At 57.5% G+C, this 51,931-nt stretch carries 58 protein-coding genes and 1 other RNA gene (1 of these 59 only partly in view); 30 read left to right on the forward strand and 29 right to left on the reverse strand.

Annotated features, from left to right (window positions below; translation table 11 throughout):
• Nucleotides 1–160, reverse strand: the 5' portion of a protein-coding gene (gvpA, locus tag NW816_RS02650; protein WP_011429717.1) for a gas vesicle structural protein GvpA. The gene continues 59 nt to the left of window position 1, outside the view; the window shows 160 of its 219 coding nt (coding positions 1–160); it begins with the start codon at nucleotides 158–160; the stop codon falls past the left edge of the window.
• A 384-nt stretch (nucleotides 161–544) separates the two neighbouring features.
• Here gvpA and NW816_RS02655 point away from each other — a divergent pair, with 384 nt between their 5' ends.
• From NW816_RS02655 to aroH, 6 genes are all read left to right on the forward strand, one after another.
• Nucleotides 545–766: an Hfq-related RNA-binding protein gene (locus NW816_RS02655; RefSeq protein WP_414408154.1), complete on the forward strand. Its 222-nt coding sequence runs from the start codon at nucleotides 545–547 to the stop codon at nucleotides 764–766.
• Between the two features lie 189 nt (nucleotides 767–955).
• A complete protein-coding gene (locus NW816_RS02660; protein WP_414408190.1) occupies nucleotides 956–1,639 on the forward strand; it encodes a V4R domain-containing protein in 684 nt (227 codons plus the stop codon).
• The gene (locus tag NW816_RS02665; RefSeq protein WP_414408155.1) at nucleotides 1,636–1,887 is read left to right on the forward strand and encodes a hypothetical protein; all 252 of its coding nucleotides are present in this window, start codon (nucleotides 1,636–1,638) and stop codon (nucleotides 1,885–1,887) included. Before NW816_RS02660 ends, NW816_RS02665 begins: the two co-directional genes overlap by 4 nt.
• Nucleotides 1,888–1,923: 36 nt before the next feature.
• On the forward strand, nucleotides 1,924–2,382 hold the full coding sequence (locus tag NW816_RS02670) for a hypothetical protein (protein ID WP_414408156.1): 459 nt from the start codon (nucleotides 1,924–1,926) through the stop codon (nucleotides 2,380–2,382).
• A gap of 269 nt (nucleotides 2,383–2,651) precedes the next feature.
• Nucleotides 2,652–3,338: a V4R domain-containing protein gene (locus NW816_RS02675; protein WP_414408157.1), complete on the forward strand. Its 687-nt coding sequence runs from the start codon at nucleotides 2,652–2,654 to the stop codon at nucleotides 3,336–3,338.
• 103 nt (nucleotides 3,339–3,441) lie between these two features.
• Entirely contained in the window at nucleotides 3,442–3,816 is a 375-nt protein-coding gene (aroH, locus tag NW816_RS02680) for a chorismate mutase (RefSeq protein WP_414408158.1), read from the forward strand.
• Between the two features lie 340 nt (nucleotides 3,817–4,156).
• Here aroH and NW816_RS02685 read toward each other — a convergent pair whose 3' ends face one another.
• A complete protein-coding gene (locus NW816_RS02685; protein ID WP_414380831.1) occupies nucleotides 4,157–4,558 on the reverse strand; it encodes a hypothetical protein in 402 nt (133 codons plus the stop codon).
• A gap of 181 nt (nucleotides 4,559–4,739) precedes the next feature.
• On the opposite strand from NW816_RS02685, the gene NW816_RS02690 reads away from it, so the two are divergent.
• Nucleotides 4,740–5,543: a Ycf66 family protein gene (locus NW816_RS02690; RefSeq protein ID WP_414408159.1), complete on the forward strand. Its 804-nt coding sequence runs from the start codon at nucleotides 4,740–4,742 to the stop codon at nucleotides 5,541–5,543.
• A gap of 81 nt (nucleotides 5,544–5,624) precedes the next feature.
• On the opposite strand, the gene ppc is transcribed toward NW816_RS02690, so the two are convergent.
• Complete coding sequence (gene ppc, locus NW816_RS02695) at nucleotides 5,625–8,561, reverse strand: phosphoenolpyruvate carboxylase (protein WP_414408160.1); 2,937 nt, start codon at nucleotides 8,559–8,561, stop codon at nucleotides 5,625–5,627.
• 273 nt (nucleotides 8,562–8,834) lie between these two features.
• On the opposite strand from ppc, the gene NW816_RS02700 reads away from it, so the two are divergent.
• The 4 genes from NW816_RS02700 to NW816_RS02715 all read left to right on the forward strand — a co-directional run bounded on the left by NW816_RS02700 (nucleotide 8,835) and on the right by NW816_RS02715 (nucleotide 11,907).
• A complete protein-coding gene (locus NW816_RS02700; RefSeq protein ID WP_414408161.1) occupies nucleotides 8,835–9,167 on the forward strand; it encodes a hypothetical protein in 333 nt (110 codons plus the stop codon).
• 28 nt (nucleotides 9,168–9,195) lie between these two features.
• On the forward strand, nucleotides 9,196–9,390 hold the full coding sequence (locus NW816_RS02705) for a hypothetical protein (protein WP_011433441.1): 195 nt from the start codon (nucleotides 9,196–9,198) through the stop codon (nucleotides 9,388–9,390).
• Between the two features lie 26 nt (nucleotides 9,391–9,416).
• Nucleotides 9,417–10,529, forward strand: a complete 1,113-nt coding sequence (gene ribD / locus NW816_RS02710; protein ID WP_414408162.1) for a bifunctional diaminohydroxyphosphoribosylaminopyrimidine deaminase/5-amino-6-(5-phosphoribosylamino)uracil reductase RibD — start codon at nucleotides 9,417–9,419, stop codon at nucleotides 10,527–10,529.
• A gap of 346 nt (nucleotides 10,530–10,875) precedes the next feature.
• Nucleotides 10,876–11,907 carry a hypothetical protein gene (locus NW816_RS02715; RefSeq protein WP_414408163.1) on the forward strand — a complete coding sequence of 344 codons (1,032 nt, stop codon included), beginning with the start codon at nucleotides 10,876–10,878 and terminating at the stop codon, nucleotides 11,905–11,907.
• A gap of 203 nt (nucleotides 11,908–12,110) precedes the next feature.
• Here the strand turns inward: NW816_RS02715 and NW816_RS02720 are convergent, their stop codons facing one another.
• Nucleotides 12,111–12,350, reverse strand: coding sequence for a hypothetical protein (locus NW816_RS02720; RefSeq protein WP_148202739.1), 240 nt, complete (start codon nucleotides 12,348–12,350; stop codon nucleotides 12,111–12,113).
• A 49-nt stretch (nucleotides 12,351–12,399) separates the two neighbouring features.
• On the reverse strand, nucleotides 12,400–12,780 hold the full coding sequence (locus NW816_RS02725; protein WP_414408164.1) for an Npun_F0494 family protein: 381 nt from the start codon (nucleotides 12,778–12,780) through the stop codon (nucleotides 12,400–12,402).
• An 82-nt stretch (nucleotides 12,781–12,862) separates the two neighbouring features.
• Here NW816_RS02725 and NW816_RS02730 point away from each other — a divergent pair, with 82 nt between their 5' ends.
• A complete protein-coding gene (locus NW816_RS02730; protein ID WP_011433446.1) occupies nucleotides 12,863–13,111 on the forward strand; it encodes a hypothetical protein in 249 nt (82 codons plus the stop codon).
• Nucleotides 13,112–13,426: 315 nt separating this feature from the next.
• Here the strand turns inward: NW816_RS02730 and NW816_RS02735 are convergent, their stop codons facing one another.
• The gene (locus tag NW816_RS02735) at nucleotides 13,427–14,257 is read right to left on the reverse strand and encodes a DUF1350 family protein (RefSeq protein ID WP_414408165.1); all 831 of its coding nucleotides are present in this window, start codon (nucleotides 14,255–14,257) and stop codon (nucleotides 13,427–13,429) included.
• A 320-nt stretch (nucleotides 14,258–14,577) separates the two neighbouring features.
• Here NW816_RS02735 and NW816_RS02740 point away from each other — a divergent pair, with 320 nt between their 5' ends.
• Both NW816_RS02740 and NW816_RS02745 read left to right on the forward strand, forming a co-directional pair.
• The gene (locus NW816_RS02740; RefSeq protein ID WP_414408166.1) at nucleotides 14,578–15,633 is read left to right on the forward strand and encodes a TauD/TfdA family dioxygenase; all 1,056 of its coding nucleotides are present in this window, start codon (nucleotides 14,578–14,580) and stop codon (nucleotides 15,631–15,633) included.
• A 200-nt stretch (nucleotides 15,634–15,833) separates the two neighbouring features.
• Complete coding sequence (locus NW816_RS02745; protein WP_414342619.1) at nucleotides 15,834–16,016, forward strand: hypothetical protein; 183 nt, start codon at nucleotides 15,834–15,836, stop codon at nucleotides 16,014–16,016.
• 89 nt (nucleotides 16,017–16,105) lie between these two features.
• Here NW816_RS02745 and NW816_RS02750 read toward each other — a convergent pair whose 3' ends face one another.
• From NW816_RS02750 to crtE, 4 genes are all read right to left on the reverse strand, one after another.
• Nucleotides 16,106–16,948, reverse strand: coding sequence for a SirB1 family protein (locus NW816_RS02750; protein ID WP_414408167.1), 843 nt, complete (start codon nucleotides 16,946–16,948; stop codon nucleotides 16,106–16,108).
• Between the two features lie 45 nt (nucleotides 16,949–16,993).
• Nucleotides 16,994–17,602 carry a hypothetical protein gene (locus NW816_RS02755; RefSeq protein ID WP_414408168.1) on the reverse strand — a complete coding sequence of 203 codons (609 nt, stop codon included), beginning with the start codon at nucleotides 17,600–17,602 and terminating at the stop codon, nucleotides 16,994–16,996.
• 42 nt (nucleotides 17,603–17,644) lie between these two features.
• Nucleotides 17,645–18,106: a divergent PAP2 family protein gene (locus NW816_RS02760; RefSeq protein ID WP_414408169.1), complete on the reverse strand. Its 462-nt coding sequence runs from the start codon at nucleotides 18,104–18,106 to the stop codon at nucleotides 17,645–17,647.
• A gap of 71 nt (nucleotides 18,107–18,177) precedes the next feature.
• Nucleotides 18,178–19,071: a geranylgeranyl diphosphate synthase CrtE gene (crtE, locus tag NW816_RS02765; RefSeq protein WP_414408170.1), complete on the reverse strand. Its 894-nt coding sequence runs from the start codon at nucleotides 19,069–19,071 to the stop codon at nucleotides 18,178–18,180.
• A 242-nt stretch (nucleotides 19,072–19,313) separates the two neighbouring features.
• On the opposite strand from crtE, the gene hemE reads away from it, so the two are divergent.
• Both hemE and NW816_RS02775 read left to right on the forward strand, forming a co-directional pair.
• Nucleotides 19,314–20,414 carry a uroporphyrinogen decarboxylase gene (gene hemE / locus NW816_RS02770; RefSeq protein ID WP_414408171.1) on the forward strand — a complete coding sequence of 367 codons (1,101 nt, stop codon included), beginning with the start codon at nucleotides 19,314–19,316 and terminating at the stop codon, nucleotides 20,412–20,414.
• Between the two features lie 77 nt (nucleotides 20,415–20,491).
• Nucleotides 20,492–21,475 (forward strand): glycosyltransferase family 2 protein, encoded by a 984-nt coding sequence (locus tag NW816_RS02775; RefSeq protein WP_414408172.1) that lies wholly within the window; start codon nucleotides 20,492–20,494, stop codon nucleotides 21,473–21,475.
• On the opposite strand, the gene NW816_RS02780 is transcribed toward NW816_RS02775, so the two are convergent.
• Nucleotides 21,430–22,311, reverse strand: coding sequence for an inositol monophosphatase family protein (locus NW816_RS02780; RefSeq protein WP_414408173.1), 882 nt, complete (start codon nucleotides 22,309–22,311; stop codon nucleotides 21,430–21,432). The two genes, NW816_RS02775 and NW816_RS02780, sit on opposite strands and share 46 nt — an antisense overlap.
• 141 nt (nucleotides 22,312–22,452) lie before the next feature.
• On the opposite strand from NW816_RS02780, the gene NW816_RS02785 reads away from it, so the two are divergent.
• A complete protein-coding gene (locus NW816_RS02785) occupies nucleotides 22,453–24,423 on the forward strand; it encodes a serine/threonine protein kinase (RefSeq protein WP_414408174.1) in 1,971 nt (656 codons plus the stop codon).
• A 207-nt stretch (nucleotides 24,424–24,630) separates the two neighbouring features.
• On the opposite strand, the gene ssrS is transcribed toward NW816_RS02785, so the two are convergent.
• Nucleotides 24,631–24,818: non-coding RNA, 6S RNA (gene ssrS / locus NW816_RS02790), on the reverse strand.
• Between the two features lie 85 nt (nucleotides 24,819–24,903).
• Between ssrS and NW816_RS02795 the strand changes: the two genes are divergently transcribed.
• On the forward strand, nucleotides 24,904–25,428 hold the full coding sequence (locus NW816_RS02795) for a YIP1 family protein (protein WP_414356283.1): 525 nt from the start codon (nucleotides 24,904–24,906) through the stop codon (nucleotides 25,426–25,428).
• A gap of 262 nt (nucleotides 25,429–25,690) precedes the next feature.
• Here NW816_RS02795 and NW816_RS02800 read toward each other — a convergent pair whose 3' ends face one another.
• From NW816_RS02800 to NW816_RS02815, 4 genes are all read right to left on the reverse strand, one after another.
• On the reverse strand, nucleotides 25,691–25,918 hold the full coding sequence (locus tag NW816_RS02800) for an indolepyruvate ferredoxin oxidoreductase subunit alpha (protein WP_011434056.1): 228 nt from the start codon (nucleotides 25,916–25,918) through the stop codon (nucleotides 25,691–25,693).
• Nucleotides 25,919–26,313: 395 nt separating this feature from the next.
• Nucleotides 26,314–26,958 carry a rod shape-determining protein MreD gene (gene mreD, locus NW816_RS02805; RefSeq protein ID WP_414356284.1) on the reverse strand — a complete coding sequence of 215 codons (645 nt, stop codon included), beginning with the start codon at nucleotides 26,956–26,958 and terminating at the stop codon, nucleotides 26,314–26,316.
• Nucleotides 26,936–27,688, reverse strand: coding sequence for a rod shape-determining protein MreC (gene mreC, locus NW816_RS02810; RefSeq protein WP_011434053.1), 753 nt, complete (start codon nucleotides 27,686–27,688; stop codon nucleotides 26,936–26,938). The genes mreD and mreC overlap by 23 nt, the downstream gene beginning before the upstream one ends.
• 67 nt (nucleotides 27,689–27,755) lie before the next feature.
• On the reverse strand, nucleotides 27,756–28,784 hold the full coding sequence (locus tag NW816_RS02815; protein ID WP_414356309.1) for a rod shape-determining protein: 1,029 nt from the start codon (nucleotides 28,782–28,784) through the stop codon (nucleotides 27,756–27,758).
• Between the two features lie 193 nt (nucleotides 28,785–28,977).
• Here NW816_RS02815 and NW816_RS02820 point away from each other — a divergent pair, with 193 nt between their 5' ends.
• The 3 genes from NW816_RS02820 (at nucleotide 28,978) to NW816_RS02830 (ending at nucleotide 30,578) form a co-directional block, all read left to right on the forward strand.
• On the forward strand, nucleotides 28,978–29,358 hold the full coding sequence (locus NW816_RS02820; RefSeq protein ID WP_414356286.1) for a Rid family hydrolase: 381 nt from the start codon (nucleotides 28,978–28,980) through the stop codon (nucleotides 29,356–29,358).
• 78 nt (nucleotides 29,359–29,436) lie between these two features.
• Nucleotides 29,437–30,099 carry an isochorismatase family protein gene (locus NW816_RS02825; protein ID WP_414356287.1) on the forward strand — a complete coding sequence of 221 codons (663 nt, stop codon included), beginning with the start codon at nucleotides 29,437–29,439 and terminating at the stop codon, nucleotides 30,097–30,099.
• A 53-nt stretch (nucleotides 30,100–30,152) separates the two neighbouring features.
• Nucleotides 30,153–30,578, forward strand: coding sequence for a VOC family protein (locus NW816_RS02830; protein ID WP_414408175.1), 426 nt, complete (start codon nucleotides 30,153–30,155; stop codon nucleotides 30,576–30,578).
• Here NW816_RS02830 and NW816_RS02835 read toward each other — a convergent pair.
• The 10 genes from NW816_RS02835 to NW816_RS02880 all read right to left on the reverse strand — a co-directional run bounded on the left by NW816_RS02835 (nucleotide 30,575) and on the right by NW816_RS02880 (nucleotide 39,820).
• Nucleotides 30,575–31,168: an SAM-dependent methyltransferase gene (locus tag NW816_RS02835; RefSeq protein WP_414373469.1), complete on the reverse strand. Its 594-nt coding sequence runs from the start codon at nucleotides 31,166–31,168 to the stop codon at nucleotides 30,575–30,577. The two genes, NW816_RS02830 and NW816_RS02835, sit on opposite strands and share 4 nt — an antisense overlap.
• A gap of 133 nt (nucleotides 31,169–31,301) precedes the next feature.
• A complete protein-coding gene (locus tag NW816_RS02840) occupies nucleotides 31,302–32,183 on the reverse strand; it encodes an RNA polymerase sigma factor SigF (protein WP_414408176.1) in 882 nt (293 codons plus the stop codon).
• A gap of 619 nt (nucleotides 32,184–32,802) precedes the next feature.
• Complete coding sequence (locus NW816_RS02845; protein ID WP_414356293.1) at nucleotides 32,803–33,978, reverse strand: tetratricopeptide repeat protein; 1,176 nt, start codon at nucleotides 33,976–33,978, stop codon at nucleotides 32,803–32,805.
• A gap of 24 nt (nucleotides 33,979–34,002) precedes the next feature.
• Nucleotides 34,003–34,308: a hypothetical protein gene (locus tag NW816_RS02850; protein ID WP_414408177.1), complete on the reverse strand. Its 306-nt coding sequence runs from the start codon at nucleotides 34,306–34,308 to the stop codon at nucleotides 34,003–34,005.
• 31 nt (nucleotides 34,309–34,339) lie between these two features.
• Entirely contained in the window at nucleotides 34,340–35,140 is an 801-nt protein-coding gene (locus NW816_RS02855) for a hypothetical protein (RefSeq protein ID WP_414408178.1), read from the reverse strand.
• A 110-nt stretch (nucleotides 35,141–35,250) separates the two neighbouring features.
• On the reverse strand, nucleotides 35,251–36,564 hold the full coding sequence (hisD, locus tag NW816_RS02860) for a histidinol dehydrogenase (RefSeq protein WP_414408179.1): 1,314 nt from the start codon (nucleotides 36,562–36,564) through the stop codon (nucleotides 35,251–35,253).
• Between the two features lie 247 nt (nucleotides 36,565–36,811).
• Entirely contained in the window at nucleotides 36,812–37,555 is a 744-nt protein-coding gene (locus tag NW816_RS02865; RefSeq protein WP_414408180.1) for a roadblock/LC7 domain-containing protein, read from the reverse strand.
• A gap of 112 nt (nucleotides 37,556–37,667) precedes the next feature.
• On the reverse strand, nucleotides 37,668–38,843 hold the full coding sequence (locus NW816_RS02870) for an LL-diaminopimelate aminotransferase (RefSeq protein ID WP_414408181.1): 1,176 nt from the start codon (nucleotides 38,841–38,843) through the stop codon (nucleotides 37,668–37,670).
• Between the two features lie 49 nt (nucleotides 38,844–38,892).
• Nucleotides 38,893–39,477 carry a TolB family protein gene (locus tag NW816_RS02875; RefSeq protein WP_414328852.1) on the reverse strand — a complete coding sequence of 195 codons (585 nt, stop codon included), beginning with the start codon at nucleotides 39,475–39,477 and terminating at the stop codon, nucleotides 38,893–38,895.
• Between the two features lie 58 nt (nucleotides 39,478–39,535).
• On the reverse strand, nucleotides 39,536–39,820 hold the full coding sequence (locus NW816_RS02880; protein WP_414328853.1) for a DUF427 domain-containing protein: 285 nt from the start codon (nucleotides 39,818–39,820) through the stop codon (nucleotides 39,536–39,538).
• A 231-nt stretch (nucleotides 39,821–40,051) separates the two neighbouring features.
• Between NW816_RS02880 and NW816_RS02885 the strand changes: the two genes are divergently transcribed.
• The 9 genes from NW816_RS02885 to NW816_RS02925 all read left to right on the forward strand — a co-directional run bounded on the left by NW816_RS02885 (nucleotide 40,052) and on the right by NW816_RS02925 (nucleotide 49,018).
• The gene (locus NW816_RS02885; protein WP_414408191.1) at nucleotides 40,052–41,461 is read left to right on the forward strand and encodes a DUF697 domain-containing protein; all 1,410 of its coding nucleotides are present in this window, start codon (nucleotides 40,052–40,054) and stop codon (nucleotides 41,459–41,461) included.
• 36 nt (nucleotides 41,462–41,497) lie between these two features.
• Complete coding sequence (locus tag NW816_RS02890) at nucleotides 41,498–42,262, forward strand: peptidase (protein ID WP_414356300.1); 765 nt, start codon at nucleotides 41,498–41,500, stop codon at nucleotides 42,260–42,262.
• 52 nt (nucleotides 42,263–42,314) lie between these two features.
• Nucleotides 42,315–43,301 (forward strand): glycine--tRNA ligase subunit alpha, encoded by a 987-nt coding sequence (gene glyQ / locus NW816_RS02895; RefSeq protein WP_414408182.1) that lies wholly within the window; start codon nucleotides 42,315–42,317, stop codon nucleotides 43,299–43,301.
• 150 nt (nucleotides 43,302–43,451) lie between these two features.
• Entirely contained in the window at nucleotides 43,452–43,979 is a 528-nt protein-coding gene (locus NW816_RS02900) for an NYN domain-containing protein (protein ID WP_011431737.1), read from the forward strand.
• Nucleotides 43,980–44,308: 329 nt separating this feature from the next.
• Nucleotides 44,309–46,120: a translation elongation factor 4 gene (gene lepA / locus NW816_RS02905; protein ID WP_414328663.1), complete on the forward strand. Its 1,812-nt coding sequence runs from the start codon at nucleotides 44,309–44,311 to the stop codon at nucleotides 46,118–46,120.
• Between the two features lie 4 nt (nucleotides 46,121–46,124).
• A complete protein-coding gene (gene yqeK, locus NW816_RS02910) occupies nucleotides 46,125–46,718 on the forward strand; it encodes a bis(5'-nucleosyl)-tetraphosphatase (symmetrical) YqeK (protein WP_414408183.1) in 594 nt (197 codons plus the stop codon).
• A 42-nt stretch (nucleotides 46,719–46,760) separates the two neighbouring features.
• A complete protein-coding gene (gene rsfS / locus NW816_RS02915) occupies nucleotides 46,761–47,132 on the forward strand; it encodes a ribosome silencing factor (RefSeq protein ID WP_011431734.1) in 372 nt (123 codons plus the stop codon).
• A 596-nt stretch (nucleotides 47,133–47,728) separates the two neighbouring features.
• On the forward strand, nucleotides 47,729–48,049 hold the full coding sequence (locus tag NW816_RS02920; protein ID WP_011431733.1) for a hypothetical protein: 321 nt from the start codon (nucleotides 47,729–47,731) through the stop codon (nucleotides 48,047–48,049).
• Between the two features lie 57 nt (nucleotides 48,050–48,106).
• Nucleotides 48,107–49,018, forward strand: a complete 912-nt coding sequence (locus tag NW816_RS02925) for a histone deacetylase (protein ID WP_011431732.1) — start codon at nucleotides 48,107–48,109, stop codon at nucleotides 49,016–49,018.
• Here NW816_RS02925 and NW816_RS02930 read toward each other — a convergent pair.
• From NW816_RS02930 to speD, 3 genes are all read right to left on the reverse strand, one after another.
• Entirely contained in the window at nucleotides 49,015–50,166 is a 1,152-nt protein-coding gene (locus NW816_RS02930; protein WP_414408184.1) for an NAD-dependent epimerase/dehydratase family protein, read from the reverse strand. The genes NW816_RS02925 and NW816_RS02930 overlap by 4 nt on opposite strands.
• A 92-nt stretch (nucleotides 50,167–50,258) precedes the next feature.
• Nucleotides 50,259–51,197 (reverse strand): fused MFS/spermidine synthase, encoded by a 939-nt coding sequence (locus NW816_RS02935; RefSeq protein ID WP_414356308.1) that lies wholly within the window; start codon nucleotides 51,195–51,197, stop codon nucleotides 50,259–50,261.
• Nucleotides 51,198–51,316: 119 nt separating this feature from the next.
• Complete coding sequence (gene speD / locus NW816_RS02940) at nucleotides 51,317–51,775, reverse strand: adenosylmethionine decarboxylase (RefSeq protein WP_414342990.1); 459 nt, start codon at nucleotides 51,773–51,775, stop codon at nucleotides 51,317–51,319.
• Nucleotides 51,776–51,931: the final 156 nt, after the last annotated feature.

The following is a 51,931-nucleotide window of genomic DNA, read 5'->3' on the forward strand; positions in this document are numbered from 1 at the left end:
AGGTTTCCACAGAAGCCACAACGACGCGGGCTTCAATGGCCAACAGCTCGATCCCAACCAAAGAAACCCGCACCCAGGCATCGACAACGATACCTTTGTCCAAGATGCGATCGATCACTTCGGCCAAGCTGGAAGAAGAGTTCACTTTCTCAACTGCCATGACAAGTTCTCCTGCGCTAGTGGTGCTGGTTAGAGAGACGAAGCAATGAGCGGCAAAACTTCAGGGCAGAAGGGATCCAAAGCCCCGGCTGCAGCTCTCACAGGGCGACAAGCCGCACTTTCCATTGCCCTATGCCCTATTTTGATGCCTTCCCGCAGGGACAACACCCGTAAATTCGCTTAAAAAAGAAAACGAATTTCAGCGATTTGTCGCTTGTTGTGAAGTGCCACCCCTTGGCCAGGGTACCCCTCAACAGAGCAAAGTGGGTGAAATGATGTCCTGGAAAAGCGGCAAGGATCCCCTGCAACAGCTACGGTATAATGGGGCCAGCTCACCTCCCAGGTGGTGGGTAGGCATGTCCTCTTGCTGGGTCAGGATGTTGCTGTGACCGACTTCAACACCGGGATCCCGAGCGTGCGTCGCCTGCAGAAGGGGATCAAGGATCGAGAAACCTTCGAAATTAAGCTCAGTACGGGGGATGTCTTTGTCGGCCAGTTGCGCTGGCAAGATCCTGATTGCCTCTGTTTGGCCGATGCCGAGGGACAGGAGTCGCTGCTGTGGCGCTCGGCCATTGCTTTTGTCAAGGTCAGGCCCCGATCTCAGTAGTGCTCCAGATCCCTCTACGGCTCTTCTTCCCCATTCTTGAACAAATCTTTACAACTCTTTTCTTTATAACAACTCAAGACTTTTCTGCCTCGCTTTGAGGGTGGTCGTCTCTAGGTCTCTAGGTAAACATGCCAGTTAAGAAGGGTATGATAAGGAGTGTTAAAAAACGTGCTCTCTCCTCACCCAACCATGACGACCTCCCCCATTGAGATACCGCTTCAGCCCGCCGCCCAACGGCATAACCACTACAGCCGCGAAGACTTTTTCCGCTTTAATCTCTCCCAGGGATCCCTTGTGGACTGGACGGGTGCCCGCAATGTCTTGGTGAGCGAAGACTTTATTCTGGGCTTGCAGCAGGGCCTGGAAGAAGAAGTGGGAGATGCCTCAGCTTCTCTGATGTACACCATCGGTCAAGAGTGGGGACGCAACGATGCTGTCCATTTTTCCCGCTGGTTTGAGGAGGAATATCGGCGCCACCCCAAGCAGAGTAATCTAATGTTTCTCTTGGAAACCTGGTGGTGGCCTCTGACCTCCCAAGGATGGGGGCGCTGGGAGGTGGAGACCGAGAGTCGGCGGCAAGGGTTTATTTTCATCAACCTCTTTGACTCCGCCGTGGCCCGCACCCTGGGGGATGTCGGTAAACCTGTCTGTCATCTTTACGCCGGATTATTTGCCGGCTTTTTTAGCACCATGGTGGAACGGCAGCTCAACTGCATCGAGATCCAGTGCTATTCTATGGGGGAAAGCTACTGCAAGTTTTTGCTCGGCAGCAAAGATCGCATTGATGCGGCTGCCTTCTGGCTGAACGAAGGGGCCAGTGCTGGTGAAATTGCCCAAAAATTGCGTTCAGGTCAGGGAGTAGCTAAGGCATGACCTGGAAGATTACTTTAGAGGATTCGGTGCAGAGCTTTTTTGCCCGTCTAAATTGGGATAACCGCCCCCTACAGATGCGCTCTCTGCCAATGCCTTTTCTGCAAGTGCGGGAGCATTTTGGTTCCATCCCCTGGGCGGGGGATCCCCTGAGTTTGGCTGCGCATTCTCTGGGATCCCTGTCGGCAGCACCGGAACCCGAGCCGGAAGAAGAGCAGATCACCTTGGCGGATCTGTTCAGCCTGTTTTGAATCTCCTAGCACCCACCGACCTCCGGGAGAAGCGAGATGGTAAGCCCCTTGGAGCAGATGCTGATCGAGTCGGAAGCCCGCTACCTCAAGCCAGAGGAGCTGGAGCATCTGAAAGCTTACGTTCTCGGCTGGCCGAAACGGCAGCATGTGTACCGAGTTTTGCGGGAACGGGAGAGCCAGGTGGTGAGCCAAACCCTGAATGCCCTGCAAAAAGAGATGCCCGACCTTTCCCCCCAAGTGTTGGATCTGTGTCGGTGGCACCTGTTGTTGTTGCTGCGTCACAGCGCTATGGCCATGCTGCTGCAGGACGAAAACCTCCTGAAAGAGCGGCTGCTCGAGTGGATGGAGGAAGAGGTGCGCCTGTACGGACTGCAGAGGGTTTATGAGGTTGCCTATCGGATTTTCCAGCAAGAGCTGAGAGACCATTTGGCTCCTGGAGAGTTGGAGTTTATCCGCCCTTTGATCACCCAGGTACAGGTGGCCTTGCTGTTTTAGAGCTAGATACTTTTTTGCTTTTTGCATTTTTCGGTGCTAGAGCGCTCTATCTCAACTAGCCGGAGACTTCAGTGTCGTTGGAGTTAATGTTAGCGTTGTAGTAAATCTGCCCAAGGGGTATTCAATTGCTGGAGGGATCGCCATAAGATTTGGAGCGTAAACAACCGTTCTCCCAGCTCAACAACCAACGAACTGTCAACTGCACCCTGCTCCTATTTGGATGCTTAAAGCTCAATAACGACTTGGATTGGATAACCAGGGGATCCCTTATGAACGGCACCAGCTCTATCTCCAATGGCTCAGTCACCTTTGATCCCTACACGCCCGTTTTGGCCAACTACTACACACCCAGCGCTTATCTGCGAAGCGATTTGGAATCGGGCTTACTGGAAAGTCGCCACGGTGAACGTCTCTTGGCCCTTCCAGAGGCATTGCTGCGGGGCATCTACACGGGCCTGGAATACGAGACCGGCCAGGCTGCTCGTTTGGTGTTGCGCAACTGTGGTCGGATGTGGGGCAAGGAGTTTTTCCGCCGTTTTGCCCAAGAACTCTCCGACTACTACCAGAAGCCTTTGGCCGAGCTAGAGATGGGCACCTTTCTGCAAAGTCTGAGACAAGCCTGGAAAGCTCATGGCTGGGGATTGATCGAGATCGACTGGACTTACAAAGATCAGGGAGTCCTGGTGGTGTCGATTCGCAATTCTCCCTTCGCTGCTGTCACCCCTCCCCATTTCAAGCGTCCGATGGGCTTTTTGGAGGCAGGGCTGTTGGCCACCTGGTTTAGCCAGCTAACCGGCCAGGATTTGCTCTGCGTGCAAACTGCCAGCGAGGCTTTGGGAGCAGAGAGCAATTTGTTTGTCGTGACCGCTGCCGCCCGCCTCAAAGAAGGAGAAGCCTGGGTGGACTCTGGCCTCAACCATGAGCAGATCCTGGAAAAGCTCCTGCAACCCAGATAGGTGACAGGAGCCGGTTTCCTCCAGAGGGATGGGATCCCAGTAGAGATGAGTCTGTATAATTTTCTGGAAGCGAGGCGAGCTCAAGCGCACGAGGGTGTGGCCATTGGGGTGGCGAGTCAGAGCAATTCGGGGAGCCATCACCGTACCTACAAACAGTGCCGAGGCCATTGGCGCGGCGGTGACTGAGCTGTTGGATACGCTAGAGCACCGCAACGCCTTCGATCCGGCTGAGTTGGTCAGCGTTATTTTTTCTGTTACTCCTGATTTAAATGCAGCTTTTCCTGCCCAATTTGCCCGTCGTCGCCCTGGCTGGGAGTCGGTGCCTCTGTTGGATGTACAACAGATGGAGGTGAGCAGCGACTTACCCCGTTGTATTCGTGTTTTGATCCAGTTGAATACTCCCCTTGCCCAAGCTGATATGCAGCATGTTTATCTGCGAGGTGCCCGCGAGCTAAGGCCGGATCTCAGCGCAGTTTGATTGAGGTCGTACAGCACCAATACGGCAGCGTAGCCACAGCAATCGAACAGCAACGGGACAACCTATCGCCTTGGGCAATAGGGAGCGCAATCGATTCTGGTTTTTCCCTGCTTATTTTGGGGGAAGAGAATGTCTCAACCCAAGTTGATTCAGGTCTTATAACTACGGATTTGGCGATCCCAGCCGCCTTGATCTGGATTCACTCACAGATGCACTTAGCCCAAGAGTATGGTCATTTCGATTCAAACCAGGACACTAAACCCATGACCCAATGTTGACTGTAAGGGGCGAGATAGCCCAGGCGTCTCACCCTAACCCGAAACGACTATAGTTTGAGAACTCAGGAGGATAGTTTTTCTCGCAGACGGTTTTCCCACTGTTGCAGTTGCTCTTGGCGAGCGGCCACCTCTGCTTCGCGACGGCTCAGCTCTTGGCTTTGCCGAGTCAAGGATTGCCGCCAGCTTTCAATCTCCGACAGATCCACCAGACTGTGGGTTCGGGATAGGTTGTGCAACATCTCCACCAGCTTCATGGCTGCCTCTTCCACCCGCCGTACCTGCCGCTCTTCCGAAAGCTCAACCAGCAGCAACACCCCAATGTTGTAAGGGCCAACCTCTTTGCAGGTGACCCCTTCTGGCTTGCGCAGCGGCATCCAAACCCCGTCCTCGGCCTGCCGGGCCAAGAGCTGCAGCTCCCCCTGGCCGAAGAGACTTTTTTTGTGTACCCGTGCCAGATACAGCATGGAACATGCAGGAAGATGCTGCCGATTTTAGCACCGATCCCTTTTATTGAAGAGGGATCCCGTCCCTACACCCAAACCTGGGTTTTGTTGTCCGTGCCACCAGGAGGATCAATGCTAGGATCGGCTGTGGAATGGATAAGGCTCAACGCTCTCCCGTCTTCATCGTTTAGGGATCCCTGGCATGTTTCTCACCCAAAGCCCCTACTTCTTGATGGCAGCGCTGGTGGCTATTGCCAGTGGAGCCATCTTCGCGGTTCGGTTCATCAAGCGAGAGGCCTCCGCTGAGTATGACGTGATTTTTGCCACGATGGGCCTGATCTATTCCGTCTGCTTGCTCTTGGAAGGTCAGCGGCTCATCCCGTTGCTGTTCTTTGCGCAGGTGTTGCTGGCGGTGATGGCCGGCTGGTTTGCCATCGAAACCTTCCGTTTGCGGATTCTCTTAAGCGAAAAAGCACGGCAGGTGGGCGGGGCTCGTCCGACCGTTCGGCGGCAAGGCTTCAGCCGCACCTATCCCCCGGATGGCTATGCCCAAGGACGCACGGTTTCCACTCGAGCCGAGGGATCCCGTATCCGCGATACATCCTCTTACAGTCGCTCCATTCCTGGGCGCAGTGGTGAAGATCCTAGCCGTCGCCCCAGGCCCCAACTGACCGGCGATACCCGTGTGCGTCCACGCCGCCGACCCGAAGGGGATGAGTATTACGAGGAACCAGGATCCCGCCCGCGTCAGGACACCGACTACGATGAGCCGGCTCCGCCGCCAGAGGCCCGTCGCCCCCGTCGCCCTGCCGGAGAGTATCCAGAGGATGTGGATGTGCAGGAAGAGCGCAGCACAGGTACAGCTACCCGCCGCCGTCCCCCACGGCTGCCCCAAGACCAAGGGGAAAGCTACGCGGATGAACCTCCCCGCCGTCCTTCCCGCCGCGTTGTCGAAGTAGAGCCAGTAGAAGTGGAGCCAGAAGAGTACGATGACGATCTGTTCTGATAAGCTCTCGACACTGCTCTGAAACTCAATAGGGACAGCGCCAGCCTTGCTTGGGAGGTGTGGTGAATCCGGTTGGATCCCTCAGCCCGTGTTGCGCATCCCGGCGGCAATGCCGTTGATGGTGAGCAGAGCCCCACGCAGAAGTTCAGCTCGGTTGTAGCGCGTTCTCCCGGTACGGGATCCCTGATGCTCTCGCAGGCGCTTGAGGAGGGAGACTTGGATAAAGCCGAGGGGCACAATAGAGCGGTTGCGCAACTGCACCGAGCGCTTCAAATAAGGGTCGTTCTCCAACAGTTCGCTGTGACCCGTAATCTGCAGCACTATTGTGCGGGTGCGGTGCATTTCTTGGGCAATACACTCAAACAGCTCCATCGCCCGCTCTAGACGTTCTGGAGAGCTCATCTCCCGCACGTAGTGACGCGCTATTTGCAAATCCACCTTGGCCAAGGTCATCTCCACTTTGGAGATCACCATGCGGAAGAAAGGCCATTCGCGATACAGGTGCTGCAGGTGGTTGAGGTTGTGCTCGCCCTTGGCCACGTATTCCTGTAGGGCGGTGCCAACCCCATACCAGGCCGGCAAGAGAAAGCGGCTTTGCGTCCAACTGAATACCCAGGGAATGGCCCGCAGGGATCCGATGTCTTTTTGGCTACCGCTGCGGCGGGCGGGACGGGAGCTGATCTGCAGTTGGCTGATCTCTTCAATGGGGGTGACCTCGTGGAAAAACTCCACAAAGCCCTCCTGCTCGTAGACCAGGTTACGGTACACCTGCCGGGAGCGCTCCGCCAAGGATTCCATCAGGCGCGACCACTCGTGCAGATCGTTGGGGTAGGTGCGCAGTAGGCTGGCCTGGATCACGGCGCTGGTGACGGTTTCCAGGTTAAAAATGGCCAGATCCTGGAGGGAATACTTGGAGGCCAACACCTCTCCCTGTTCGGTAATTTTGATGCGGCCCCCCACACTGCGCCCTGGTTGAGCCAAGATGGCCTCGTAAGCCGGGCCCCCCCCACGGCCCACCGAACCACCCCGGCCATGGAAGATTTGCAGCTTCACGCCATAGGATTCGGCCACCGTCTGCAGGCGTTGTTGAGCTTTGTAAATCTCCCAGTTGCTGCTCAAAAAGCCGGAATCTTTGTTGCTGTCGGAGTAGCCCAGCATCACCTCCTGCAGATTTCCCTGCTGAGCCAAGTACTGGCGATAGAAAGGGATCTCCAGCAACTGCCGCAAAACTTCCGGGGCCCGCTTCAGGTCTTCGACGGTCTCAAACAGCGGCACCACCGCCAGGGATCCGCGACCGCTAATGGGATCGTAGAGCCCCACCTCCTTGGCCATCAGCAGCACCTCCAACAGGTCGCTCAACTGGCGGCTCATGCTGATCACATAGGTTTGGCAAATGGCCAAGCCGAATTCCTGCTGCATGCGGCGCAGGGTGCGAAAGGTGGCGATCAGCTCTGCCGTTTTCTCGGAAAAGGCGATCTCCAGCGGTATCAGAGGCCGACGTGTTTGTAGCTCCTGCAGGAGAAAGGCGGTTTTTTCCTCTTCCGTCATCTCGTTGTAGGGACGCGGCAAAATGCGCAAGTACTCGAAAATCTCCGTGAGAGCGGCTTCGTGGTAGCTGCTGTCTTGGCGGATATCCAGATGGGCCAGGTGAAAGCCAAACACCTGTACCTGTTGAATGAGATGATCCAACTGACGGCAGGAAAGGCCGCTGTTTTTCAAGCTTTTCTGGATAAGCTGCAAGTCGGCCAGGAATTCTTCCGCGTTGGCATAGGCGTTGTCCACAGGGGGAGGGGTGGGCAAACAAGCGGAGTCGGCCAAGTTGCGGTTGCGCTCCCGCGTCAACTCCAGCCGCCGCTGAATGTAGCTGAGCTTGAGGCGGTAAGGCTCCTGGCGATATTGCAGCGAAAACGATTCGTAAACCTCGGGCATGAGGCGGTGATCCTGCTCAAGGGCATCCAGCAGTTGGCTGTCCACATCCCCCCAATGCAGGGAAATGCTCAAGGTTTTGGTGAGAGCCTTCACCGATTCGATGTACTTGCCCAGGATGAGGTTGCGCTGATAGCGGGCCGTTTGCCAAGTCACATCGGCGGTAACGGAAGGGTTGCCATCCCGATCCCCGCCTACCCATGAGCCGAAGTTGCAAAATCCTGCCGGCGGCGGCTCGACGCTGGGAAAAGCCTTTTTCAAGCTGCGGCTGAGGTACTCGTGCAGCAGGGGGATGGCCTGAAACAACACCTCTTCAAAATAGTGCAAGGTGTAATCGACTTCGTTCAAAACAGTCGGCTTGGACTGATGCAACTCGTCGGTACGCCACCAAAGCAAGACTTCTTCCGCCATCTGTTCTTTTATCATCTGGGCCTGCAAAGGCTGGGTTTGTTCTGCCCAATCCAGTTGGCTGAGCAAGCGAGAGAAGGCCCGTTGCTTCTCGCGAATGGTGTGGCGGACGATCTCGGTGGGGTGGGCGGTAAAAACCATGCGAATGTGCAACTGCTCCAGCAATCTGCGCAGTAGGCCCGGCGGCACCCCTTGAGCCCGCAGGTAAGGGAACAGCCGTTCAAATTTTTCGTTTTCTCGCACGGTACGTTGTTGGCTATCCACCATGCGCATGTCCGAGTCTTCTGCCCGTTCGTAGTGCTGTTCAACAATGTTGATCAACTGGAAGAAGAGGGCAAAGGCCCGTGCCGTTTGGATGGTGGCGTCGAGGCTGAGGTACTCGATAATTTGTAGTACCTCTGGGATCGGGTACTCCAGGGCTTGTCCTTCTGGGGAACACATGGAACGCAGTCGCTGCAACAGATCCACCAGAGACTGACCGCACTCCTGCAGGATCACCGATTCCCAGAGTTCTTCCACCAGTTGCAGGCGATGGTTCAACAGGTTGTTCCTGCGGTTGAAGGTTTCGTGGACTTGGAGGGAATGGGCCAAGGGATCCCGTTCCCCAAACAGGGATGCCTCCTTCAGCCCGTTGGCAGAACCCGCTGCCCCCTCTGCAGCGGTCAGGTGGGGGGAAGAGGTCATGAAGGCAGCTCCTAGAATAACCATCCCAATATTAGAGCCTGTTTGTCGAAACGGCAGATGTAGCAGGTATCACGCTCAGATTGCGGTCTTCTCCGCGTCGGATTTTGTAGTTGAGCCTACAAATTGCAAGAAAAAAGTGTTTTACTTTCCGAGAGTGCCGGTCTAACGCTTTGCGGGAAGGAGTTCTGGTGGCTGCCACCCTGTTTATCAACGCACATCTGCTGGATCCCGACCAGGGATTGGACAAAATCGGGCAACTGGGTTTTCACGTCGGTGGGGGATTTTTGTCTGCCGGCGGATGAGGTGGGGATCCGCTCAGGGGTGACCACGGTGGTGGAGGCGGGGATCACCTTCCCGGCGTTTTGTGAAACAGTGGTGTCAACTGCCCAGATGCGGGCTTATGCTTTCATCGATCCCTCTCTCCTCTACATCGCCACTGCGGATTTCATCGCCCACCGCCTCAGGCTGGCTGTGGATTGGAAAAATCAAGATCTGGATCGGGCCAGAGCAGTGATCGAGACCCATCGCCAGGTGGTGGTTGCCGCAAGGCTCGTCCCACCCTCAAGCTGGGAGAGAGGGAATCACCCACGCTCACTTCCGCTCTGATTCTTGGCGAAGAATATGCCTGCCGATCATGATTCATCTGGGCCGCTTCCCGATGGATGAGGTGTTGGATCCCTTCGATTTGTTGGATCGCCTGCGTTCGGGAGAGATTGTCAGCAACGAACAAAAGGCCCGCGCCCGCGACTACGCATTGCAGGTGGCAGAGCTAGAATCCAAGGCAATTGCAGCTTTCAACCGCAAGTTGGCAGCCTTGTCACCGGCTTGAGCCGCTCTGGAGCGGATGCCCATTTTATGATTTCGGATCAGCAGTGGATGGAACGGTGTCTATCCCTGGCCCGTTCCACACCTCAGCGTCCCTCTCCCAATCCACGGGTGAGTTGCGTGATCGTGCAGGGGGATCGGGTGGTGGGGGAAGGCGTTCATCCGGGGGCAGGGCAGCCCCATGCGGAGGTGTTGGCTCTGCAACAGGCGGGATCCCTGGCCAGAGGCGCAACGCTCTACGTCAACCTGGAGCCCTGCAACCACTATGGGCGCACTCCCCCTTGTACCGAGGCCATCCTGGCCGCCGGGATCCGGCGGGTTGTGGTGGGGATGCAGGATCCCAATCCCTTGGTGGCCGGCAAAGGGATCCGACGCCTGCAGGAGGCGGGGATCGACGTGACGGTGGGAGTGCTGGAGCAGAAGTGCCAGGAGCTGAACGAGGGGTTTGCCTTTGCCATTGTGCAGAAGCAGTGCCTTGGTCTGCTGAAATACGCCATGACCCTGGATGGCAAGAGCGCCGCCGCAACCGGCCACAGCCGCTGGATCAGCAACCCTCTGGCGCGGCAATGGGTTCACCAACAGCGGGCCTGGCACGATGCGGTGATTGTGGGATCCCGAACCGTTTGGCAGGATAATCCGCGCCTCACCTGTCGTCTGGCGGAGTTGCAGGGATCCCAGCCGTTGCGGGTTGTTCTCAGCCGTTCTCTGAACCTGCCCCCTTCTGCCCATCTGTGGCAGGTGGAAGAAGCGCCGACATTGGTGATCACGGAAGCCCCAAAGATCCATCCCCTCTGGGGATCCCTGGCCGAGCAGGGGGTAGAACTGCTGCATCTGCCCCAGGTAACCCCCTCGCGGGTGGCACAAGTGCTCTTTCAGCGGGGGTGTCTGAGCGCCCTCTGGGAATGCGGGGGTACGCTGGCCTGGGCAGCCCTCAAAGATGGGGCGATCCAGAAAGTAGCCGCCTTTATCGCTCCCAAGATCCTGGGGGGAGCCGATGCGCCAACCCCGGTAGCAGGCGAGGGGATCCCTGATGTCAACCAAAGCTGGCAACTGGTGGAGCCGCGGCTGGAGACCTTGGGGGATAACTGGCTAATTACCGGAAAGATCTCCTCTTCAGTTGGCCGCAGTGACTTACTACAGTAACCAGCTTTCAATTGCCATGAGGTTTCTGAACGAACAGGCTGATATCTGTTCAATGTAAATGGATATACTCATCAGAAAAACACGGCATTTCTGCAAAGTGGGGTTCAGAATTGAGCTCAATTGTGCTAGGCTGGTCAATGTTTTGGGGGGGTCAATTGACGTTTTGGTAAGGTCAGCAAAATCAAGCTGTAGGGATCTATCGAGATTTTCCTGAGGTGAGCCTTGCAAACGGCAACGACGAAGACTCTAGCCTCTTTGTCCAGCCCTTCTTTGCTTGCCCAGTGAGCGGCTTGAAAGTCGTCCTATCTCATTTTCAAGTGCAAATCCCAGGATAAGGAAGGGCATTGTGTTGAATCTTTTTGCCGGCCTGCTGTTTGCATCCGCTTTCATCAGCCCCTCGGGAAACGTTGTTATCGAAGGGGATTCGGGGGAATGGGTTTTCGCCGATCATCAAGTCCTAGAAGGGGTTACTCTAACCCTTCTCACACGGCCCGGAGAGAGCTTGGCCTCTTGGAGAGAGATGCTCTCCGTCATGGACGTTCATGTCCAGGGATCGCCGCGCTTTCTCGCCAACCACATGCGGGACAACATCCTGGCTAGCTGCCCCCAAACGACTTGGGAGTTTCATCGGGAGAGCGAAGAAGATGTGCTCTACGAGTTCCGCAGTGCTGGCTGTCGTGGAACGGTGAGTGGAGTTGAGGAACATGAGATTGGCCGGATCACCCGAGGCCCAAGCGGCAGTGTGCGCATTGCCTATGCCGCAAAGCCAGAGATGACGTCCGAAGTGCGAAGCCGCTGGCTGAACTTACTGGGCAGCGAGGTGGGGACAGCTCAGGGTTTTCCCATTCGCAACCTCAGCGGGGCGGCTGCACAGCCTTCTTCCCCGGCTTCAGAAGTCCCAACCGCAGAGCGGCAGATCGCCCGGTGGCTGCAGGAAGCAACCGATGCCCTGAAGCAGCAGGAAGATTTGCTGGCCGAGCTGGATCGCCTAGGTCAGGAAGCGCAGGCGGATGCCCGTGCCTACAGCCAAGGAACCCCCAAAGAGGCGGGGCTAAGGACAATCGGCCTGTACCGAGGTCGGGGGGACGGCAGCCCTGGCGAGGCCACAACCGAGTTCAAGACCACCGACACGTTGATCTGGGCCATCTTGCCAGTGGGCAACCTTCCTGTCAACGCCAAGGTGGAGATGCTCTGGTACTACGAGGGCGGAGAAGCTGGGGGCGAGCAACTAATCCGCAAGCTCGATGTTCCCTGGGATCCCTTGGCCGATACCGTGCGAGGCTTTCTGAGCTTCAGCCAACCCTACACCGGGCGCTACCGCGTCGAGATTCATGTCAACGGCGAGAAGGTAGGAATTGGCCGCTTCACGATCCGGTAGTCTTGCGCTGGTTCCCAACTCTCCCTCTGGGAGAAAGGCTGGGGGTAGTCGCGTCAGCGGCGCGGAGCGCTCAGCCACCCCCCGAACTGAGAATGGTCGCGAACATGAAGGTACACAAGTCTTCTCGGCGGAGTACCGTTCATCGCCATTTGGCCATTTTCACACAGTGAAGACCGCTGTGCTGGGATCCAGAGGGGGGCTTGCTATCCTCGACGGGTTCTGCTGACAGGCCTGGCTTTGAGGTTGTAGATAAGGCTGGTGCGGTATTGCAACAGCAAATTGCGCAGATAAAGGGGCAAGTTGCGTCGGTAGAGGGAGCGGGTTTTGCGGTAGATAGACTTGCTGCGCCGGTTAATTGCTTGGCTGCGCCGCTGCAAAGAGGTTTGGAGTGGACGTTGGAGTGCCAGGGATCCGGGCACACGCATCAACCTTGGCCGTACCATATCCCCCCTCGAGAGCGGCGTTGAAAGTTGGATCCAGTGTAGGGGATCCTCAGGGGAGCAGCCGCCAGCGGGTCAGCCTATTGCACAGGCGGTCTGCCCAGCTTGCCGAGATCCCGGCAAAAGTTTCATCCCTCTCCAGATCTTGCAACAACTGCCGACCCAGAGGTGCCAGACGGTACCGGTCGGTGATCCCCTGCCCATCCACTTCCCGTCGCAACAGCCCCACCTGAATCAGCCACATCAGCTCCTGATCCACCCGCATTTCCGATAACGGGCGTCGGCTGTAGCCCACTTGAACGCCCGCCCAACCTGCAATCTTTGCCGGTGGGATCCCTTTTGTGCTCATGGCCTGCAGCAAGGGCAACCGAAAAGGGCTGCAAATCCAGGCACGCCAAGCCCTTCTGTACACTGACTCAGAGTCATGGAGCATGAGGGACAAGGGGAGTCCTTATGTTCTTATTCAATTCTGTCAATGGCCGTTGAGCAGCAGGCTTGTTACAATAAATTACGATATGTTGATCATCCTTGCCATTGTTGTCCTCCTGGGATTCTGGGCGCTGCGCTTGATGGAGCAGGCTTTTCAGAGTCAGGAGTTCTCGCGCATGTTGGCAGGGACACTGGTGGCTGTGGCTGCCGGCGGCGTTTTGACCTGTTACTTTCTGATGAGCGATACCCTTCAGATGTTGTTTCATCTGCAAGCGCAGTCCCCCTCTTCCTACTCTCAAGATCTGCTCTCCGATTTGAGCTGGCTTGATCAGTAAATGGGCGGTCATGAGCTACACCAATGCAGTAGCTCCGCTAGCGAGGTTGTGACGCAGCTTTTATAGTCGTTTTAAGCCGGAATGAAACATTTCCATCTAGCTCCCCTCTCTTGCTGGGGGTAGGGCGGCAGCGGAGAACGCTTAGGGAGTGTTTCAATCTAGTTTGAAATGGAAGGCCAAAGTATCTGGGGTTATGGCATCCTCCTGCATCCGCAAGGATGGAGTAGCAAGACCTGCCGCCCGCTTGCCAACAGTGAGCGGGAGAAATCCTGCAAGCTGTGAAAAAATCCGTTGACTTGAGCCGTGGGAAGAATGTCAATGGGCCAATTGGGTTGCCAGCCAGGCTCGGATGCTTCGGATCATTTGGTGGTTGGGGGCCAGTAGGTTCTGGTAGATCAACTGTCCAAAAGCATCGATGGGGCTGAACTCCTCCCCGACTTGGAAAGGATAGCTAAAACCCAGTGGAGTGAGGTGATCCCCCTCGAGATGCTGCCACTCGGTATAGCCTTGATACTTGCGGCAAAGCTGCTGGTAGAGCAGAGGAATGTCGTCAATATCATCCTGTCGAAATTCCACAAGCAGGTTGTGTCTAACCGGATACTGCTCCTCAATTAAGCGGTTGGTTTCTGTCGGGGAAGGCTCGAACTCCAACCACAGATTCACAGGTGGCGAGGAGGATCCCATCCACATCCGCCACAGATCGGCAAGCTGTTGTTGAGGCCAAGCTTGAGCCAACAGCCGCAGCAATGGCAAAGCCCGATCTAGCCCGGCATTGCTGTAGGCCAGAAAAATATTGCCTCGCCGACGGGATCCCAGAGAAGGAACGGCTAGACAAGAGAGGATCTGCAACTTACAGCCCAGGCTATGACCCAAACCAAACAGGGGCAACTCCAGCAAACCCTTGCTTTGCAGGCTTCTGTGCAAAGATTGGGCTGCGTTGAGCGCCAGTTGGGCGTGATCGATATCGGTGATGTAGGGGGTGGCAACAACGGCCATGCCCATACGGGCCAGTTCTTCCAGCAGGCGGCTGTAGAACACTTGCGGGGCAGCTCCCACAAAAGCTCCACCCAGAAAGTGAACGACAGCGCGGGGTTGAGCGGGCAGAAGAAACCAAGTATGCCCATCCGTTTGCCAAGTCGGTGCCATGGTGTTGCAACCTCGCCTGCGAGTTTGTTGAAGCTTTCCCCATAACCCAGCGCTCGGCAGATCCCACTTTGCCCACTTTACGCCGGTTCCCCGCGCTGGCCAGCCCCTGGAACTCATCCTAATGGACATCTTGCCCAGACATGGGGATCCCCAGCCGGACTTCTGATGCAGCAAGCAAAACTCTGCCCCGCCTCAGACTGAGGTTCTAGCACCGAAGGGTAGTGCGCTACACTCGCCGAGATTGGGTTTTGAGTGTAGGATCCCTGCCCAAAAGTTGCTGCGGCTGCTATGACTAGGGCAGTGGGTGGTGAGGGATCGTGATGAAGACTTCACAGCTTGAAAAAGGATGCCTGCTGATCGATTGTCAGGGCTTCGATGAAAAGACGATAAACCTATTTTTGGCGCCTGGGCCCGATCCTTATCGGGAAACAGAGGAATTTCTCCTGGACTGCGAGATGCGGGCAGATGAGCTGCCCCGACATTTGCGGCGGGCCTTGCTGGAGTTTCAGTTGTATTCCAATTCGGAAGGGATCCTGCTGCTGCGGGGCTTGCCCGTGGATCCCGGACTTGACCATACCCGCACACCGGCTCTGGCGCAGCGCTCTGAGGAGAAAACCACTTTTGTCAGCGAACGCTGCTTGGCAATGATCGGCAGCCGCTTGGGGCATTTGGTCTCCTACATCCAAGAAAAAAACGGGGATTTGTTTCAAAACTTGGTGCCTACTCCCGACAGCGAAGAGGTGCAATCTTCCGAGGGATCCCGCACTCGGCTACAGTTTCACCGCGAGACGGTTTTTCATCCCCACTCACCGGAGTTTTTGCTGCTGTTTTGCCTGCGCCCCGACCATGATCGTGTGGCGGAAACCACCTACGCCAGCATCCGTCATGTCCTGCCTCTGCTAGGAGAGCGAGAGCGGGAGCTGCTGTTTGAACCCCTGTATCGCACTGGCATCGACTACTCCTTCGGCAACCGGCAAGCCCTGATCAATGGACCCATTTTGCCGGTGCTGTATGGCCGTCGAGAGGATCCCTTCTGGAACTACGACGAAGACCTGATGGTGGGGCTCACCCCCGAAGCCAGTCTGGCTCTAGAAGCCCTGAGGAAGGGAATCCACGCTGTCTACCGAGGCATCAAGCTGGAAACAGGGGATCTGCTCTGTATTGACAATCGCCGCACCGTCCACGGACGGACTGCCTTCTCTCCCCGCTACGATGGCTTCGACCGCTGGATCCAGCGCTCATTTGTGGTGCGGGATCTCGGCCTTTCGGCAGGGGATCGCCATCCCGGTGAGCGCATCATTCGCACCGCCTTCGCAACAGATGATGAGGCCCAAGCTGCCCTCAATGGGGAGCAGGTCTGTCTCAGAAGATCCTGAGAAGTTCGCAGACTTCAGCGCCATCCATAGCTCAAGTCCGTAAAAGTACTATTGGCGATTTCCCCGAAAGGGTTTGGATGAGTCGCCCCAGATTCTGATGTCAAAATACGTGATCCTCACGATGGCTATCGCAGAGCGTTTCCAGCATTCTAGGCTTATGAGCCAAAGCCATCAATTCTTCTCACGATTGCGAGGTTAAGATGAGCATTCGCCAGATCATCGATGAGGTTTTACAATCTTCGGTTTTAACTCTGCAGCAGGAGTCCAGCATTAACCAAATCCTCTGGGAAAAAAACTATGATCTATCTGATCTAGAGGCTTTAGATAAGCTGGTGGAAGCCATTTTGCGCCAAGAGGTAAGGGCTGCTTCCGATCCCTGCTAGAAACCTAGCCTTGCTTGCAAACGACGGCAGATCTTGCTCAAAACTTACACACTTACACAACGCACAACTGAGAGCAATTGTGCATGCTCCTAGCATGAGTCGGGATGAGATTCCAATCTCTCGACAATTTCCCGGATTAAATGCTCATCAGAGCGATTGATCTCGGGGTGGAAAGGCGCCTGTTTTAAGTAGCGCTTGAGATCCTGGCAGGCTTGCTGCCAACGGCCCAACTGATAATACAACAGCCCGCGATCCCTTAGGTGAGGCAAGGATTCAGGGATCAACAACAAGATCCGTTCCGCTGCTGCCAAAGCGGGTTCCAGTTCGGCGCGGCTCAGATAAATTTGCTTGAGGTTGTTGAGCAAGCGTACCAAGATCAGGCGGGGAGGGGTGGGGCGTAGGTGGTGTTCTTGGAAAGGGATCCCAGGCCCGTAGATTTGCGACAAAAGCTCTTGACAATCTTCTGGAAATAAAATCTCCCCCTGCTGAAAGGGATCCACAAAAATCTCGGCGCCTGCAAACAGGGGCCGGATTAAAAAGTGGCCGGGCATGCCCACTCCTGCCATGGGAAAATCGATCCGCCGCGCCAGCTCTAGATAGATCAGCGACAGCGTAATCGGGATCCCGGTGCGCCGATCGATCACTTCGTTCAAAAAGCTGTTGCGTGGGTCGTAATAATCTTCGCGATTGCCACGAAAGCCCAGATCCTCAAAGAGATAGTGATTCAAGATCTTGATGACCCGCAGGGGATAACGCTCCGGGGGAAGGCGCTCTTGCACCTCTGCGGCCATCTCATCCAGAGCGGCCATATACTCTTCCACCTCCAGATCGGGATAGGCTTCTTGGGCAATCCAGAGGGCCGCCCGACCCAGATCGATGGGCTCCGATTGGATTTCAAGGGCAAAGCGTTGACGGGCAGCAGGAATGCTCATGAAATGTTAAATATTAAATATTGAGGTTCTTTGCAAGGATCTCGGTTAGAACAGCAGCGTGCAAAAGCTGGTCAACAGCAAGGTCACCGCCGTCAGGAGCAGGCTAAAGCTCCAAAGCCGCAAAGCGGCAAGCAGCAGGATCCCGATCACCCAAATCAGCAGAGCATTCCAATAGGGTCGGTTGGGGGCTTTGGACACATTAATTTTCTGGAAGAAGGGCAGCAGGATGAACGATACATCCAACAACAGGCGCGGCAGCCGCAAATTGTCCGGCAGCGGCAGATCTCGCACCGCCAAATAAAGCAGCCCCCAGCTCAACAAAAGCGGGATTAGGAGCAGATAGTTGGATTCGGCCAGCAGGGGTCGATCCACCACCAGCGGAAACAGAGGGCTGATCCCCCAGAGCAGATAGAGGTAAAAGTTGAAGTTCAGCAGCGGCTGTAGCAGAGGGGGCACCTTGAGGCGTTGACCTTGGGATCCCACCTGAGCTGCAATTTTCTGGCCCAGGGATCCGCCTTTTTGAGGGGCTTGCGCTGCTGGGGCCGCCCGCCAACCGCAGTGGTCACAGTAGGGAGATTTGAACCGGTAGGCCGGGATCGGCTTGCCACAGGAAGGGCAACGTTGGATCGGACGAGGTTGAGAACTGGAGGCCATGACCACTCGCGGTACTTCTGCCTTAGCATGCCCCAATGGCTCTCAGTTTACTCCCAGGGCAAATGACAGTGTGATACAGGCTGCTCCCAAAGCTGCGCCGGCCATGACCTGCACGGGAGTGTGGCCCAGCAATTCTTTCAGGTAGGGTTCTGGAAAACGGTCGGCGCCCTTTTCTTCAAACCATTCTTCCAGGAGGCGATTCAGCACCCGCGCCTGTTTTCCGGCGGCTTGGCGGATCCCGGCAGCATCGTACATCACCACCAAAGCAAAAACCACCGTCGCGGCAAACAGCAGGCTGTCCCAGCCTTCCTGCAGCCCCACCCCAACGGACAAAGCCGTCACCAACGCTGCGTGGGAGCTGGGCATCCCCCCAGTTTCTACCAAGACCCGTAGATTAACCTTGCCCGACCGTACATAGGAAAGGATCAGCTTGATGGCTTGGGCCAACAAACTGGCCAGCAAAGCAACCCAGAGGACATGATTGGCCATCAACTGTTGCAGCATACAGCTCTCCAGCACAGACATGCGAGCAGGGTCTCCAGGGATCCCATCTGATCTTGTCCCCTTGTCCTGTCCTAATGCTGACGGCGAGTGATGAAGTCCGCCAGAGCCAGCAGCGGTTCTGCCCGCGGTCCGTAGGGGCGCAACGTTTCCTTGGCCGATTGAATCAGCTCCTCGGCTTTTTGCTGGGAGGCCTCTAGGCCCAACAAGCTGGGATAGGTGGCTTTGGCGGCAGCTTGATCCTTTCCTGCCGTTTTGCCTAGTTGCTCGCTGGTGGCGGTGATATCCAAAATGTCGTCCACAATCTGAAAAGCCAGGCCAATATCGCGGGCGTAGCGGCTCAGGTGGGCCAGCAGCTCCTCATCTCCCCCCGCCAGGATCCCTCCCGAAACCACCGAGACCTCCAGCAGAGCGCCGGTCTTGTGGCTGTGAATGTACTCCAGAGTTTCCAGGGAAATGGCCTTGCCCTCCGACTCCAGATCCACCACCTGCCCCCCTACCAACCCGGTTGCAGCCACAGCATGGCCAACGCGGGCGATCACCTGTAACACCAACTGCGGCGGTACCCCCTGAGTTTGGCTAGCAATGTGCTCAAAGGCAAAAGCCAGCAGAGCATCTCCCGCCAAGATGGCAATGTCTTCGCCGAACACCTTGTGGTTGGTGGGTTTGCCGCGGCGAAAGTCGTCATTGTCCATGGCCGGCAGATCGTCATGGATCAGCGACATGGTGTGGATCATTTCCAGGGCACAGGCGGTAGGCAGAGCCTGCTCCACAGTGCCGCCGGCCAACTCGCAAGCAGCCAGACAGAGGATGGGCCTGAGGCGCTTCCCCCCTGCCAATAGGCTGTAGCGCATCGCCTCGTAAATGCGCTCCGGATAGGCGGGAACCAAAGCTGCAGAGAGAGCTTCTTCCACCTGTTGCTGACGCTGGCTCAGGTAGGCTTTCAGGTTAAAGGTTTGGGCAACCAAGCGGGGTTTCCTCTCAACTCGGCAATGGGGGGATCCTTGTCGAGCCGTTCTTCAACAGGCTGGCCAGGTGTCATTATCTCATGTCCACTTTAATGGGGATCCCAGCCCAGAGGCCAAAAGGGTAAGAATTAACAGCAAGTTGCAGCCGATGAAGAAACTGCAGGGATCCTGAGCCGCCAACTTGCGGTTGCTGTCGCCACAATGTCAGGATTCATAAGGATCTTTAGCCGGATTGCCCTCCTATGTCCCACTCGCCTGTTCAGCTCAGCGCCACCTCCTCCACCGCCAGCGGTGCGGAGCACTTGGGTGACCGTTTGCTGCGGGCGGCCCGAGGGGAAGTGCTGGATCGCCCTCCAGTTTGGATGATGCGCCAGGCGGGTCGCTACATGGCGGCCTACCGCGAGCTGCAAAGCAAGTACACCTTTAAGCAGCGTTGCGAGATCCCGGAGCTGGCCGTCGAGATCTCGTTGCAACCGTTTCGGGCCTTTGCCCCTGATGGGGTGATCCTGTTCAGCGATATCCTCACCCCCCTTGAGGGCATGGGCATCCCCTTTGAGCTGGTGGAGCATCAGGGGCCAATCATCGACCCGCCGATTCGTTCCCAAGCCCAAATTGAACGCATCCGCCTCCTGGAACCGGAAGAAAGTCTGCCCTTTATCAAGACCATTCTCAGCACCCTGCGCCGCGAGGTGGAAGGGAAAGCAACGCTGCTGGGATTTGTCGGCTCCCCCTGGACTCTGGCCTGCTATGCTGTGGAAGGGCGCAGCTCCAAAGATTACGCCCACATCAAGAGCTTGGCCTTCGCGCAGCCGCCATTGCTGCATCAGTTGCTGAGCAAGCTGGCCGACAGCATTGCCCGCTACGTGATCTACCAGATCGAGTGCGGCGCCCAGGTGGTGCAGTTGTTCGATACTTGGGCCGGCCAGCTCAGCCCAGCCGATTACGAGTGTTGGGCCTTGCCCTACCAAAAGCAAATTGTGGATCAGGTGAAAGCTCGGTATCCGCAGGTGCCGCTGATCCTCTACATCAACGGCAGCGCCGCTTTGCTGGAGCGGGTGGGCAAAGCCGGCATCGACGTGTTCAGCCTCGATTGGATGAGCGATATGGCAGAGGCCAGGGCCCGCCTGGGATCCCTGGCGGTGCAGGGCAATCTGGATCCGATGGTGTTGCTGGGATCCCCGGAGTTCATCCGGCAGCGCACCCTAGAGGTGATTCGAAAAGCCGGATCCCGTGGGCATATCATGAACCTGGGCCACGGCATTCACCAAAGCACTCCAGAGGCCAATGTCCATTACTTTTTCGAGACGGTGCGCCAGTCGGCAGAGCTCCTAAAAGTCCTCTAGCCCAACAGGCAGTGGGAACCCCTCTTCCCTGAGGTGTTTTTGCTCAAGGGCTGTACAGCCATCCCTAGGGATCCCCGGTGTACATCAGCGTCATCATTCCCACCTACAACCGCCGTCCCATTTTGGAGCAGTGTCTGCGGGCCCTGGCGCAGCAGCAGCCCGGCCCCTACGAGGGCTACGAGGTGGTGGTGGTGGACGATGGCTCCACCGATGGCACAGTGGAATGGCTGCAGAACAACCCCGTTGGCTTGCCCCAGTGGAAACTGTTGCAGCAGGAGCACCGCGGCCCCGCCGCTGCCCGCAACCTGGGGTTTCGCCACGCCCAGGGATCCCTCATCGTCTTTATCGACAGCGACCTGGTGGTGGTGGATCACTTCTTGGCCAGCCACGCCCAGATGCTGCGGCGGCACGGCGTTACAGGGGATCCCCGCTCCCCCCACGAGGCCAAGGTCTTCACCTACGGGCGGGTGATCAACACGAGCAATTTTCAGGATCCCCGCTCCGAACCCTTCAAGCCCACCGATTTTTCGGCAGCCTTTTTCGCCACCGGCAACGTGGCCATTGCCCGCCATTGGTTGGAGCTGGCCTGCGAAACCCCCGCCGGCCCCTTTGACGAGCGGTTTCACCTCTACGGCTGGGAAGACCTGGAGCTGGGGGTGCGGCTAAAACGTTTGGGCCTGCGCCTGGTCAAGTGCCCCCAGGCCACCGGCTACCACTGGCATCCGCCCTTTGAGCTGCAGCAGATCCCGGCCCTTATCGAGCGGGAACGGCAACGGGGCCGCATGGGCATTCTCTTTTACCAAAAACACCCCACCTGGGCCGTGCGCCTGATGATCCAACTGACACCCCTACACCAATTCCTGTGGGGGCTTTTATCCCTGGGGGGCTGGCTGAACGAGAAACGGGTGGAACCGCTGCTGCGCTGGTTGATCCGGCATGGCCGCTCGCAGTTGGCCTTGGAGCTGTGCCGGATTTTTTTCCTCAACTGGTACAACGTGCAGGCCGTTTACGAAAGCTACAGAGCGATGAAGGCGCGAAATAAGGGGATCCACTCGGCTTGAGCTGCCACCAGGGCGGGGTAAGTGAGTCGGCCATAATCCTTGCCGGGAATGAGAGGCTGGCCGGGATCCGGATCGGTGCAGCTCAGGGGTTCCCAAACGGCGCCGGCCCCCTTGACAATGGCCCACACTGCCGCCACATCCCAGATCTTGGGCGAGCGTTCTACCGCCCCCAAAAGGCTGCCACCGGCCACCGCCAGCAGGTTGTAGGCAGCGCCCCCCAACATCCGCGCTTTGCAAGGGAATTGCGGGCTAATCCAATGGCTGCTGCGGGAACAGAAATTGAACAATTGGTTGGGGCCGGGTGAGGCGGTGCTAGAACGGATTGGCTGGGGACAGGCGGGATCCCGGTCGTGGCGGGTGAGAAAAGCTCCTGCTGCTGCATCCCCAGGAAACCGAGGCCAATAACCGTAAAAAGTCTGGCGGATGGGCGGCAGATGGACACAGCCAAACACCGGCACGCCCCAATGCAGCAAAGCCAAGGAGCTGCCCCAAATGGGGATCCCACGGGCAAAATTGGTGGTGCCATCCAAAGGATCCACTACCCAACACCACTCCTTCTCGGGAAAAATGTGGTTGGATTCCTCGCTCAGATAACCGTGATCGGGGTAGGCAGCGGCAATAGCTCTTTGAAAAGCGCGATCCGCCCACTGGTCAGAAGAGGTTACCAAGCTGCCGTCGGCTTTTAAGGACTCCGTCCCGCTAGCGCGAACCGTAGGGTGGGCCTGGCCAAAGTCTGCCAAGAGCTGGGATCCCACGCTAGCCGTGGCCTGCAGGGCAAACTCGGTAACCTCCAGCCAGAAAGGGGATAGAGCAGCAGTTGCAGAAGGAGCACTCATGCCCCAATCCTAGCGGGATCCCTGGCTTTTGGGGTGGAAAAGGGGTCGCAATGGCAGCGGATCCCTCACAAGCAGGTTCTAGGCCCATAAGCTGAATAGAATCAAATCATAGGTAAACTCCCCAGCTGGCCACCCTCCTCCATGAACCAGCGCCTGATTGGACAACTGATTGGCAACCGCTACCGGCTGACCCGCCACATCAGCGAGGGTGGCTACGGCAATGTGTTCGAGGCGGTGGATACCCAGCTCAATGACGAGCTGGTGGCCGTCAAGTTGTTGCGCCCGCCGCCCCCGGACATGGGCCCAGAGTACTACCAGCAACTGCAGCAACGCTTCATGGATGAGGCCAGGGTCAGCGCTCTGTTGGGCGAGCACCCCAACATCGTGCAGGTGCGCTCTTACGGCCTGTACCAAAACCAGCCCTATCTGGTGATGGAGTACCTGAATGCCAAACCCTACAGCGGCCAGGGGTTGGACTATGTGCTGGCTCGGGAAGGCCCCTTGCACCCAGAGCGAGTGGTGAACTTGGCTCTGCAAATTTGCTCTGCCCTGCACCACGCCCACAACTTTCAGATGGATCTGGGCAAGCACTCCATTCGCGGCGTCATCCACCGCGACATTAAACCCAGCAACATCTTTGTGCAGAAAGGGCCCGATGGGAAAGATCGGGTCAAGATCCTGGACTTCGGCATTTCCAAGCTCATGGGGGAGACCTCTCGTGGCCTGACGCAGACGGGCTATTTTTTGGGCACGATGGTCTATGCCTCGCCCGAGCAAATGCGCGGAGAAAAGCTGGATGGCCGCTCCGACATCTATTCCCTGGGGGTGGTGCTGTACGAGCTGTTAACTGGTGCGTTGCCCTTCGAGCCGGATACCGACACCTTGCAAGGCTGGTACCACGTCCACAACTTTCAAAAGCCCCGCCCCTTCCAAGACCACAAGCTAGCCCACCCCATCCCCGCTGCCCTGGAGAAGGTTGTCCTCCAGTGCCTAGAGAAAGACCCTGCCCTCCGCCCGGCCAACATGGAAGTGCTCGGCCAGCAGCTACAGGCTGTCTATGGAAACAAGATCGCCCCTCCTGCCCCGTTCGTCCCCTCAAATTCCTCTCGTTCACCTCAAGGTGTTCGCCCCCCGCGGATCCCGACCGGATTTGGCCAGCCGACTTCCCAACAGCCCCGAACTGCCCCAGTTGAGGAAGAAAAGCTCCAGCAGGCGGTCAGTCTGATCGAGGCAGGCGAGTACAAGATGGCCGTCCATTTGCTCAACGAGCTGATCCAGAGCGCCCCCAACGAAGCCCGCTACTATCTCTACCGCGGTCTGGCCCACCAACGACAGGGGCATTGGGGCCTTGCCCAGATGGACTATCAAGGGGTGCTGCGGCTGGAACCGGGTAACCCTTCAGCGGAACAGGGGCTGCGCGAGGTGGAACAGAAGGTTGGGCAGGAACATGTCAACAGCAAGTCCGGCTCTCATCTGTTGGATGCACCCCTGAATGCACCCCGCCTGGGCAAAGGGTCGGCGTTGAGTTGGCTCTTGGCCAATTTGGGGGCGGCTGGGATCGGCTACCTGGGGTTGGGGGCATTGGCTCCTCTGCTGGCGGCTTTGGGATCATTACAAGGGGCGGTGGCTGGAGCCGGCCTTGGCTTCCTGATGGGGCTGCTACAGTGGCTGGTGTTGCGGCGGCAGGTTTCTGTGGGATGGGTGGCTGCAACTTTGCTGGCCACGGCTTTGGGTTGGGTGGCAGCGGATTTCCTCGCTCCCCAGGTGGGGGTGGCAACCTCTGCTTTTAACCCGACGGATCCCTGGCTCCAAAATGTCTTGCAGGCAATGGGAGATGCGCTGCGCGGTTTGCTGGTGGGGGTCGGCGTTGGTGGGCTGCAATGGGCCTTGTGGTCTCAGCGCTGGAAAGGTAGCCGGGCTTGGATCTTGGCGGCAGTTGCCGAAGGGGCAGGATCGGCTCTGTTGATGGGTTGGCTGCTGGACAATACTACCTTGAACAGTTGGCTGCTGCTGATCGTGGGGCTACTGGCCAACACGCGCCCCCTTAGCGCAATGGTGCTTTTGAATTTGCGCCGGATCCCTCCTGTTCAAAGTCAACAACAAGCCTCTTAGGCCCCAGGGATCCCGTTCCGAAAAACAACCGCAGTTCGACAGTCCCTTTGACTCTCTCTAGGAAAGAGGGGAGCCAGGAATTGAAATAGATCATCATGGTACTGGATCCACCTGGCTATGGGCAATTTGGCTTGGGATCCCGTAAAGCAATGGCAATTCAACTGCAACATTCAAGCAACAAAAAGGCCCCCTTTCGAGGGCTCTTTTGAGGATACTGTTGCGCCGTTTTACCGTGGTTTTCGACCTGGAAAATCCAGTGTAGGATACCGGGGATGATTGTTGATAGTTTCCAAATCTAAGTTTGGCTTACTGCTCTCACATCCACTTCCCATCCTAATTGTCGAAGGGTATAGATCGCAAAAACATAACGGCAGTCACCAACGCCGCAGAATCCTTTTCCAATCATACCCCATTTTTGGGATGTGCCTGTCAAGTGCTCATAAGGGCTAGGATGAAAGATAGCTTGACTTGTTGCCGGCCATGCTCGGTTCCTGGTTAGACAACATCTATGGCGCTTGGTTTCTGCCGGAGCGCACTTTTCGGGCACTGCGGGAACAGCCCGTTCTCTGGCAAGCCTTTGGGGTGGTGGGGCTGCTTAACGTCCTAGAGGCGATTCGCCGCTCTGGGGCAAGCCTGCCGAGCATGGTGCTGGCAGTACTGATGGGATCCCTGGGCTGGGTGAGTTTGGCGGCTTTGCTGCAGTTGCTGGCCTTCTGTTTAGGTCGGGCTGCCCCTTCCTTTTCGGCGCTGCTGTGCTTGACGGGGTTTGCCGGCTTGCCGTGGCTGCTGCTGGGGCCTGCTCAATCGTTGGGTGGGGTACTGGGATCCCTGCTGGGCCTTGCAGCGCTGCTGTGGTTTGTGGTTTGGCAGGTGCGGGCGGTAGCTGTAGCGCTGGATTTGGAGTGGTGGCGCCTGGTGGGCCTGATCCCATTGGCTTTCCTAGGGGGGATCCTGTCCCTGAGCTGGCTGACCAGCGGCGTCGTTGCTCTGGCTTCCTTGCGCTAAAGCTTATAGTTGTTTCAGGTTAGGGTGAGACGCCTGGGCTACCAAGAAAAGCCTTCTGGTTCTGCGTATTGTTGCTCCGCAACGCTATTGCTATGCCTACGGCACCCTGACGGGAACCGCAACGCTATCGCTCCGCAACGCTGACACGACGACGCGAAGACGCGACTAACGTTCTAGGTGTGGGTGCAGCGTCCTGGTTGGAATTGAAATGATTGTAATTCTCGTTGAATCCCGGCGTGTGGCCAGGGATGCTTCCCCGGAATTAGCGGGGCACTCGCTGCAGATGCGGCTTTTCCTCCGGCAGAATAGCGCCCTCTACGGGGCAGACCTGTAAACAGATGCCACAGTCAATGCAGGTGGAAAACTCAATCCAAAAGTAGTCGGTGCCTTTGGCATTTTTGGTATCGCCGGGGTGGATGCAGGCGACGGGGCAAGCCTCTACACAGTCGGCCACACCTTCACAGATATCGGTGACAATTGTATGCGGCATGAATCCCTCCCAATGAACGCTCTAAGTCAAATCCTAAGTGCAGTTGCCACAAGGTCAGCCTTTACGTCGCCTGCGCTTCCTATGCTGTTGACTTTTTGATTAGAATGCGCGATATTTGCCCGAAGCTGCCTGAAAAAGATGGGACTTATATCTCAGTTCTAGGGTTCATTTTAGGCCAAAATTGCTCCCCAACGAAGAGTTTTCCGGATTGTCGCTTTTTCTGACTTTGTCTGGGGCCTCTCAGCACAGCGCCAACATGTGGGAGGTCAGAGACAGTCGGCAAACCGGCTCCCGCCGCCTCGAGAGTTCTTTCTTGCCAAAAATGCCAAGGGACATACTCTGCTTTGGCCTAAGTTTTAACCGAAAGGTAGGATGATTTGCCACAAAACCAAAGGCTAAACCTCTCTGGGATCCCGCTCTTGAGATTGCCACCAACGGCTGAGGGGCCAGTACAAAGCAGGTGCCCAGAGGCTACTTAAAATAGCAGACGTGAGGGCATTGCGTTGATGGTTCCACCAGATGCTCTCCAGAGAACGCGAACCGTCGCCGCCGATGCTGCCGAAAGAGTGAAGGGAGTTCCCCAATCCATCCAGCAAAGTTTGCATTCCCGCCGGATCCAGGCCCTCGGATCCCTGGGAGGCGGCAAGCCACATCCACTGCAGCGCCATCAGGGTTTCGGCAATCACCACCATACCAAAAACGATCAAGGCCACCGAGATGAAGTCTTCTTGCATGTAGCGTTGTTTTTGCAGCTTGGCGGTGAGGATCCCGACTACGGCCAGCCCCAGCGCATGGGTAGGACAAGGGCTGGTCAGCGCATCTTGCAGAAAACCCAGGGTGACCCCGGCAACAGCTCCCTGCCAAGCTTTACGCCGCACACTCCAGCACACCACCCAGATCAAGGGCCAATCTGGGGTTAAGCCTGCCAGCTCCAAGCCCGGCCCGCGCCACCAAGGGGCCACTGCTGCCAGCAATCCTGATAGGGCAGTCACCACCCAGTTGAGGTGAGACTTGAGCTTAAGAATCAGAGGGTTGAGCATAGCGGTAGATCAAGGCCCATTCCAAGAGGCCCAGCGGCGCCGACAGTTCGACAGTGGCTTGGGGGGCAGGGCTGGCATCCAAGTTGACCGCTCGAACCGTTCCCACCACCACCCCGGCTGGGTAAAAGCTGCTCAGGCCCGAGGTCACCACCACATCCCCCACCTCTACTTTGGGAGCCTTGTCGAAAAAATCCAAAATGGCGCTCTGGGTGCCCGTACCCCTCAGGATGCCCATGTGTCGGCTGCGACTCAACATCACCCCAACACGGCTGGTGGGATCGCTGATCAGGAGCACTCGGCTGGTGTTGGGCGTGACCGACTCAACTCGCCCGATCAACCCGCCCGGCGCCATGACTACATCTCCCACCCTGACTCCATGCCGGCTGCCGCGGCTGAGGGTGAGCTGTTGCCACCAGTGATCGGCGCTGCGACCCACCACTGCTGCTGGGATCCCCGCTTGGGGCATTTGCTCGGTAAATTGCAGCAGCCGCTTCAGCTCGCGGTTTTGGTACTGCAACTCGGCTACCAGGGCTTGCAGCTCACGGTTAGCGGCCTGGCTGAGCACCGCAGCGGGATCCACAGGCGGACGGGCTGGAGCAGTGATCCAACTGTACAATTCCACCAATAGGGATCCCTGGGTTTGGCGCAAGCCCAATGCTACCCCCATCGCCAAAGCAGACAGGAGTAACCCCAAGCCGTAGCGCCTCCACCATTGGCGTAGCCGATTCAAGCAATACCTCTCCGACCCACTCGACTCACACCTCAAATCAGGAAATCAGGGAGAGGGAGAAGCGCCTCTAGCCCTTGAAGCTGCCGCTCAACACTCGACCCAAGGTTTTGAAATCCTCCAGAACTCGCCCTGTACCCAGCACCACACAACTGAGGGGATCCGGAGCAATGTGAACCAAGATCCCGGTTTCATGGCTGATCAGGGCATCCAGACCCTTGAGCAAGGCTCCTCCGCCGGCCAGCATGATGCCGCGGTCGATAATGTCGGCAGCCAATTCCGGTGGAGTGCGCTCCAGGGTGCGCTTAATGGCTTCCACAATCACCGAGAGGGGCTCGGCCATGCTCTCGCGGATTTCGGTGCTTTTCACCGTAACGGTACGGGGTAAACCGGAGAGCAGGTGTAACCCGCGCACCTCCATGGTCAGTTCCTCTTGAATCGGGTAGGCAGAACCGATCTGAATCTTGATCTCTTCGGCAGTGCGCTCCCCGATGGTGAGGTTGTGGACTTTTTTCATGTACTGGGCGATGGCCTCGCTCAGTTCATCTCCCGCTACCCGCACCGACTCGCTCAGCACGATCCCCTGCAAGCTAAGGACGGCTACCTCAGTGGTGCCGCCGCCGATGTCGATGATCATGTTCCCGGTGGGCTCTTGCACCGGCAGCCCGGCCCCAATGGCTGCTGCCACCGGCTCATCCACCAAATACACCTCCCGCGACCCGGCCTGGAGAGCGGCTTCCATCACAGCCCGTCGCTCCACTCCGGTCACGCCGCTGGGGATCCCAATCACAATGCGCGGAGCAATGAGGTACCGGCCCTCGTGTACGCGGTGGATGAAGTGTTTTAGCATCATCTCCGCCGTGTCGAAGTCGGCAATCACCCCATCTCGCAGAGGACGCACCGCCACGATGTTGCCTGGGGTACGGCCCAACATTTTTTTGGCATCTTCCCCCACAGCCAGGGGTTGCTTGGTGTTTTGGTCGATGGCAACCACAGAGGGCTCTTGCAGGACAATGCCTCGCCCGGCCACGTAGACCAGCGTGTTGGCAGTGCCCAAATCAATGCCCATATCACGGGAAAATCGGCTGAAGAACCCCACGGTAAGTCGCTCCAGTCTTGACTTGGGAAGAAGCAGCAAGCTTCGGTACCTACTATAGTCTAGTTCTGCTAGAGAATCTCCCCCGAAGATCGGGAATCTGCTCCAGAGAAACCGGCTGTAGCTGTATCCCAGCCAACTGTGGAAGATTAAATTCGCCGCTAAGGTGCAATCCTGTTGTGATTCGGGATCCCATATGCCTAAGGTTGCCATTGCTCCAGCCGGATATCCGGCCATCGCCCCCTATTCTCCCGGCGTGAAGGTGGGCAATACCCTCTACATCTCGGGCACATTGGCCCTAGATCCGGAGGGCAAGACGGTGGGATCCGACATCGCCACCCAAACTCGCGTGGTGTTGGATCTGATTAAAAGCGTCGTTACAGAAGCAGGAGGAACGATGGAGGACATCGTCTTCTGCAGCGTTTTCTTGACCGACTACGCCAACTATGCGGGCATGAACGCCGTATACAAAGAGTATTTTCCGGGGGTATTACCGGCTCGATTTGTGGTGAAAGCAGACTTGGTACGTCCTGATCTGCTGGTGGAAATTGCTGCCGTGGCCCACATTGGGGCTTGAGGATTTGAGTCTATTTGGAGATTTTCAATGCCGACTCCTATTGTGATCCCCAGTCGCCCGGATCCGGTTACCTTTCAGTTGGAAGAAACCGCCTTGATCGTGGTGGACATGCAAAATGCCTACGCCAGCAGGGGCGGGTATGTGGACCTTTTGGGTAGTGATCTCGGCGAAGCGCCGGCGGTCATTCAGGTTATCGCCCGTGTGCTGGAAGCGGTTCGCCCTTTACAAATGCCGATCATCTTTACTCAAAATGGCTGGGATCCCCAACTTGAGGAGGCAGGTGGTCCCGGCTCCCCCAATTGGTACAAATCCAACGCCCTGAAGTTGATGCGCCAACGGCCCGAGTTGTCAGGAAAATTATTGATTAAGGGCACGTGGGACTATGATTTTGTTGAGGCATTAAGACCTCTCCCTGGAGAAATCGTTCTCCAGAAAACTCGCTACAGTGCTTTCGCCGGAACTCATTTTGATATGCTGCTGCGGCAGCGGCGGATTCGCAATCTCGTGTTTACAGGCATTGCCACCAATGTCTGTGTGGAATCCACCATCCGAGAAGCTTTTCACCGCGAATATTTCTGTTTGCTGCTATCTGATTCCACCCTGCAGGTGGGGCCGCCCCTGCTCAAGGAGGCCGCCTTAGCCAATATTGAGAAGTTTTTTGGCTGGGTTTGTAGCAGCGATGAGTTTCTCCAGGCTTTGCAAGCTGCTGTGCCGACACGGGTTGGTGCAAAGACTGCATAAGGGGGTTCTTCGACGTGGAGCATTGAGGAACTAAGATAAAGCAACTCGGTCTTTTGGCGGTTGCGATGCAGCTCTCCGGCGCCTTGGTCAGCGTGGCTACCCCAGACTTGCCCCGTCTGCAGCGCTTCTATCGGGCTCTCTTGGGGATCCCTCCCCAAGTCCAGCTTCCAACAGAGGGGGATCCGGTGTACGTGGAGTTTCGTCTGCCGGGGTTGCGGCTGGGCCTTTATCGCAGCCGTCATCTCGATTGTGGTGCCCAAACCGAAGCGGTGAGCCTCTGCCTACAGGTGCAGGATTTACAGGGATCCCTGACAACACTGGAGGGGTTGGCGGAAGCTTATCAGATCTCCATTTCCCCTCTGCGACAAGCCTTTCACGGACAGGAGGTGGATTTTCGGGATCCCGATGGCAACCGGATTGTACTGCACCAGCCTTCTGCTGCTTTTGGGGAAGCGACAGCCTGGGATCCCCAGGGTTAGATCCGCCAAAGGTAGATGGTGTAGGTGTTGATGACATCCGATACGGTGGTGGTGGCGGTGGGGGGCCAATCCCCCATGTCGAAGGAGTGGGTGACCAGACGAGCGCCGGGCCGAAGCTGGGAGCGCAACTTGTCTCGGATCAGCAGGTGGGAGCTGGGCAGCAAATAACAACTCACCACCGTCGCCGGGGTTAAGTCCAGAGTGAGCAGATCCTGCTGGAGAAAGGTGACTCGATCCTGAACTTGGGCTTCTTGGGCCCGCTGTTGGGCTTCCAGGATGCGCTCCGGGTCGATATCCACCCCCACGCCCCGCGTGCCAAAGCGCTGTGCCGCCCGGATGAGAATGCGGCCATCCCCACAGCCCAAGTCGTACAGAGTATCCTCGCTCCCCACCTGGGCCAAATCCAGCATGGCATCCACAACCAAGGGCAAGGTGCGCACATAGGGGGCTAAGCGGATTCCCTCTGGACTTTGCCGGTTGGACTGGCGTTGGAAGAAGGGATCCCTGACCACCGAGTTCTGACCGAGCTTAGGCTTGAAACCGCGGGGTGCCAAGGGTCGATCCCGAGAAGAGCGGTTTTTTCTATTCATCAAATACTCTCGTCCATGTTTCCATCAGTCTATCAATCTGTTGCGGTACAGAGCCCTCGCTGTTCTACAGGGTGGAAAGCCACCGCCAGTTGCGTCGGTTCCAGCGTCTCGAAAAATATTCTGATTCAACAACTTAAAAAATATCTTGATTCAACAACTTGGCCAGACGTTCCAGCCCCTTTTTGACTTGGCGGGAAACGGTAACGGCGCTGATCCCCAGCCGCTCTGCCGTTTCTTTTTGGGTGAGGTCGTAGAAGAAGACAAATTCCAAAATCTTGCGGGTGCGTTCCTCCAGCTTGGCCAAGGCATGCTGTAGGCGAATGCGGTCTTCTTCGGCCAGTTGAAAACTGCGGTAGCGCTGATCCGGAACGACCTCCCCCAAAGCGACGCTGTCTTCCTCGGTTTGAATCGGGGCATCCAGGCTGAGCAAAAGGCTGTTTTGTTGAGCCAGTTCCAGCTCTCGCCATTCCTGCTCCGTCAGTTGTAGGGCTTCTCTCACCTCGGCCTCAGAGGGAGAACGGCCCAACTCTTGCCGCAGACGGGCAATCACCTTCTTGGCTTGTCGTTGCAGAGTTGTCCAGCGGCGTGGGATCCGCATGGTGGGGCTCTTGTCTCGCAGGTAATGTTGAATTTCTCCGCGAATGTAGGGCATGGCAAAGGAGCTGAAAGCCAGCCCACGGGTAATATCAAACCGTTCGATGGCCTGAATCAAACCCAAGCAGCCAACTTGGACCAGGTCATCGTACCCCTCATTGCACTGGTTGCGCCAGTGATGGGCTTCTTTGCGCACCAAGCCCATGTTTATTTCCACCAGTCGATTGCGCAGGGCCGGATCCCGATTCTGGTGGTACAGCCGCAACAGTTCGGCGGTTCGGGCTTTAACATCCTCATGAGATGCCATAGATCCACATGCGGCTGGGAATCCGGTCTTGGCCAAAGGCAATGGAGTGGAGGCCGCCGGTCGCCTCGGTGAGACGGAGTTCTTGGGAGAGATCAGGCGAGGGGCCGTTATCATAGAGAACCACTTTACCGATTTGCCGAAAATAACTGTAGAACCAGCACTTAAGGAACTGGAAAACCATTCAAAGGCTGAGGATCCCACGCATAATCAACACCTATCCAGTCCAAATAGACGCTTTTGCCCAGCCGAACCGACCTGGCATGCGCAAGCTATAGGGCTACAGAGATGGTGTCAGAAGCACGACTGGACACTGTTGAGATCCGCCAAAAGCTAGAACGTTCTTAGTTTGACCAGGTTTCTGGGCCCAAGCAACAGCATCTCCACGGAAAATCGGCGGGTTTCCTCGGCAAAAGAGCGCAATTTCCCTGTCAGGCCCGATTGAATTGCCCGATTTCTGTTGCTGGCGTGCTCTCATGGACTGGTTCATGATTTGGGATTGGCCGTGAGATCGCCTGCGCATTCTGATCCCCCCTCTCCCAGAGAGAGAAGGGCTGGGATGTTTTTGGGGTCTCAATGCAGCACTTGACCCACTGCGGTCGTCTGAGCGCTCTACCCACAGCTTGTGGGGAAGTCGCGCCTGTGGAGATTTCTCTGACAGGTTGGTAGCCAAGACTACCGTTAGTGATGACTTGTGACGCAGGTCGCTTTGACGTTGAGCAAAGGTTAGCGTTGCCTAGCCCTGTGTAAGCCTTTCAGAGCGGTTCTTGAGGGGTTCCGTGCCGGCGAGAGCTACCAAAAACGACGCAAAACTCGGCTCCTCGCGAATGGGGTGGAAATAGGGTTCAGAGGAGAGCAAGGGGCGGTAGCGCTCCGGCTCCAGGCGTAGGGCTTGCTCCAGGGCTTGTAGGGCCTGAGGCACTTGGCCTTCCCAGGCGCAGCAGCAGGCTTTGGCGTAGTGAGCCTCGGCATTGTCGGGATCCATCTGCAGGGCCCGATCAAAACTCTGGATGGCCAGCTCGTAGAGGTTCAAGTCCATCAGAACCAGGCCGCGCTGCACCCAGATCTGAGGGCGTTTGGGATCTTGCGCCAGGGCACGGTCGTAGCTGTTGAGGGCCTCCATCGGGTTGCCGAGGCGGTGGTGGGCAAGGGCGTGGCCGGCCCAGAGAGAGACAGATTCGGATCCCAGTTGCAGGGCTCGTTCGTAGCTGGCCAGAGCATCGGCGTAGCGCTCTAGGTGAAACAGAGCCAGCCCCCGACTCTGCCAAACTTGAGCATCGACGGGGTTGATGGCGAGGGCTTTGTCGTAGCTGATCAAGGATCCCTGCCACCGCCCCAGAGAGGCTAAGGTTAGCCCGTGCAGGTACCACGTTTCCGGGCTATCGGGGCTGAGAGCAAGAGCGCGCTCGTAGGCGCGTAGGGCTTCTTCGTAGCGGCCCAATTGCCGCAGCGTGTTGGCCTGGTTAAAGCGGGCCTCAAAAAAATCCGGCTTCAGTTGCAGAGCCCGCTCATAGCTGGCCAGAGCTTCCTGATGGCGACCGAGATCGTCCAGCAGAGAACCACGGTTGTTCCAGGCTTCGGGGAAATCCGGCTTCAGCTCCAGGGCGCGGTCGTAGCTGGCGAGGGCAGCTTGGGCTTGCCCCAGGTGGTCGAGGGTGGTGGCGCGGTTGTACCAGGCAATGGGATCCTGCGGCTGATCTCCCAGCGCCTGCTCGAACGGCTCCAGTTGAGCCGCTTGTTCCGCCGAAAGAGCCGATGGGTCAACCGCCGGGACGGGCGAAACGGTTGTCGATTCTGGGGAAGCAGCACGCTTCTGCCGCCGCAGCCACCAGGCCCAACCCCCGGCCAAAAGCAACAGGCCCACCCCCAGCACCAGCACGCCCAAGTCGGTCGGGGCAATCGCAAACGGCATGATCCACTGCCTCTCTTCGCGCCTTTACATCATCACCAAAAAGGGCAAGGGATCGCTCGGCCCTGCCGGCGAGATCAGCTCAATGCGCTTCTCACCGGGGTAGGTGCTGGGATCGATCTCGAAGGTAACCGTCAGGTGCTCGGCACTGGCCTGCACCGGCTCTCGGGATCGCCCCAAGGGATCCCCAAAGCTGACCCGGATCCCTTTGCCCGCCGGGCTGACCCGGATCTCCGTCACCTGATCCAGATGGGATCCCTCTAGGGTACAGACGATCACATCCCCGACAAAGGCCTCCAGAGGCCAGCCCCGCCGCACTATCGGTTTGGACATGGTGTTACTCCCACAGGCTTCTGCATTCTGTTTAATTTTCCCCTCCTTGCCCCAGCCCAAAACGGCCCTGGTGGCAGAGGGGCTCTCCCCCCTTGGGCAGGATCTCTTGCCACCCCTCCACAGAAGAGGGAGTTGGGGAAAGGGCAACGGCAGGCGCTCGCAGCAACACCTGGTGGTCTGGGCCCACGCTCACCAAGCGGGGCATCTCTCCAAGACTATCGGCCACCGCAAACAGCACCCGCTCTCGGGCCTGGGGATCCCAGCCCAGCAGCTCAGCATACCCCAGCGCCGGCGGCGGATCCCAGATTTGCACCGGTGGGATCCCTGTCGAGCCGGTGGGCAAGGGCCAGACCACCGCCCGATCCCAGCTCAAATCGGTTTGGAACCAGCCTTCGTACTCCCGCGCCAGCAAAGTGTTCCCCTGCCAGGCCAAAGGCAGGATCATGGCAAAATCCAATGGCTCGGCAGGGTCGTACACAGACGCCGAGGCTTGATAAACGACTTGCAGGGCTTGAGTACGGGTGTTCTCGGCAAACAACACACTGGTCAACCGACCAGCCTCGGGTGTAGCCACCAAATCCAGCCGTGTGTACACCTGCCACTGGGGATCTGGCGCCGGCAGGGGATCGCTGCGCAACAGGCCAACCACCGTGCATTGCCGTTGCCGGGCTTGCTCCTGCAACCCATACACCCAATCCCAAGGGATAGAAACAGCAGAAGAAGAACTCCGTTGCACCGACAGAGCGGCATCCTGTTCGCGACAGCAGTGGGGAGAAGGGATCCTGCCGGAGGAAGACACTGCCGGATTCGCCAGCAACAGAGCCCAGCTCATCCCAACTGCCGCAAGCCCCCACTGCCCCTTTCGCCTGACCCAACCCGTCATCCTGCCCTCCGGTACGCGACCACGGCTGTAAGGCTTGAGACAAGGCTTTTGCAAACCCTCTAGCCGCCTTCTGCCAACCGCACCTGCACCGACTGGCCATGGGCAGGCAACCCCTCCGCCTGGGCGAGGGCCTGAATTGCGCTGGCCACCTCCCGCAAAGCCGCTGAGCCGTATTGAATCAGACTGGAATGCTTTAGGAAAGTTTCTACCCCCAGAGCCGAGGCGTAGCGGGCTGCGCCTGCCGTAGGCAGGGTATGGTTGGGGCCGGCCAGGTAATCTCCCACCGCCTCTGGGGTATGGTGGCCCAAGAAAATGGCCCCCGCATGGCGAATGGGATCCAGCAAAGCCCAGGGATCTGCCACCTGCAATTCCAAATGTTCTGGCGCAAACAGGTTGGACAAAGCCACCGCCGCCGTCAGATCCGGCACCACCGCAATCAGCCCGTAATTCACCACCGACTTTTCCACCATCAGACGGTTGGGATGGGCCTCCATCTGGGTGGCCACCGCCTGCTGCACCTGCTGGGCCAGCTGGAGATCGGTGGTCAGAAGGATGGCCGCCGCCAAGGGATCGTGCTCGGCTTGGGCCAGCAAATCGGCAGCCACATAAAGGGGGTTGGCGCTCTCGTCGGCGATGATCAACACCTCCGATGGCCCGGCCAGCGAGTCGATCCCCACCGTGCCGTACACCAGCTTTTTGGCCAACGTTACGTAGATGTTGCCGGGGCCGGTGATCACGTCCACCTTGGGGATGGTCTCGGTGCCGTAGGCCAAAGCCCCTATTGCCTGAGCCCCTCCAACGCGATAGATGGTGTGGATGCCTACTTCTTGGGCGGCCACCAAAATGGCCGGGCTAATCCCCTTGCCCCCCGAGCCGTCGGATCCCGGTGGCGTCACCATCACAATCTCGGCCACCCCCGCCACCTGGGCCGGGATGGCGTTCATCAACACAGTGCTGGGGTAGGCGGCCCGCCCCCCCGGAATGTAGAGGCCGGCGCGATCCACAGGGCGGTATTGCTTGCCCAAGACGATCTCAGGGCCGGGAAAGCTTACCCAACTGCTGGGCACCCGCTGCCGGTGAAAAGCTTCAATGCGCTGCTTGGCCAGCCGTAGGGCTGAAAGCAACTGCGGAGATACCGCCTGGTAAGCTGCCTCTAGCTCGGCCCCAGACACCTTCAGCTCGGCAACGCTCAGCTCCACCTGGTCGAACTCAGCCGTATAGGTCAGCAGGGCCCGATCCCCCTGACGGCGTACCGCTTGCAGGATCTCCCGCACAGTTGCTTCGCGGTGCAGGTTCTGGTCAGCCTGAGTGCGCTCCGAGATCCGTCTGAGCTCGGCTTCAGCCTCGGCTAGCTGGGTGACGATTCTCAGCATAGCGACTCCTTCGCGTAGAGTGCCGCAACCCCATAGTAACGAGGGATCCGGCGGCATCGCGGTAGCAAAGCGGATCTTTCGCTGGGTCGGCTTGCGGCGACAAGAAGAGACATCCCCAGGCAGGGATCTTGTCTGCACCTGGCGCGATCCGGGTTGATCATGGTCATAGCTTAGCCTGGATTTTCCTCGACCAAGAGCCGGGTAGAGTTCGCCGATAGCCCTACTTAGGAAAAAGCCTGCCCCTTTTTCATAGGCCCAGTTCTGTCGATTTGATCAAGTTGCGAAAATCGTGGATTACCTCTTCACAGCGACGGAAAAAAGCCAGCACCCAATCCCGTAGCACCCTTTGCTGAGATTCGTCCAGTTCCTTGAGGGATCCCCGGTAGTGGATCTGGCCACTGCGCTCGATCTCGAACTGGTTCAGCCATTCTGCTTTGGATCCCTGGCGTTCCACCACTTCCTGCCGTGCTGCCTTCCAATAGTTGACGATCACCGCCTTGCCCAAATAGCCGGTTGTAATCTGGCAGAGACGGTTCAGAGATTGCACGAAGACATCCATCTCCATGCGCGGGCCCGCCGCAGGAGCGGAACTGGGCTGGGTAGCGTTCCGGCCTGCCTCCGCCTGGCTGGTCAATAGGCGAAAGGTGGCCAAGCCCTTTGGTGTATCCTGCTGCAGCTCGGCTCGTAGGCGGTTCACGGCCAAGGTGTAAACAGGCATCACCAGCTCGTCATTCACCGCCACCAGCAGCGCCCATTCCGGCCCAAGGGGGTAAACGAAAACCCGCTGCTCGGCAAACTGAAAGTCAAAATAGTCAAGTCCTGGGGGCATGGTCTCCAAAACTTGAAACAGCCCTTCGGTAAGGGCTTGCTGCTGTCGGCTATCCAAATCCTGAAAAGAGCGGTAGAAGAAAGGGCGACCTGCCCGACTCAAGAGCGCCACCCCCATCACCCCGCGGATGGACAAAAAACGGTCGAGCGTTTCCTTCTCCATGCCCACTCAACTTGGGTAACACTCTTATCCTGACTTAGATTGCCCGAGGATGGACGAGCACAACCAACCGCAGTTGCGAGAGGTGGATGCTCGATTTTGGGATTTAGGAAATTCACTGGGACAAAAACGCCTCGATCCGTCCCACCGCCTCCTCCAGACGGGATCCCTCGACCACCAAAGCAAAGCGGACATAGCCTTCCCCACTGGGGCCAAAGCCAGAACCCGGAGACAGGGCAACCCCTGTGGCTCTCACCAAGTCCAAACAAAACTGGGCAGAAGAGCCGCGATAAAACTCCGGCAAAGGCGCCCACAGATACATGGTGGCCTCCGGCAAAGGCACAGGCCAACCCATGCGGTGCAGAGCCGCCACGGCTATATCCCGTCGCTCGCGGTACACCTGCCGCCAGCGCTGCAAAAAGCTATCGGGAACTGTCAAAGCTGCTGCTGCCCCCCGCAGAATGCCCTGGTATTGGTGGAAGTCGATGGTGGATTTCACCCACCGCAGGGCTCGGATCAGCTCCCGGCTGCCAATGGCGTAGGCTACCCGGAATCCCCCCATGTGATAGGACTTGGAGAGAGAAAAAAACTCGATGGTGCGGGTTTTATCGGGATCCGCCTGCAGCGCAGAAGGGGCCACCTGGCCGTCGAAGCGCCAGTCCACATAGGGAAAATCGTGGGCCAGAACGATGTCGTACTGCTGACAAAACTGCAGGGTTTCTTGCCAAAACTCCGGGGTGACGGTGGCAGTGGTGGGGTTGTGGGGGTAGTTCAACACCAGCAGCCGCGCCTGCCGGCAGATCGCTGCCGGGATCCGATCCCAGCGGGGCAAGAAGCGGTTTTCCGCCCGCAGGGGCAGGTAGTAGGGGATCCCGCCCGCCAGATGGATCCCGCCCACGTGAGAGGGATAGGCCGGATCCGCAACCAAAGCAACATCGCCGGGGTTGAGCAGGGCCAGGGGCAAGAGGGCCGTTCCCTGCTGGGATCCGATCAACGGCAGCACCTCTGTTTCCGGATCGATCTCCAGGCCGAACTTGCCCCTGTACCACTTGGCGCAGGCAGACCGAAAGTCCGCCGTGTCGTGAAACAGCGTGTAGCCATAGGTAGAGGGATCCGACAGAGCCGATTGGATGGCCGCCAAGGAGTCTGAAGGTGGGGACAGATCGGAGGATCCCAGAGACAGATCGATCACATCCAGGCCAGAGCGACGAGCCTCTCGCTTGGCTCGATCCATTTGGTCAAACACATTGCCGCCGAGGGGCTGAAGTCGCTGGGCGAGGGGAATCGACATGCAACAACTCTTGCAAAGCAGGGGGGTCTATCCTAGCTTGAGGATCCCCTCAGGGATTGTCGTCAGCATTGGGGGAAGAAGGTGAGGTTGGACGCGTGCTGGCCGCCGGCCCCCGGTCGAAAATCTCGATGTGCCACTGTCCTTGGCCGTTGCTCTCAAAAGCGATAAACCGGCCATCGCCGCTGATGGTGGGGTTGCGCACATCTCCTGGCACCCGGCTGCTGATGTTTTCTATCCTGCGAGTTTCCCGGTCGTAGAGGAAGATCTCAGACTTGCCCAGAGCATTGGACACGTAGACGATGTAGCGGCCATCAGCGCTGATGTCGGGCGAGGTAGCCGCCACGTCGCTGGAGTTGAGGCCGGGCAGATCCACCAAGCGACGTTCCACCGTGTCGTAGAGAAAAATATCCTGGCTGCCGCTGCGGGCCGAGGAAAACACCAGGTAGCGGCCATCTCCGTTGAAAGCAGGCTCCCCATCGGGGAAGATGCTGTTGAGGCCACTGTTGGTCAGGCTGGGACGCGGGGTGCGAAAACCTGCGGGGCTGCAGCCCAACAGCACCAAGCTCAATCCGGCCAGGCCCAGCTTTCTCGCCCACCGGGCCGCGCCAAACAGGATCCGGCCATTGGTCAGCATGGCATCGCCTCTCCAACCCACTCTTCCCATCATACCCGGTTGACAAACTCGGCTCCGGCTAGGGCTCCACCTTGACACCCTTCCAGAAGGCCACATAGCCGCGGATGTTGGCCGCAGCGGGTTTGGGATCCGGGTAGTACCAGGCGGCATCTTTGTTCTCCTGGCCGTTGACCACGAGGGTGTAGTAGCTGGCCTCCCCCTTCCAGGGGCAGGTGGTGTGGGTAGAGCTGGGCTGGAAGTATTCCCGGCGCAGAGATTCCGGCGGAAAATAGATGTTGCCTTCCACGGTTTCGTAGCGGTCTGTCTCGGCCACCACCACCCCATTCCAGATGGCCCTGGGCATGGAAAACCTCCTCTTGCCAAGTTTCGGATATCGGATTTTTGAGTTGCGGATCCCGGCGGCTGAGGCCGCCTTGCTTTGAGCTTAACTCTTCCCTTCCTCTTATGATCGTCTTGTATTGTCCCTTGTATTGTCCGATGAGAAGCTCTCTGTCCGGTGGGGAAGCCTGCCGATCCCGAGAGCAAAGTGGAGTCTTTTAAGGGCTGCTTCCTACCGCTATTGAGCGCTACGGCTATGGCTCGCCGCAACACCCTACAAGATGACCTCAACTACCAACAAGCCAAGCGCAGCCTGCGCCAGTGGGTGGCCCAACTGGATCTGCGCCCCCAAGAGGTCGCGGGCTTAGAAGGGGAGTTGGAGAGCTTGCAAGCGCTCTTGGACAAGCTGGAAACCGAGGTCATCCACATCGCCGCCTTTGGTCTGGTGGGGCGAGGCAAGTCTTCCCTGCTCAATGCCCTGCTGGGCGAGCCAGTCTTTGAGACGGGGCCCACCCATGGCATCACCCGTACCCAGCAAGCGGCAACTTGGAACATCAGCTGGGAAACCCGCCCCCAGTCCTCCTTCTCTGGCACATCCCTGCAGGGATCCCACCTTCCCCCTGCATCCATTCAATCGGTGCAGGTTGCCCATTGGCAGGGATCCCGTCTGGAGCTGATCGACACCCCCGGCCTCGATGAAGTGGATGGCGAAGAGCGGGCGCGGCTGGCCCAAGAAGTGGCCCAGCGAGCGGATCTGATCCTGTTTGTCGTCTGCGGGGATCTGACGCGGGTGGAGTTTGAGGCCCTGGCCACCCTGCGGGAGGCGGGCAAGCCCATGCTGCTGGTGTTCAACAAGATCGACCAGTACCCAGAGGCGGATCGCCAGGCCATCTACGATAAGATCCGCAACGAACGGGTGCGGCAGCTCCTTTCCCCCGACGAGATCGTCATGGTGGCGGCCTCCCCTCGCGTGCCCCGCCTGGTACAAAGGCCGGATGGGAGCTTTGCTGCCCAAATGGAAGTGGGATCCCCGCAGGTGGACGAGCTGCGCCAGAAAATCCTGGAAGTGCTGCATCGGGAGGGGCGCTCGCTGCTGGCGTTAAATGCCCTCTTGTTTGCCGATCGCGTTAACCAGCAGGTGATCGAGCGCAAGCTGCAAACCCGCGCCCAGCAAGCCCAAGATCTGATCGCCTCAGCCGCCCGCACCAAAGCGCTGGCGGTTGCCCTCAACCCCATCACTCTGCTCGATACCTTGGGAGGGCTGGCCATCGATGTCACCCTGATCCTGCGCCTGTCCCGCCTGTACGGCTGGCCCATGAGCACTGCGGGAGCCACACAACTGCTGCAGAAGATCGTCCTCAGCATGCTCAGCCTCGGCGCCGGCGAGTGGGTGGCGCTGTTGGGTCTGGGATCCTTAAAAACCTTGCTGGGAGGATTCTCTCTGGGGGCCTACGGCTCCGTGGCCCTGACGCAGGCGGTGTTGGCCGGGTTTTCCTGCTATGCCATCGGCGAGTCCGCCCGCCGCTACCTCGCCCAAGGGGCCAGTTGGGGGCCAGAGGGGCCCAAAGCCGCCATAGCCCAGATTTTGGCCGATTTGGACGAAGCCTCGATTACCGCCCGCCTGCGAGAGGAAATCCGCCACAAAATCGGATTTGCTTTCCCCTGACCCTCTACAATCAAAAAGCCGAGCCGCGTCGTCCTCATGACCTACTGCCTTGGCATCATCACCCGCTTTGGCTTGGTGATGGCGGCAGATTCCCGCACCAACGCCGGGGTGGACTACGTCTCCACCTATCAAAAGCTGTTCGATTTTTCCGTGCCCGAAGAACGGGTGATCTTGATCTGCACGTCCGGCAACCTGTCCATCACCCAGGGCGTTTTGACCGAAGTGCAGCGGGATCTGCGCCAACCGGAAAGTACCAATCTCCACACCTTTCCCCACCTCTACGACGTGGCCCGCTACCTGGGATCCAAGATTCGGTACATCCAGGAGCAAGACCGGCCCTGGCTGGAAAAAGACGGCATCGACGCCCAGTGCAGCCTGTTGCTGGGGGGACAGATCCGAGGCGAAGAGCCAGCCCTTTTTTTGATCTACAGCCAGGGCAACTGCATCCAGGCCACCCCGGAAACCCCTTTTTTGCAGGTGGGGGAAACCAAATACGGCAAACCCATCCTGGATCGCACCCTCTCCTACGAAACCTCGCTGGCGGATGCGGCCAAATGCGCTCTCCTCTCCATCGACTCCACCATGAAATCCAACATCTCCGTCGGCCCCCCCATCGATTTGGTGATGGTGCAAGCGGATCAGTTCAAGGTCACCCACCGTCTGCGCCTGCGCACCGGGGATCCCTACCTGGCCAAGATGCGCAAACTGTGGGAAAGCGCCCTCAAACAAGCCTTCGACCAAATGCCCCCCATCGAGTGGGACTACTCGGATCCAGTCGATCAAGAAGAGCCGCTCGACTGAGGAGAGCAGATTGGTAGGATAGGGGTTGCTCTATCTCTGCCCAACCCTTGCCATGTCAGCCCACACCTTTCAAGACTTGATCTTTCGCCTGCAACAGTTTTGGGGGGAGCAGGGCTGCTTGATCCTGCAACCCTACGACCTGGAAAAAGGCGCCGGCACCATGAGCCCCCACACGTTTTTGCGCGCCTTAGGGCCGGATCCCTGGCGAGTGGCCTATGTCGAGCCTTGTCGCCGCCCCACCGATGGACGCTACGGTCAAAACCCCAATCGCCTACAGCACTATTTCCAATACCAAGTGTTGATCAAGCCCTCCCCCGACGACATTCAAGATGTGTACCTGGATAGCCTGCAAGCTCTGGGCGTGAATCCGGCAGAGCACGATATTCGCTTTGTGGAAGATGATTGGGAATCTCCCACCTTGGGAGCTTGGGGCGTGGGCTGGGAAGTGTGGCTGGACGGCATGGAAGTAACCCAGTTTACCTACTTTCAGCAGGTGGGCGGACAAGATTGCCGCCCGGTTTCTGTAGAAATTACCTATGGGCTAGAGCGCCTGGCCATGTATCTGCAGGGGGTGGATTCTGTTTACGATCTCTGCTGGAATGAGCATCCTTCTCTGGGACGGATTACCTATGGACAAATCTATTTCCAAAATGAGGTCGAGCAATCTTATTACAACTTCGAGTATTCCGATCCGGAGATGCTGCTGGAATTGTTCCGGCTCTACGAAGCCGAGGCCAAACGTTTGATCGAGACCACCCAACAGAAACTGCAGAAACAGGTGTTGCCGGATCGGTTGGCCGTGTCTCTGCTCCTGCCCGCCTACGACTATGTGCTCAAGTGCTCCCACACCTTTAACCTGCTCGACGCCCGTGGTGTCATTGCTGTGGCCGAGCGCACGCTCTATATTGGGCGCATCCGCAACCTGGCTCGACAATTGGCGGAGCTGTACGTCAGCCAAGCGGATCGACCGGGATCCAGCTATGCCCTGCGGCAACCGGAACCCGCTTTGGTTTACAGGGGTGCCTCTCCTCAGAGTTAATTCTTGAGAAAGGGATCCCACCTTTGGCTATGATGAGAGATTGGTGTCAGCAAGGTGCTGGCTGCCCAAATGGCTCTTGTGGAAAGTCAGTGACCTCGTTTTCATCCTCTTTTTCTGACCAGTTCACCTTACTTTTTTCGGAAAAGCTTTATGTTTTACCATCATCCCGTCACTCGGGTTTCCATCTTTATTGATGGCAATAATATGTTTTATGCTCAACAGAAAAATGGCTGGTTTTTTGACCCACGCCGGGTGCTGGATTATTTTGTTAGATCACAGCCGAATGTTGAATTGGTCAACGCCTTTTGGTACACCGGCATCAAGGATCCCCATGATCAGAGGGCCTTTCGAGACGCTCTGATCAGCATGGGCTTCACTGTGCGCACCAAGATCCTCAAAGAATATCGAGATGAAGACTCCGGTCGGTACTCCCAAAAAGCAAATCTGGATATCGAAATAGTAATCGATATGTTCAACACCGTTGGCCAGTACGATAGGATCATTCTATTTAGCGGCGATGGAGATTTTGAGCGGGCCGTCGAGCTGTTGCGTTCCAAAAACACGCTGATTACAGTTGTCTCCACCGAAGGGATGATCGCCCGCGAGCTGCGCAACGCCACCGACCGCTACATCGACCTCAATGACATTCGCCCCTACATTGAGAAGTTAGACAAGTAGTGCTTTGGGCAGGGTTCTGGACTGCTTCCTCTGCCGTCGGGTCAGACCCATAGCCTCCTGGCGAGCTGGCGACAACACCGCCCGAGCTCGTTCTGGCTTTTTCCCCTTCATGGGATCCCATCCCTGCCACACAAGCGGCACGTCCGTTGTACCGGGCATCGTCGGCGTTGCCGGAAAAAAGCAGTCCCGGCCAATGCGGAGGACGCTCCGGTGCCCGACAGAAGAGCTGTATCTTCTCCCCTCAGCAGCCAACTTCTGGGCAACCTTGGCTTAGGCAGAGGGCCAGACAGGCTAGCATTGTAAAAAATCTTTGCCCTGATCAGGTTTTTATGACCGGCGTTCCTGTCTCCCGTATTCGCAACTTTTCCATCATCGCCCACATCGACCACGGCAAATCCACCCTCGCCGATCGCCTCCTGCAGGAAACGGGCACCGTTTCAGCCCGCGAGATGAAGCCACAACTGCTGGACAGCATGGAACTGGAGCGGGAACGGGGCATTACCATCAAGCTGCAAGCGGCCCGCATGAACTACCGTGCCCAAGACGGCCAAGATTATGTTTTGAACCTGATCGACACGCCGGGGCATGTGGACTTCACCTACGAAGTCTCCCGCTCCCTGGCCGCCTGTGAAGGGGCGCTGCTGGTGGTGGATGCCTCTCAAGGCGTGGAAGCCCAAACCTTGGCCAACGTCTACCTGGCCCTGGAGAACAACCTGGAAATTATTCCGGTGATCAACAAAATCGACCTGCCGGGGGCCGAGCCGGAGCGGGTGATTGCGGAGATTGAGCAGGTGATCGGCCTTGATTGCAGCGGGGCAATCCTGGCCTCTGCCAAGGTGGGTATTGGCATTCAAGAGATTCTGGAGGCCATTGTGCAGCGGGTGCCCCCCCCACGGGATACAGTGGCGGATCCCCTGCGGGCCTTGATTTTCGATAGCTATTACGACGCCTATCGCGGCGTGATCGTCTATGTGCGCATCATGGATGGGGAGGTGAAGACGGGGGACAAGATCTGCTTTATGGCCTCTGGCCGAGAATACGAGATTACCGAGCTGGGGGTGATGCGTCCCAACCAAGAGCCGGTGGATGCCCTACATGCGGGCGAGGTGGGCTACATGGCCGCCGCCATCAAGAGCGTGGAACACGCCCGTGTTGGGGATACCATCACACTGGTGAATCGCAAAGCTCCTGAGCCCCTGCCCGGCTACAAAGAAGCCAAGCCGATGGTGTTTTGTGGCCTGTTCCCCAGCAGCTCCGATCAGTACGCCGAACTCAAAGAGGCTCTGGAAAAGCTCAAGCTCAACGATGCTGCCCTGTACTTTGAGCCAGAAATTTCCAGCGCCATGGGCTTCGGCTTCCGCTGTGGTTTTCTGGGCCTGCTGCACATGGAGGTGGTTCAGGAACGCCTAGAGCGGGAGTACAATCTCGATCTGGTGATCACAGCTCCGACGGTGGTGTACCAAGTTACCCTCAACAACGGCTCTGTGATTCGGGTGGACAATCCCAGCAAGCTGCCTCCCCCCAACGAGCGCACCAGCATTGAGGAGCCGATTGTCAGGGTAGAGGTGATTCTTCCTGAGGAATTTGTCGGTACCGTGATGGAGCTGTGTGAGACCAAACGCGGCACTTTTAAAGACATGAAATATCTGGCGCAGGGTCGGACTACGCTGGTGTATGAGCTGCCCCTGGCGGAAGTGGTCACCGACTTTTTCGACCAATTGAAATCACGCACTCGTGGTTATGCCAGCATGGACTACCAAATGATTGGCTATCGCGCCGATGATTTGGTGCGTTTGGACATTTTGATCAACGGCGATGTGGTGGATTCTCTATCCACGATTGTGCATCGGGATAAAGCTTTTTATGTAGGCCGTTCCCTAGTTGCCAAGTTACGGGAGCTGATCCCACGCCATCAATTTGAAGTGCCCATTCAGGCGGCAATTGGCTCTAAAGTGATTGCTCGTGAAACCATACCAGCCCTGCGCAAAAACGTCTTGGCCAAATGCTACGGAGGAGATGTGACCCGCAAACGCAAGCTTTTGGAAAAACAAAAAGAGGGGAAAAAACGCATGAAGGCGGTGGGAACAGTGGATGTGCCCCAAGAAGCGTTTATGGCCGTGCTGAAGTTGCAAAATGATTAGGGCCATGGGCACTCAACTGGGGCGGGAAGAGGTGTTGGCCTGGCTACAGGAGCGGGTGTCTCCTCCTCGCCTCCGCCATATCTTGGGGGTAGAGGGGATGGCCCGACAGCTGGCGGCCCACTACGGGCTGGATGAGCAGAAAGCTGCTTGGGCAGGGCTGATGCACGACTTGGCCAAGGCTTTCCCGCCGGAGCAACTGTTGCAAAGGGTGGCTCAGGAACGGGAGCTGGATGAGATTGAGCGGGCCGAACCCCATATCCTGCATGCTGAGGTGGGATCCCTGGTGGCGCGGGAGCAGTTTCAGGTACAGGATCCGGAGATCTTGGCGGCCATTGCCAACCACACGTTGGGTCGGCCCGGCATGGATCCCCTCAGTTGTGTGGTTTTCGTGGCCGATGCCCTGGAGCCGAATCGGGGCAGCAACCCAGAATTGGAGCGGTTGCGGCAGATGGCTTTTGTAGATTTGTCTAAAACCGTAGTGGGAGTATGTGACTTGAGCCTAAAATTTTTGCTAGATCGGAATCAGGTGATTCATCCGCGCACACTCATGACTCGGAATCATTTTTTGTTACATCCTTTAGAAAAAGCGGTGTCCTAGGTTAACTCAGTCGTTTCAGGAGGGTTTTAGTTGCTACATCTCATGCCTGCCCCTGCTGGGGATCCCATCTATTGCATGGCGCTGAGTGCAGCTCGCGCGGCAGAAGAGAAAAAAGGTGGCGATATCGTTCTGCTGGATGTATCCCAAGTCTCCACTTTGGCAGATTACTTTCTTCTGGTCAGCGGCTACTCGCTCACGCAAGTCCGCGCCATTGCCCGAGCAATTGAGGAAAAGGTTTGGGACGAGTGGAAACAAACTCCGCGCCGCATCGAAGGGCAGGAATCGGCCTCTTGGATACTGATCGACTATGCCGATCTCATTGTCCATGTGATTATGCAACAGGAAAGGGACTACTATGACCTAGAGTCTTTCTGGATCCAGGCTCAGCGAGTCGATCTGCCCATAGCAGGCTAAATCTATTTGTTTTGGATCCCTGGATTTGGCAGTTCTTCAGAGCTTGGAGCCAAGGGAAGAGTTGCTCTTTACAACTCTTTAACTGCCTTCCAGGGCCTCCTTGACAGACAGAAGTTTTAGTCAATTGTCAAGAAATATGTAAGTTTCTTAATATTCCCGCAATTTCTTACACAGTCACGTGTTAGGGTAGTGAATGACAAATAGCTGAGTAAGATCTTCCTGCCTTTTGCAGTCGAGTTTCTATAGTCTTTGTTAAACGCTCTACCTTGTTTCTCTTGAACGCTGATAATTCTTCGTTGGTACTGAATACCAGCAAAAAGATTTTCCAGCTGCTGATGGCTCCTATTGGCTGCTTTCAGCGGCAAGTGGAAAGGCAAACGAGGCGAATAGAGGAGGCAAGGATTGGCTGCACAAGAGGATCTTACGAACGAAACCGCAACTTCTTCCCGACGGCAGACTTAACTGCAACCGGCTTAAATGGTCGGCCTGTAGGCAAAATCCGGTGCCAAAAGCAGCGGAGGAAGATGGGGAAGCAGCGTTTTTTGTTTAATGTCTGTTTTTAAGAGCGACAGGGATTTTTAGGAGGGACATTCATCATGGAAAAGATGTTGGTTAATATCGTCGAGTACCTGGCATTGGGAGAACTGGAAACTATCCTCTCCACTGAGCACCCCCATCAACAGGTGTTTTATGACGCTAGGGAGCGGGAAGCGATGATGCAGCAGATCCTAAACCGGGTCCCCGCCATCTACATGTGGCTGGCTGCCGATGAGTGTCCCAGCCGCGATCAACTCAATTCCTCTGAGCTGGAATTGCTGCGGTCGGTAGTGCGGGATGTGGTCAATCAAAAACTCCAACAAGCCTCTTTTGGCCTTGACCCCTATGCGGGATCCATGTCAGAGGTCTTCTACGGATAGAGGGGGCGGGCTTAAGCTACACTGCAAAGGCGTTGCCTTAGCTTGTTGCCTCTGCCCATGTTGCCTGTTTACTATTCCGATATTTTCCTCAGCCACGATACTGGGCCATTTCACCCCGAGCGTCCGGCTCGCTTGCAGTCCATTGTTAAGGCGCTGCGTGGTGCCCCTTTTGCCAACCAGTTGGAATGGCGGGATCCCCCCTTGGCGGAGCTGGCAGAGCTGGAGCGAGTACACTCGCGTCAGCACATCCAACAGGTGGCTGAGTTGGCAACAGCAGGTGGGGGACACATTGATGCCGACACTGCTCTCTCGGAGAGAAGTTTTGAAGCGGCGCGCCTGGCTGTGGGGGCTTGGGTGGCCGGCTCTGCCTCGGTTTTGACCACCGCTCAGCCAGCGCTGGTGCTGTGCCGTCCACCTGGGCATCACGCAGAGCCAGAACGGGCAATGGGGTTTTGTTTATTCAGCAACGCAGCCATTGCGGCGCTGTGGGCGCTGGATCAGCCGGGGGTAAAGCGGGTGGCGATTTTCGATTGGGATGTGCACCACGGCAACGGCACGCAGGCGGTGGTGGAGCGCTATCCCCAACTGGCCTATGCCTCCATCCATCAGTTTCCCCTCTACCCCGGCACCGGCTCCGCTCGCGAAACCGGGATCCACGGCAACCTCTGCAACGTGCCTTTGCCTGCCGGCTCGGATTGGTTGGCCTACAAAAAGGCCCTCGACGAGAAGATCTTGCCGTTCTTGCAAGCGTTCCAGCCGGATTTGCTGCTGGTGAGCGCCGGCTTCGACTGTGCCAAAGGGGATCCCCTGGCCGGTATGCAGCTAGAGCCGGAAGCCTTTGGCCGCATGGCCCGCCTTTGCCTGGAGCAGGTGACCCGCAAAACCCTCTTCGGCTTGGAAGGCGGCTATAACCTGGACAACCTGGCGCGCGGCTGGCTGAGCCTGGCCCAAGCTTGCCTGGAGAGTTAACCTTTCCACTTCACCTTGGGTAAAATCTGCCGCACATCCACCCGATCCTTGTACTTGAGAGCAAAGTTGAGCAGCGAATCCAAGAGGGAATCGGACAGATAGTGGGGCTGGAGGCCCAGGTCTAGGAGCTTGGTGTTTTTGGCGTTGTAGTAGTGCTCTTCCAGCTCGACGCGGGGGTTCTCCAGGTGGTTGATTTCCACCTTCAGGCCCATGGTGGCTCCCGCCTTTTGCACCAGCAACGCCAGTTGCTCAACACTAAATTGCTCTGTGAACTGGTTCATCACCCGGAATTGGCCCGGCTCGGCAGGGTGAGCAATGGCCAGCTCCACGCAGCGCACCGTGTCGCGGATATCCAGGAAACCGCGGGTCTGGCCGCCCTTGCCATACACTGTCAGCGGATGGCCCACGGCCGCTTGAATGCAGAAGCGGTTCAGAGCTGTGCCGAATACGCCATCGTAATCGAGACGGTTGATCAGCACCTCGTCCATGCCGGTTTCTTCTGTGAGCACGCCGTATACCACCCCTTGGTTGAGGTCGGTGGCCCGCAGGCCCCAGACGCGGCAGGCGAAGTGGATGTTGTGGCTGTCGTGTACTTTGGAGAGGTGATACATGGATCCCGGCTGCTTGGGGTAGGGCAGGGTATCCTTGCGGCCATTGTGCTCGATGGTGAGGTACCCCTCCTCGATGTCGATGTTGGGGGTGCCGTACTCGCCCATGGTGCCCAGCTTCACCAGGTGGCAATCGGGAAATTCCTCCTTGATGGCGTAGAGGATGTTCAAGGTGCCCACCACGTTGTTCACCTGGGTCATCACCGCATGCTCGCGGCTGATCATCGAGTAAGGGGCAGAGCGCTGCTCGCCAAAGTGAACAATGGCCTCCGGCGGGAAGCGGCGCATGCAGGAGATCAGGGCTTCGTAGTTGGTAACGTCGCAGACAAAGATGGGAATGTCCTTGCCGGTTAGCCCCTTCCAGCAATCCACCCGTTGCTCTAGCTGGGCAATTGGGGTCAGGGTAGAAACCCCCAGTTGCAGATCCCAGAGGCGGCGGACGTAGGAATCGAGAATGGCCACCTCATAACCCCTGTTGGATAGGTGCAGGGCTGTCGCCCAGCCACAGTATCCGTCACCACCAATAACCAGGACTTTCATCAGGGAAGCAAAATTCGGCTGCTCACGAATCTACCAAGTTATGGCACCAAAGACAAACTCTCCTGGGATCCCTTTGAGCGCTGCATGGCTCCTCATTCAATGCGAGGCGGGTTGTCCAGGGTATAAACCGTGGTCTCGGCGGCAATGGCACGGCGCAGGTGAGCTGGGACTTGGTAGAGGCCCAGAAGGGTGATGCCATCGATGAATTGCAGTGCCCCTCGCTCGGGATCCAACTGTTGGCTCAGAATCTGGTCGATCTGCTCCGGTTCTGGCCTGGGGGAGATGGGATCCTGAGCTGCCAGGGCAAAACCCAGCGGGCCACCGTAGGTGGGGGCATAGATGGCGTAGGGCTGCACAGCGGCAAACACCGTTTTCAGGGTGCGAACAATGCGGGTGTGTTGATGAAGCTCAACCGGACCCGTCGGCCCGGCTTGGATGGTGAAAGCCCCATCGGGCTGCAACTTGGAGCGAATCTGGCGGAAAAACTCCTGGGTGAAGAGGCGATAGGCAGGGCCGGACTCAATGGGATCGGAGAGATCGGAAAGGATCACATCCCAAATGGGGCCTGTTTCTTGGAGAAAATCCAAGGCATCGGCAATCACCACCTCCACCCGCGGATCTTCAAAGGATCCCTGGTGCATTTCCGGCAGGTGCTCTCGGCAGGCTGCCACCACCTCCCCATCGATGTCCACCATCACCACCTGCTCCACCGAGCGCCAACGCAGCACCTCCCGCAGCGTTGCCCCTTCTGCCCCCCCCAACACCAGTACCCGCCGGGGGATCCCGCCCGCTTGGACAACCTGCACCATAGCCGGATGAACCAAAGCCTCGTGGTACAGAAACTCATCCACGGTAGTGGATTGCCAATGCCCATCCAGCATCAGACCCTTGCCGAAGGCCCCCGTCTCGGCGATCAGCATCTCCTGGAAAGGGGTTTTTCGGTAGGCCAAGATGCGCGTGACGGCACGGGCGGTGTAGTCCCAAGGGGTAAAGTACTCCTGAACCCAGAAGAAACTTCTCGGGCTGCTCATAAGCACCTCGCTACAGCTTTTTCCAGCAACATAGACTGACCTCTGGGGTGAATCGGATCCCACCCAGCCTACAGATGGCCCCCATGACAGTTTGGAAAAAGCTGCGATTGGCGAGGATCTCAGCGCCTTCGTCGGCTCGCTTCACAGGTGAGCACCTCAGCCGAGTCTGGGGCCTCTTCCAGGAGTGTCGGTTGCGCGGTGCGGCGGGGCACCTTGCGCAGGGAATATCGTCGCGCCTGAAACACGTCGATCAGATATTCACAGGCCGCTTCCGGTCGGGTGTGGCGACCACAGGTGAACACATCCACCGCCGCGTAGCCCGCTTCGGGCCAGGTGTGAATGGAGATGTGGGATTCCCCCAAAAGAGCGAGGGCTGTAATCCCCTGCGGCTCAAATGGATGGCACAGCTCTCCCAAAAAGGTGGAGTTGGAGCGTCTCGCTGCCTCCCGCAAAGCCTGTTGCACCAGAGAGGCATCATCCAAAAGTTTGGCCGGGCAGTCGTAAAGCTCCAGGATACAGTGGATCCCGATCAGAGCTGGAGACCTATCCCCTAATTGGCCAGATAGTGTGTGCAGCATACTATCCCCTAATTGGCCAGATAGAACTGATTAGAACCAGAGGCTGCACAGAAAGCGCAGCTTTACCATTATCTCACAATTGACATACTCCCCTGCCTAAAGGCAGGGGATTCTGGTTCCTGGTTCTGCGACAGCACTTACCGTGTCAGGTTGCCC

It is taken from the genome of Synechococcus sp. W55.1, assembly GCF_047461655.1.
In the GTDB taxonomy this organism is placed as follows: Bacteria; Cyanobacteriota; Cyanobacteriia; order Thermostichales; family Thermostichaceae; genus Thermostichus.

Excerpts from the sequence above, each read along its gene's own strand:
- NW816_RS02660 (WP_414408190.1), top strand. The coding sequence starts at position 956 with ATGACGACCTCCCCCATTGAGATACCGCTTCAGCCCGCCGCCCAACGG.
- NW816_RS02665 (WP_414408155.1), top strand. The coding sequence starts at position 1,636 with ATGACCTGGAAGATTACTTTAGAGGATTCGGTGCAGAGCTTTTTTGCC.
- NW816_RS02670 (WP_414408156.1), top strand. The coding sequence starts at position 1,924 with ATGGTAAGCCCCTTGGAGCAGATGCTGATCGAGTCGGAAGCCCGCTAC.
- NW816_RS02675 (WP_414408157.1), top strand. The coding sequence starts at position 2,652 with ATGAACGGCACCAGCTCTATCTCCAATGGCTCAGTCACCTTTGATCCC.
- NW816_RS02685 (WP_414380831.1), bottom strand. The coding sequence starts at position 4,558 with ATGCTGTATCTGGCACGGGTACACAAAAAAAGTCTCTTCGGCCAGGGG.
- NW816_RS02690 (WP_414408159.1), top strand. The coding sequence starts at position 4,740 with ATGTTTCTCACCCAAAGCCCCTACTTCTTGATGGCAGCGCTGGTGGCT.
- ppc (WP_414408160.1), bottom strand. The coding sequence starts at position 8,561 with ATGACCTCTTCCCCCCACCTGACCGCTGCAGAGGGGGCAGCGGGTTCT.
- NW816_RS02705 (WP_011433441.1), top strand. The coding sequence starts at position 9,196 with ATGATTCATCTGGGCCGCTTCCCGATGGATGAGGTGTTGGATCCCTTC.
- ribD (WP_414408162.1), top strand. The coding sequence starts at position 9,417 with ATGATTTCGGATCAGCAGTGGATGGAACGGTGTCTATCCCTGGCCCGT.
- NW816_RS02720 (WP_148202739.1), bottom strand. The coding sequence starts at position 12,350 with ATGGTACGGCCAAGGTTGATGCGTGTGCCCGGATCCCTGGCACTCCAA.
- NW816_RS02725 (WP_414408164.1), bottom strand. The coding sequence starts at position 12,780 with ATGCTCCATGACTCTGAGTCAGTGTACAGAAGGGCTTGGCGTGCCTGG.
- NW816_RS02730 (WP_011433446.1), top strand. The coding sequence starts at position 12,863 with ATGTTGATCATCCTTGCCATTGTTGTCCTCCTGGGATTCTGGGCGCTG.
- NW816_RS02735 (WP_414408165.1), bottom strand. The coding sequence starts at position 14,257 with ATGGCACCGACTTGGCAAACGGATGGGCATACTTGGTTTCTTCTGCCC.
- NW816_RS02740 (WP_414408166.1), top strand. The coding sequence starts at position 14,578 with ATGAAGACTTCACAGCTTGAAAAAGGATGCCTGCTGATCGATTGTCAG.
- NW816_RS02745 (WP_414342619.1), top strand. The coding sequence starts at position 15,834 with ATGAGCATTCGCCAGATCATCGATGAGGTTTTACAATCTTCGGTTTTA.
- NW816_RS02750 (WP_414408167.1), bottom strand. The coding sequence starts at position 16,948 with ATGAGCATTCCTGCTGCCCGTCAACGCTTTGCCCTTGAAATCCAATCG.
- NW816_RS02755 (WP_414408168.1), bottom strand. The coding sequence starts at position 17,602 with ATGGCCTCCAGTTCTCAACCTCGTCCGATCCAACGTTGCCCTTCCTGT.
- NW816_RS02760 (WP_414408169.1), bottom strand. The coding sequence starts at position 18,106 with ATGCTGCAACAGTTGATGGCCAATCATGTCCTCTGGGTTGCTTTGCTG.
- hemE (WP_414408171.1), top strand. The coding sequence starts at position 19,314 with ATGTCCCACTCGCCTGTTCAGCTCAGCGCCACCTCCTCCACCGCCAGC.
- NW816_RS02780 (WP_414408173.1), bottom strand. The coding sequence starts at position 22,311 with ATGAGTGCTCCTTCTGCAACTGCTGCTCTATCCCCTTTCTGGCTGGAG.
- NW816_RS02785 (WP_414408174.1), top strand. The coding sequence starts at position 22,453 with ATGAACCAGCGCCTGATTGGACAACTGATTGGCAACCGCTACCGGCTG.
- NW816_RS02795 (WP_414356283.1), top strand. The coding sequence starts at position 24,904 with ATGCTCGGTTCCTGGTTAGACAACATCTATGGCGCTTGGTTTCTGCCG.
- NW816_RS02800 (WP_011434056.1), bottom strand. The coding sequence starts at position 25,918 with ATGCCGCATACAATTGTCACCGATATCTGTGAAGGTGTGGCCGACTGT.
- mreD (WP_414356284.1), bottom strand. The coding sequence starts at position 26,958 with ATGCTCAACCCTCTGATTCTTAAGCTCAAGTCTCACCTCAACTGGGTG.
- NW816_RS02820 (WP_414356286.1), top strand. The coding sequence starts at position 28,978 with ATGCCTAAGGTTGCCATTGCTCCAGCCGGATATCCGGCCATCGCCCCC.
- NW816_RS02835 (WP_414373469.1), bottom strand. The coding sequence starts at position 31,168 with ATGAATAGAAAAAACCGCTCTTCTCGGGATCGACCCTTGGCACCCCGC.
- NW816_RS02840 (WP_414408176.1), bottom strand. The coding sequence starts at position 32,183 with ATGATAACGGCCCCTCGCCTGATCTCTCCCAAGAACTCCGTCTCACCG.
- NW816_RS02845 (WP_414356293.1), bottom strand. The coding sequence starts at position 33,978 with ATGCCGTTTGCGATTGCCCCGACCGACTTGGGCGTGCTGGTGCTGGGG.
- NW816_RS02850 (WP_414408177.1), bottom strand. The coding sequence starts at position 34,308 with ATGTCCAAACCGATAGTGCGGCGGGGCTGGCCTCTGGAGGCCTTTGTC.
- NW816_RS02855 (WP_414408178.1), bottom strand. The coding sequence starts at position 35,140 with ATGAGCTGGGCTCTGTTGCTGGCGAATCCGGCAGTGTCTTCCTCCGGC.
- hisD (WP_414408179.1), bottom strand. The coding sequence starts at position 36,564 with ATGCTGAGAATCGTCACCCAGCTAGCCGAGGCTGAAGCCGAGCTCAGA.
- NW816_RS02865 (WP_414408180.1), bottom strand. The coding sequence starts at position 37,555 with ATGGAGAAGGAAACGCTCGACCGTTTTTTGTCCATCCGCGGGGTGATG.
- NW816_RS02870 (WP_414408181.1), bottom strand. The coding sequence starts at position 38,843 with ATGTCGATTCCCCTCGCCCAGCGACTTCAGCCCCTCGGCGGCAATGTG.
- NW816_RS02875 (WP_414328852.1), bottom strand. The coding sequence starts at position 39,477 with ATGCTGACCAATGGCCGGATCCTGTTTGGCGCGGCCCGGTGGGCGAGA.
- NW816_RS02880 (WP_414328853.1), bottom strand. The coding sequence starts at position 39,820 with ATGCCCAGGGCCATCTGGAATGGGGTGGTGGTGGCCGAGACAGACCGC.
- NW816_RS02885 (WP_414408191.1), top strand. The coding sequence starts at position 40,052 with ATGGCTCGCCGCAACACCCTACAAGATGACCTCAACTACCAACAAGCC.
- NW816_RS02890 (WP_414356300.1), top strand. The coding sequence starts at position 41,498 with ATGACCTACTGCCTTGGCATCATCACCCGCTTTGGCTTGGTGATGGCG.
- glyQ (WP_414408182.1), top strand. The coding sequence starts at position 42,315 with ATGTCAGCCCACACCTTTCAAGACTTGATCTTTCGCCTGCAACAGTTT.
- NW816_RS02900 (WP_011431737.1), top strand. The coding sequence starts at position 43,452 with ATGTTTTACCATCATCCCGTCACTCGGGTTTCCATCTTTATTGATGGC.
- lepA (WP_414328663.1), top strand. The coding sequence starts at position 44,309 with ATGACCGGCGTTCCTGTCTCCCGTATTCGCAACTTTTCCATCATCGCC.
- yqeK (WP_414408183.1), top strand. The coding sequence starts at position 46,125 with ATGGGCACTCAACTGGGGCGGGAAGAGGTGTTGGCCTGGCTACAGGAG.
- rsfS (WP_011431734.1), top strand. The coding sequence starts at position 46,761 with ATGCCTGCCCCTGCTGGGGATCCCATCTATTGCATGGCGCTGAGTGCA.
- NW816_RS02920 (WP_011431733.1), top strand. The coding sequence starts at position 47,729 with ATGGAAAAGATGTTGGTTAATATCGTCGAGTACCTGGCATTGGGAGAA.
- NW816_RS02925 (WP_011431732.1), top strand. The coding sequence starts at position 48,107 with ATGTTGCCTGTTTACTATTCCGATATTTTCCTCAGCCACGATACTGGG.
- NW816_RS02930 (WP_414408184.1), bottom strand. The coding sequence starts at position 50,166 with ATGAAAGTCCTGGTTATTGGTGGTGACGGATACTGTGGCTGGGCGACA.
- NW816_RS02935 (WP_414356308.1), bottom strand. The coding sequence starts at position 51,197 with ATGAGCAGCCCGAGAAGTTTCTTCTGGGTTCAGGAGTACTTTACCCCT.
- speD (WP_414342990.1), bottom strand. The coding sequence starts at position 51,775 with ATGCTGCACACACTATCTGGCCAATTAGGGGATAGGTCTCCAGCTCTG.